Origin of the sequence: Marinifaba aquimaris (genome assembly GCF_013328345.1) — a bacterium.
GTDB lineage: Bacteria > Pseudomonadota > Gammaproteobacteria > Enterobacterales > Alteromonadaceae > Marinifaba > Marinifaba aquimaris.
This window is the reverse complement of sequence record NZ_JABULX010000029.1, coordinates 1-52,818: the sequence shown is the minus strand read 5'-3', so window position 1 is coordinate 52,818 and position 52,818 is coordinate 1. Positions and strand designations below refer to the sequence as shown.

42 protein-coding genes and 1 pseudogene are annotated in these 52,818 nt (G+C 39.0%); 16 read left to right on the top strand and 27 right to left on the bottom strand.

The features are described from left to right. From HR060_RS19795 to HR060_RS15660, 5 genes are all read left to right on the top strand, one after another. On the top strand, positions 1-3,921 hold a 3,921-nt coding region (locus tag HR060_RS19795; protein ID WP_484502639.1), incomplete at its 5' end, for an outer membrane protein assembly factor BamB family protein. A 498-nt stretch (positions 3,922-4,419) separates the two neighbouring features. Next, positions 4,420-5,706: a putative O-glycosylation ligase, exosortase A system-associated gene (locus HR060_RS15675; protein WP_174201238.1), complete on the top strand. Its 1,287-nt coding sequence runs from the start codon at positions 4,420-4,422 to the stop codon at positions 5,704-5,706. Continuing rightward, a complete protein-coding gene (locus HR060_RS15670; RefSeq protein WP_174201237.1) occupies positions 5,707-6,789 on the top strand; it encodes an acyltransferase family protein in 1,083 nt (360 codons plus the stop codon). It abuts the gene before it with no gap. After that, positions 6,786-7,964 carry a glycosyltransferase family 4 protein gene (locus HR060_RS15665; protein ID WP_174201236.1) on the top strand — a complete coding sequence of 393 codons (1,179 nt, stop codon included), beginning with the start codon at positions 6,786-6,788 and terminating at the stop codon, positions 7,962-7,964. The genes HR060_RS15670 and HR060_RS15665 overlap by 4 nt, the downstream gene beginning before the upstream one ends. Before the next feature lie 2 nt (positions 7,965-7,966). Beyond that, on the top strand, positions 7,967-9,010 hold the full coding sequence (locus HR060_RS15660) for a polysaccharide pyruvyl transferase family protein (RefSeq protein ID WP_174201235.1): 1,044 nt from the start codon (positions 7,967-7,969) through the stop codon (positions 9,008-9,010). A 56-nt stretch (positions 9,011-9,066) separates the two neighbouring features. Here HR060_RS15660 and HR060_RS15655 read toward each other — a convergent pair whose 3' ends face one another. The 18 genes from HR060_RS15655 to syd all read right to left on the bottom strand — a co-directional run bounded on the left by HR060_RS15655 (position 9,067) and on the right by syd (position 31,764). Further along, positions 9,067-10,545: an oligosaccharide flippase family protein gene (locus HR060_RS15655; RefSeq protein ID WP_174201234.1), complete on the bottom strand. Its 1,479-nt coding sequence runs from the start codon at positions 10,543-10,545 to the stop codon at positions 9,067-9,069. A gap of 68 nt (positions 10,546-10,613) precedes the next feature. Then, positions 10,614-11,717, bottom strand: coding sequence for a polysaccharide pyruvyl transferase family protein (locus HR060_RS15650; protein ID WP_174201233.1), 1,104 nt, complete (start codon positions 11,715-11,717; stop codon positions 10,614-10,616). Between the two features lie 251 nt (positions 11,718-11,968). Continuing rightward, complete coding sequence (locus HR060_RS15645; protein ID WP_174201232.1) at positions 11,969-12,895, bottom strand: polysaccharide pyruvyl transferase family protein; 927 nt, start codon at positions 12,893-12,895, stop codon at positions 11,969-11,971. A gap of 6 nt (positions 12,896-12,901) precedes the next feature. After that, positions 12,902-14,221 carry a glycosyltransferase gene (locus HR060_RS15640; protein WP_246283194.1) on the bottom strand — a complete coding sequence of 440 codons (1,320 nt, stop codon included), beginning with the start codon at positions 14,219-14,221 and terminating at the stop codon, positions 12,902-12,904. A gap of 4 nt (positions 14,222-14,225) precedes the next feature. Further along, entirely contained in the window at positions 14,226-15,236 is a 1,011-nt protein-coding gene (locus HR060_RS15635; RefSeq protein WP_174201230.1) for an acyltransferase family protein, read from the bottom strand. Continuing rightward, on the bottom strand, positions 15,233-16,423 hold the full coding sequence (locus HR060_RS15630; protein ID WP_246283193.1) for a glycosyltransferase: 1,191 nt from the start codon (positions 16,421-16,423) through the stop codon (positions 15,233-15,235). Before HR060_RS15630 ends, HR060_RS15635 begins: the two co-directional genes overlap by 4 nt. Before the next feature lie 177 nt (positions 16,424-16,600). Continuing rightward, positions 16,601-17,464 carry a glycosyltransferase family 2 protein gene (locus tag HR060_RS15625; protein WP_174201228.1) on the bottom strand — a complete coding sequence of 288 codons (864 nt, stop codon included), beginning with the start codon at positions 17,462-17,464 and terminating at the stop codon, positions 16,601-16,603. A 9-nt stretch (positions 17,465-17,473) separates the two neighbouring features. Continuing rightward, a complete protein-coding gene (locus tag HR060_RS15620) occupies positions 17,474-18,901 on the bottom strand; it encodes a hypothetical protein (protein WP_174201227.1) in 1,428 nt (475 codons plus the stop codon). Next, positions 18,876-19,976, bottom strand: coding sequence for a glycosyltransferase (locus HR060_RS15615; protein WP_343044257.1), 1,101 nt, complete (start codon positions 19,974-19,976; stop codon positions 18,876-18,878). The genes HR060_RS15620 and HR060_RS15615 overlap by 26 nt, the downstream gene beginning before the upstream one ends. Positions 19,977-19,981: 5 nt before the next feature. Further along, on the bottom strand, positions 19,982-21,052 hold the full coding sequence (locus HR060_RS15610; protein WP_174201226.1) for an acyltransferase family protein: 1,071 nt from the start codon (positions 21,050-21,052) through the stop codon (positions 19,982-19,984). Beyond that, positions 21,045-22,979 carry an asparagine synthase (glutamine-hydrolyzing) gene (gene asnB / locus HR060_RS15605; RefSeq protein ID WP_174201225.1) on the bottom strand — a complete coding sequence of 645 codons (1,935 nt, stop codon included), beginning with the start codon at positions 22,977-22,979 and terminating at the stop codon, positions 21,045-21,047. Before asnB ends, HR060_RS15610 begins: the two co-directional genes overlap by 8 nt. A gap of 25 nt (positions 22,980-23,004) precedes the next feature. Continuing rightward, positions 23,005-24,054, bottom strand: coding sequence for a FemAB family XrtA/PEP-CTERM system-associated protein (locus HR060_RS15600; protein ID WP_343044256.1), 1,050 nt, complete (start codon positions 24,052-24,054; stop codon positions 23,005-23,007). After that, positions 24,051-25,076 carry a polysaccharide deacetylase family protein gene (locus HR060_RS15595; protein ID WP_174201224.1) on the bottom strand — a complete coding sequence of 342 codons (1,026 nt, stop codon included), beginning with the start codon at positions 25,074-25,076 and terminating at the stop codon, positions 24,051-24,053. Before HR060_RS15595 ends, HR060_RS15600 begins: the two co-directional genes overlap by 4 nt. Further along, positions 25,076-26,209 (bottom strand): glycosyltransferase, encoded by a 1,134-nt coding sequence (locus tag HR060_RS15590; RefSeq protein WP_174201223.1) that lies wholly within the window; start codon positions 26,207-26,209, stop codon positions 25,076-25,078. The genes HR060_RS15595 and HR060_RS15590 overlap by 1 nt, the downstream gene beginning before the upstream one ends. Then, positions 26,206-27,183: a glycosyltransferase family 2 protein gene (locus tag HR060_RS15585; protein WP_174201222.1), complete on the bottom strand. Its 978-nt coding sequence runs from the start codon at positions 27,181-27,183 to the stop codon at positions 26,206-26,208. Before HR060_RS15585 ends, HR060_RS15590 begins: the two co-directional genes overlap by 4 nt. After that, positions 27,183-29,792, bottom strand: a complete 2,610-nt coding sequence (locus HR060_RS15580) for an RIFT barrel domain-containing protein (RefSeq protein WP_174201221.1) — start codon at positions 29,790-29,792, stop codon at positions 27,183-27,185. Before HR060_RS15580 ends, HR060_RS15585 begins: the two co-directional genes overlap by 1 nt. Before the next feature lie 26 nt (positions 29,793-29,818). Further along, entirely contained in the window at positions 29,819-30,931 is a 1,113-nt protein-coding gene (locus HR060_RS15575; RefSeq protein ID WP_174201220.1) for a GNAT family N-acetyltransferase, read from the bottom strand. Between the two features lie 272 nt (positions 30,932-31,203). Continuing rightward, positions 31,204-31,764 carry a SecY-interacting protein gene (gene syd / locus HR060_RS15570; protein WP_174201219.1) on the bottom strand — a complete coding sequence of 187 codons (561 nt, stop codon included), beginning with the start codon at positions 31,762-31,764 and terminating at the stop codon, positions 31,204-31,206. 57 nt (positions 31,765-31,821) lie between these two features. Between syd and queF the strand changes: the two genes are divergently transcribed. Further along, a complete protein-coding gene (queF, locus tag HR060_RS15565; RefSeq protein ID WP_174201218.1) occupies positions 31,822-32,679 on the top strand; it encodes an NADPH-dependent 7-cyano-7-deazaguanine reductase QueF in 858 nt (285 codons plus the stop codon). A gap of 69 nt (positions 32,680-32,748) precedes the next feature. On the opposite strand, the gene argS is transcribed toward queF, so the two are convergent. From argS to glnS, 4 genes are all read right to left on the bottom strand, one after another. Further along, the gene (argS, locus tag HR060_RS15560) at positions 32,749-34,488 is read right to left on the bottom strand and encodes an arginine--tRNA ligase (RefSeq protein WP_174201217.1); all 1,740 of its coding nucleotides are present in this window, start codon (positions 34,486-34,488) and stop codon (positions 32,749-32,751) included. Positions 34,489-34,699: 211 nt separating this feature from the next. Beyond that, positions 34,700-36,289 (bottom strand): peptide chain release factor 3, encoded by a 1,590-nt coding sequence (prfC, locus tag HR060_RS15555; RefSeq protein ID WP_174201216.1) that lies wholly within the window; start codon positions 36,287-36,289, stop codon positions 34,700-34,702. A gap of 205 nt (positions 36,290-36,494) precedes the next feature. After that, positions 36,495-36,896, bottom strand: coding sequence for a MerC domain-containing protein (locus tag HR060_RS15550; RefSeq protein WP_174201215.1), 402 nt, complete (start codon positions 36,894-36,896; stop codon positions 36,495-36,497). A 109-nt stretch (positions 36,897-37,005) separates the two neighbouring features. After that, positions 37,006-38,664 carry a glutamine--tRNA ligase gene (gene glnS / locus HR060_RS15545; RefSeq protein ID WP_174201214.1) on the bottom strand — a complete coding sequence of 553 codons (1,659 nt, stop codon included), beginning with the start codon at positions 38,662-38,664 and terminating at the stop codon, positions 37,006-37,008. Between the two features lie 187 nt (positions 38,665-38,851). Between glnS and HR060_RS15540 the strand changes: the two genes are divergently transcribed. Both HR060_RS15540 and nhaD read left to right on the top strand, forming a co-directional pair. Next, positions 38,852-39,151 carry a hypothetical protein gene (locus HR060_RS15540; RefSeq protein ID WP_174201213.1) on the top strand — a complete coding sequence of 100 codons (300 nt, stop codon included), beginning with the start codon at positions 38,852-38,854 and terminating at the stop codon, positions 39,149-39,151. 105 nt (positions 39,152-39,256) lie between these two features. Next, positions 39,257-40,489: a sodium:proton antiporter NhaD gene (gene nhaD / locus HR060_RS15535; RefSeq protein WP_174201212.1), complete on the top strand. Its 1,233-nt coding sequence runs from the start codon at positions 39,257-39,259 to the stop codon at positions 40,487-40,489. A gap of 17 nt (positions 40,490-40,506) precedes the next feature. Here nhaD and HR060_RS15530 read toward each other — a convergent pair whose 3' ends face one another. Further along, positions 40,507-41,043 carry a DNA-deoxyinosine glycosylase gene (locus HR060_RS15530; protein ID WP_174201211.1) on the bottom strand — a complete coding sequence of 179 codons (537 nt, stop codon included), beginning with the start codon at positions 41,041-41,043 and terminating at the stop codon, positions 40,507-40,509. After that, a complete protein-coding gene (locus HR060_RS15525) occupies positions 41,036-41,572 on the bottom strand; it encodes a Crp/Fnr family transcriptional regulator (RefSeq protein WP_174201210.1) in 537 nt (178 codons plus the stop codon). Before HR060_RS15525 ends, HR060_RS15530 begins: the two co-directional genes overlap by 8 nt. Positions 41,573-41,663: 91 nt before the next feature. Here HR060_RS15525 and HR060_RS15520 point away from each other — a divergent pair, with 91 nt between their 5' ends. From HR060_RS15520 to HR060_RS15510, 3 genes are read left to right on the top strand one after another with little or no spacing between them, the layout of a single operon-like run. After that, positions 41,664-42,431: an SDR family NAD(P)-dependent oxidoreductase gene (locus HR060_RS15520; RefSeq protein WP_174201209.1), complete on the top strand. Its 768-nt coding sequence runs from the start codon at positions 41,664-41,666 to the stop codon at positions 42,429-42,431. 12 nt (positions 42,432-42,443) lie between these two features. Further along, positions 42,444-42,899 (top strand): DUF2141 domain-containing protein, encoded by a 456-nt coding sequence (locus HR060_RS15515; RefSeq protein WP_174201208.1) that lies wholly within the window; start codon positions 42,444-42,446, stop codon positions 42,897-42,899. Positions 42,900-42,923: 24 nt separating this feature from the next. Beyond that, positions 42,924-43,601, top strand: a complete 678-nt coding sequence (locus HR060_RS15510; RefSeq protein ID WP_174201207.1) for a TVP38/TMEM64 family protein — start codon at positions 42,924-42,926, stop codon at positions 43,599-43,601. A gap of 102 nt (positions 43,602-43,703) precedes the next feature. Here the strand turns inward: HR060_RS15510 and HR060_RS15505 are convergent, their stop codons facing one another. The 3 genes from HR060_RS15505 to fabB form a co-directional block, all read right to left on the bottom strand. After that, entirely contained in the window at positions 43,704-44,720 is a 1,017-nt protein-coding gene (locus HR060_RS15505) for an aspartate-semialdehyde dehydrogenase (RefSeq protein WP_174201206.1), read from the bottom strand. A 12-nt stretch (positions 44,721-44,732) separates the two neighbouring features. Further along, positions 44,733-45,878: a 4-phosphoerythronate dehydrogenase gene (locus tag HR060_RS15500; protein WP_174201205.1), complete on the bottom strand. Its 1,146-nt coding sequence runs from the start codon at positions 45,876-45,878 to the stop codon at positions 44,733-44,735. A 103-nt stretch (positions 45,879-45,981) separates the two neighbouring features. Then, complete coding sequence (gene fabB / locus HR060_RS15495; RefSeq protein ID WP_174201204.1) at positions 45,982-47,196, bottom strand: beta-ketoacyl-ACP synthase I; 1,215 nt, start codon at positions 47,194-47,196, stop codon at positions 45,982-45,984. A gap of 168 nt (positions 47,197-47,364) precedes the next feature. Between fabB and mnmC the strand changes: the two genes are divergently transcribed. From mnmC to HR060_RS15470, 5 genes and pseudogenes are all read left to right on the top strand, one after another. After that, positions 47,365-49,425: a bifunctional tRNA (5-methylaminomethyl-2-thiouridine)(34)-methyltransferase MnmC2/FAD-dependent 5-carboxymethylaminomethyl-2-thiouridine(34) oxidoreductase MnmC1 gene (gene mnmC, locus HR060_RS15490; RefSeq protein ID WP_174201203.1), complete on the top strand. Its 2,061-nt coding sequence runs from the start codon at positions 47,365-47,367 to the stop codon at positions 49,423-49,425. 3 nt (positions 49,426-49,428) lie between these two features. After that, complete coding sequence (locus tag HR060_RS15485; protein ID WP_174201202.1) at positions 49,429-49,596, top strand: DUF2986 domain-containing protein; 168 nt, start codon at positions 49,429-49,431, stop codon at positions 49,594-49,596. A gap of 73 nt (positions 49,597-49,669) precedes the next feature. Then, positions 49,670-50,779, top strand: a complete 1,110-nt coding sequence (locus HR060_RS15480; protein WP_174201201.1) for an AraC family transcriptional regulator — start codon at positions 49,670-49,672, stop codon at positions 50,777-50,779. 116 nt (positions 50,780-50,895) lie between these two features. Then, entirely contained in the window at positions 50,896-52,293 is a 1,398-nt protein-coding gene (locus HR060_RS15475; protein WP_174201200.1) for a hypothetical protein, read from the top strand. Between the two features lie 109 nt (positions 52,294-52,402). Further along, positions 52,403-52,789, top strand: a pseudogene (locus HR060_RS15470) (IS3 family transposase); the annotation flags it as partial. Positions 52,790-52,818 lie beyond the last annotated feature (29 nt).

Here is a 52,818-nt window from a genome sequence, read left to right as displayed (position 1 = left end):
GAGACTGAGACTGAGACTGAGACTGAGACTGAGACTGAGACTGAGACTGAGACTGAGACTGAGACTGAGACTGAGACCTTAACTGAAACAGTGACTCAAGGACAAACAGACACTCAAACTGAAACAGCCACTGAAACTGATACAACAACTTCAACTCCAACTAATACAGCAACAAGTACTGAAACTGATTCAACAACTGATACAGCAACGAGTACTGAAACGACTAGCCAAACTGAGACTCAAACTGATGTAACAACTGAAACAGAAACTGACTCAGACACAGATGGCGATGGTGTAGTCGATTCTGAAGATGCTTTTCCAAGCGATCCGACTGAAACTAAAGATACTGATGGCGATGGCGTAGGTGATAACGCCGATGCTTTCCCAAGGGATAGAACCGAAACCAAAGATACTGATGGCGATGGCGTCGGTGATAACGCTGATGCTTTCCCAGAAGATAAAACCGAAACCAAAGATACTGATGGCGATGGCGTCGGTGATAACGCTGATGCTTTCCCAGAAGATAAAACCGAAACCCAAGATACTGATGGCGATGGCGTCGGTGATAACGCCGATGCATTCCCAGAAGATAAAACCGAAACCAAAGATACCGATGGCGATGGCGTCGGCGATAAAGCCGATGAATTCCCAGAAGATAAAACCGAAACTAAAGATACCGATGGCGATGGCGTCGGCGATAACGCTGATGCCTTCCCAGAAGATAAAACCGAAACCAAAGATACTGATGGCGATGGCGTAGGCGATAACGCCGATGCATTCCCAGAAGATAAAACCGAAACCAAAGATACCGATGGCGATGGCGTCGGTGATAACGCAGATGCTTTTCCCAACGATAGAACCGAGACCACGGATACAGATGGTGATGGAATCGGTGATAATAAAGACGATTTCCCAGAAGATAAAACCGAAACCAAAGATACTGATGGCGATGGCGTAGGCGATAATGCGGATGCTTTTCCTAATGATCCATCCGAAACAAAAGACAGTGATAATGATGGTGTAGGAGATAATACAGATCCGGAGCCAAACAACCCAGATGTAAACGGCTTAGATCTGTCTAACACTTGGCATATGTATCAAGGCAATGCCCAAAATAACGGGTTTATATCATCAGTACTTTATGCCAATGGTTTCCAACAATTATGGCAAACAGATCTGCCCTATCACTATGTGTCAGGTATCGTCATTTCAGCAGGCAAAGTTTATCTTTCAGGCGTTAAAAATGAAGGTGCAGGGTTATCATCGTATAATGGTGTAAATGGTGAAGAAATTTGGCAAACAAGCTTCAAAGACACTTCCGTACCCTCATCACCGAGTTTATTTGGTGCCGATATATACCTCACTACTTCTGCGCAAGATCATGAATCTAAACTTATCAGTTTAAACTCCAGCAATGGCGCTGAAAAAATCAACCAATCATTGTCTGAAAGTCGCGCCTCAGCAAATGGTCTAACCATTGCTAGCGGTCAAATACTTGCAAATACAGATAATGGTTTACACAGTTTCAACTTATTGGGCACACCACAGTGGACTAAAACGGCTACTAGAATAGACAATATCAGTTCAGCAATAGAAGCTGGAGACATCTATACCTTCACTAATGATAATTCGGATAGTTACTTATCAAAATTAACTAAAGAAGGGCAACTTCAAAAGCAATCTGAAATTGCAATTAGTAATCTTTACGGAAGCCCAGTTGTTCAAGAGAATAGCATTTTCGTATCTGCTGATAACAAGCTGGTCAGTTATAACAAAACAAACCTAGAAATGAACTGGGAAAAATTTGGTTACTACGCTCAAGCTTCAATCAACAAAGATATCCTTTATGTAGTCTCATTTGACTATGATGATAATGGAGAATTATCAAATAGTAGCTTAAACGCAATTTCTGTCAGCGATGGTCGAACACTTTGGCAATGGACTCCAGATAGTAACGAATTACTCAACGGTGAAATAATACTGACGTTAAACTCGGCTATTCTGACTACAAAATCAAGCTTGTCGGCACTGAACCTAAATAGCCGTCAAATCTATTGGTCAAAAACAGGCTTAGACAATATAAGTGCGGTCGCACTTAGTAATGAAAATATCTTATTTGTTAGCCATGGCAACAAACTCAGTGCTTTCAATGCAGGCAATAGCGATTTTGATAACAATGGCTTGCCGGATTGGTGGGAAAATAAATTTAATATTGAAACAGCAAATAGCGATAGTGATGAAGACGGGCTAACTGCAATTGATGAATACCTTGCTGGTACTAACCCGAATTTAGCCGATACCGATGGCGATAACCTAACCGATCTGCAAGAAACGGAACATTCCAGTTCAGCGTTGAGATTTGATACTGATTTAGATGGCATAGATGACTTCACTGAATCAAGTATTTTAAACTCAGATCCAACTAGGGATGATTCTGATAATGATGGCATACCAGATGAATATGAATACCTACACGGCTTAAACATCAACCAAAATGATGCGAACGCTGATTTAGATGGTGATGGTATAACCAATATTGAAGAGTTCACAAACGGCACATATGCAAATTACCAAGAGCTGTATTATTTAGATTTTGATGCCGATCTTCTACCTGATGAGTGGGAGTTGGCTTACAATCTAGACAGCCAAAACCCTAATGACGCATTTATCGATTCTGATGAGGATGGTTATTCAAATTTAGCCGAATACTTCTTATCATTGGACCCGCGATCATTCGATACTCAAATTTTGCTTCCAGACTGGGCTCAAAGCCAAGGCTCAAATGAACATAACGGCTATGTCCCCCTTTCAATTGATAGTGACAATATCGCGTTTAAGTGGTCCAAAACGATAAACAGTGTTATGTCTTTCAATCAGGCAAGCTTGATTGACGATAAGATTTTTGTCTCTGCGACAAGGGAATATGACAATATCCATTTAGCAATGGATATCAGTAATGGTGACATAACATGGCAACAAACCGATTTGAAACTCTTTGGGCAAACTTTCCAACCTGTAGTTTTCAATAATCAGTTACTAACACAAGTTCAATATTACGACTTTTCTTCAAGTATGTTCGAATTGCATTTAACGACAAGGAATATGCGAACAGGTAATATCAACGACTTGATCGTCATGACATCAGAAAACCCAGAGCAATCTTGGAATTTACCGTTAGTTGAAGGTAATAACATTATGGTATCTGGCTCAACGACCCCTTTAAAAGCAATTGACAACATGGGTGCACTTAATTGGATAGCCAATGATTCTTCACCATTATTGCAAGGTGCAATCAGCGAAGGTCAGGTATTGCAGTTAATGAGTAAAGATAAATTAAGTTTATCATTGCAGTCTTATGAGATTGCGACAGGTACTCAAACCCTAAATCGCAAACTGGATTATCAATTACAATCTGGTGATCACACTTATCAACCTATCATTCAGCAAGATGATTTATACGTCACTTCAAATGCTTTTATCGCCAAGCATAACAAAAAGACAGGTGAAAAAGTTTGGTTGCTAGAACAGAGTGATATAGCTCGCCAGCCTGTTATTAGCCAAGATTTGTTGTTCACATTAATTGGCGATGACAAGAACGGTAAATTTGTTGCGATTAACACTAATACCGGTAAAAAGGTGTGGTCTGTGACCTTGCCTTATCTAACCGATGTCAGCAAAAAATCACTGAATATGGTTGCCAGTGCTAATCTGGTGTTCTTCTCAGCAGGAACAAAAACTTTTGCTGTCGATATCTTCAAAAAAGAACTCGTTTGGAGTATCGATAAATATGGTTATTTAAGTATCAATAACCACAAACACTTAGTGATTTTAACCAATAAAGTAAACACCCAGATTGATCCTGAAACAGGCGTAACCACTACATTTAAAGAGGTTGTTGCTTACGACCTACCTTCGCTATAGAAGCATCTCCAAATAAGGCTAGTCAGTCACATCTGGCTAGCCTTTATATTTAGAAACAATTTGAAAAGATTCTTTAAGGTGAATAGAATACAGGCTTTAGATGGATCTGGACAAAATGATAAGTAAAACCTTAGGTTAATTCATTTTATGACAGGGAATTAATGCTTTATAAATAAGCAGCGATATATAAGGTAATTTTGATTCAATGATCTTTAAATCAAAAATGTCTTAGATACCTCCCTCCTTCTAATTTAATTTTTTGTCCATTTTTGTGTAATTAACAGTCTAAAAGACTTCATTTTTGGCAAATGAGATTAAATATGAGTATTTGATTGCCAATCATTGACGGTATTTTCTTCAGAAAATAACCAAAATAGTTCAGTGAAAACATAGGTTTTGAGGTAATAGATGGATATTGGTGTCGATTCTATGTCAACTCTGATACATGTTGGCGTAATGTTTTTTGTATTGTTTTTTTATTTGAACGAGAAAAAATAAATGATTACCGATCTCTTTCTCGCTTCAATAATGTGTATCTTCTTTTTTTATGGTTGGACCCGACCACATGTCGCGCTGTCTGCGGTTATCTGGGTTGATACACTCAAACCTCAAACAACGTCGTTTTCGTTTTTAGCAGGTAAGCCCCTCTCTCTTATTTTTACGCTTTTCTTCTTCACCGTTTTATTTTTAAATCTAAAAAAAGTCAAAATACCAAAGAGTAAAAATTATATATTTTTGATTTTATTCTTTATGTTTTGGATAACACTTGCGACTGTCCACGCCGAATACCAAGTTGTCGCCTGGTTAAAATATGATGTCGTTATTAAAACACTGCTGTTTACTTTCTTTATTCCCTTTGTTGTCAGTACTCGCCAACATTTAGAATTGTTTATCAGTGTTTTAATTATTTCATTTGGCTTATTTATTACTATGGCGGGTGTCAAATCAGCCATGGGTGGTGGTGGCTATGGTGTCTCCCTAATCGGACTTGGTGGCTTCATGTATGGCGAAGGTAGTACCCTTGCAACACTTGCCATCTGTGTACTTCCTCTTATCCATTTTATGCTCAAATACAGTACATTGATAAAAGAGCGACCTCGATTTAAATATGTTTTGTATTTCTATATTTTCTGTTGCTTGATGGTATTAATTGGGACTCAAGCCCGTACTGGTCTTGTCGCGTTAGGGGTTTATGTCATATTACTTCTAGTGCAATCTAAACAAAAATTTAAAACCTTACTCATTATTTTAATTGTGCCTTTACTTATTAAACCATTTGTCACAGATGACTGGTTAAATAGAATGAACACCATTGATGAAGGTGCAACCACGGAAAAATCAGCTCTAGGGCGAATAGTTGTATGGCGCTGGACTTTTGACTATGTTGCTGATAAACCGTTTTTAGGCGGTGGCTTTTTCTCATATAATGCTAATGCCGGTATTCTTCACCTTTATCAACAAGGTGAAGAAATAGAGATAAGACAAAAAGGTGCTAAAGCGTTCCATAACATTTATATCGAAGTACTGGGTGAAACAGGTTATGTCGGCCTGGCAATATTTATGTGTATTATATTTCAATCACTGCTGGCTAACCGCTCAACTATCAATTATCACAAGAAAAACAAAACAAAAAATTCTGAATGGGCTATTCCCTTCTCTAGGAACATAAGTCAATCTCTTATCATCTACTGTGCTGGGGGCATGTTCATAGGTGTCGCCTTTTATCCATGGATGTATTACTTGCACGCCTTGAGTGTGGCCATGAAGCATATTGAGGACGAGTAAATGTTATATTTGACTTCAATTCGTGGCATAGCAGCATTTTTAGTCGTGCTTTATCACATTAAATTTTATCTCAATCAATATGAATTCAGTGACCAAGTAAGTTGGCTCTATAATAAAGGCTACCTTGCGGTCGATTTCTTTTTTATTTTAAGTGGTTTTATTATTGCTTATAACTATCAAAAGTTATTCTCAGACCGGATCAGCAAATCAGACCTCACGCCATTTTTAATTAAACGATTTGCACGTATCTTCCCTCTTCATGCCTTTGTCATGTTGTGTTTCTGTTTAGTTCCTTTAGCGTTTTTTGTCACCGGCAAACCCATTAACAGTATCTATAGTATTGAAAATTTCATCATAAAATTGCTGTTATTAGATGCTTGGCTTTTGGGTACTGATTTTTGGAATACTTGGAATATCTCTTCATGGACAATCAGCAGCGAGTTTTTTGCTTATCTTTGTTTTCCTGTGCTCGCCTTTTATATCAGTAAAGTCAAAAACAACCAGTATTACTTACTGTTAGTTTTATTTGCAGTCATCGCTTTTTTATACGAAATAACCGGGGCTCGTTCATTAGGTGATAATATTGGCACCCTCGCATTATTTAGATGTTTACTTGAGTTCTCTTGTGGCATTTGTCTTTATAATATTTATAAAAACCAGCCCAAATTAGACCAAAGTTTAGCTAAATGGTTATTTACACTCACTTCACTTATTTTGGCCTTATTATTAATTTATATCGAAGCTAATCATTTTTATATCCCAATCTGCTTCTCAATTATGTTTTTCAGTTTACTTAACTTTAAGAGTAAACTTCATAAATTCTTAGAACATAAGTCGTTGGTTTATCTGGGAGAAATATCCTATTCAATGTATTTAAATCATGCGTTTATCTTAATTATTTACATCATGCTGTTTTTGGACGATGCAAAGACCGCAAGTCCTATCGACATAATTTTGTATATTACATTCACTTTTTTAATGTCTATTTTCACCTACCACAAAGTAGAAGTACCGATGCGTAAACTCATTAATAAACATGCATTAAAAAACACTCATGGAAGAACCGGAGATATAAGTCAATGAAACGCATAGCTATCGATGCAAGGTTTGTCTTACGCAAACAAAGAGGTATGCCTCTTTACACCTTTATGCTTTGTAAGTTGTTGCCGAAAATTTTATCTGAGCATCAGTTTTTTATTCTGATAAATAAGGGCTTTGAACACAATGATAGCCCACAAAACTATCAGCTCAGACTTGATGAGATATGCCAGTCAGACAATGTTACTTTGATAAATGCTGACGCTGAAGACGAAATAAGTTGGGAACAAAAAATATTGCCAAGTTTATTAACTCAACATGCCATTGATTTAATACATATGCCTGGTAATCGCGTTTGTTTAAAAACTGATGTTAAGCAGTTAGTGACATTCCACGATGCGATGGAGTGGACTGGTTTAGATATGTTTTCACCAGCTATATTTAAAAAAGGGCTTAGAGATGCCATTTACAGTATCAGAATGAAATTATACAAGCATGCTATTTATGCCAAAGGTTCTAAAAAAGCAGATCGCATACTGACCATTTCACAATACGCGGCCGATTCCTTAACACAATGCTTTAGCCATCTGAAAGATAAAATTGACTTTGTCCACCACGGTATCCCCGAAGGCTTTGAAAATAATGAACAAGCCGTTACTACCCGTGATAAACGAAAAGGCATTTTAATGCTAGGTGGCGATAGCTATCAGAAAAATCCAGAGAATATGATCAAGGCCTGGGCAATGTTACCCACGCTGTTACGGCAACAATACCCGCTGACAATATCTGGATTTACCGGTGGTGATGATTCGATTCTCATGAAAACCTTAATTGATTGTGGTGTCAAAGACGAAGTCAATATTCACGGCTGGGTGACTCATGAGCAATTAATTGATTTTTTTGCAAACAGTACCTTGTTATTGTTTGCATCACGTGAAGAAGGTTTTGGCTTCCCGCTCCTACAAGCGATGAGTTTAGGCACGCCTGTTATCTGCTCAAACGCAGATGTTTTAAAAGAGATAGGACAAGATGGTGTGTTATCAGCTGATGCAGAGGACTACAAAGCGCTGAGTAAAAATATCGAACTCGCCCTAACTGATCCAACAACATGGCAAAATTTGCAGGATAACGCCGTTAAACGCGCCAAAGATTTTAGTTGGCAAATTACCGGCGATAAAATAGCCAAGGTTTATAACAAGTTATTAATGGAAAACGCATAAACATGAAGTTACCTTCTTTTCTCCAATGGCGATATGACTTATACCTATCTGAGCATGTTGATTTATATGGCTCTTTGCCATTTTACATCAAACAAAAGATCAATAATGCCAAGCACATTAATAACGCCAAGGTTGCTTACATCTATGCAAATAAGCGTAATGTCGGTGATTATATTTCATTTTTAGGGATTAAAAGTTTAGTTAAACAACCGGGAGCTGAATTATTTTGTTCACCCGTTTGGAAAAAGCAGTTTGATAAAAGTATTGCCGAGATCAAACAAAACAACCCTGATTGTTTACTTGTCATAGGCGGTGGCGGTCTATTGCAACCCGTATTTAAACCTTTCTGGGATACAGTTTTAGCTTCGGGTTTAAGATACGTCATGTTCGGTATAGGTATCAATAAAATGGCTGGTCGTCCCGAGTTTGAAGATGATTACCTTGCTAAAATAATCGATCAAGCCCAGTTAATTGGTGTTAGAGATACCTATACAGAACAACAGATTCAGAAGATTGCTCCCAGAGATATACATATGGGTATCTGCCCTTCAGTTGGCTATGTAAATGGGCTTTACAAAGGCAATTGTGGCCAAACCAACACCCTACTCCATATGTATCACCCATCGGACCTACGCCTCAAAGGTGTTGAGCTTGACGATTTAAGGGTATCGATGAAACAACTAGCCGATAGAATGGGACTGGAATATCAAGAACACTCCAACATGACTTCCGACCATCAGGGTATGCTATTGAAGTTATCTAAAGCTAAGGTTGTGGTAAGTTCTCGTTTACATGGATGTATCATGTCTTATTCGACAGGTGTGCCTTTTGTGCCTCTTTATTGCGATGAAAAGATCAAGTCGTTTGTCCAAACGCATACTCAGGTATCCGGTGTTGAGCCACAACAGATGAATGATATCGAGTTCGCGGTTTCTGTTACTGACAAAGCCATTTCAAATCACATTGATCAACAAACAAAGATTGAACAACAAGTGGCATACAACCAATCATTTGCCGATCAAATAAATAATCTAATCAAAAATTAATATTGCGAGTGGCCTACAAAAAAACGCTAAATTTAATTTAGCGTTTTTTTATGTTTCTAGCTAGAGGAGGTTTGGTTTTGCTCTACTGGCTTTTTAAATTTAGCTCTTATCACTCGGCCAGCTAAGGCAATCACTTCTTTTAAGATCCTATGCTTTTGGAAGATAAAGAGTAAAGCTAAAGATATAGCTAGATAACTAGCAAAGTAAATAATACTGCCGATAATTAAATGGCTAATACCTTCACCTTGTTTTAATTCAGATAAATAAACCGCGATTAAACAGGCTAACGCTAACTGGCTACAGATAAATAGCAAACTAAAAATTGGCAAGTTAAATCGGATAAAACAAAAGATGATTAAAATACCAAGTGTCAGAAATGCAAAGGCAATCCTATAAGCGACAAACTCTTCGATACTACCTGTGAAAAAGAAAGCGAATAAACTCAGTAAAGCACTGAGCGTGACCATTTCATAGATAGATAATAACTTAACATCACCATTGGCAATCAGTCCTTGCTGGACAAAAGTAGAAATGGCAAACGTAATGGTAAATACTGATAACAAAGGTAATAGATGCGAGAAGGGTAACCATTGCTCGCCTAAAAATATCGAGACTAAGTCCTGATTAAACACATGCAAATAACCAATTACAGGTGTAATAGCGAATAATAAGATGGTTAACACCATTACAATGTGATCGCCAATTTGATCACCTCGTCGTTTAATTTCAGAAAAACTCGCTAAAAATACATTGGAGACAGGCGAGATAATTTCTCGACTCGGTAAGTAAGATAAATTTCTCATTAAACTAAAACCACCAAGTTGGTCTGCACCATATAGTTTACTGACAAAAATAATATCGAATTCGGCGCGGATATAACCCAAGATAGAACGGAGCAACATCCATAACGAAAAGCTCATTTGATCTTTTATTCGGCTTAATGAAAACTTTATTGGATAAGGCGCGTAATAATGCGACAGTAAAGTCTTACAGGTATACGCTGCTAGAACACCATAAATCATCGCCCAATAAGTCTGCAAATAGAATGCTAAGGCAATGGTTACAGTAAAACTGACAATTCGCTCAATCAATAAAATTTTAGAAATAATGCCATATTCCAGATCCCGTCGATGCAAGAATAATTTAGGGCTTGCAAAAGCGGATATAGGTAGCACCAAAGCCATCACTCTAATAGCAGCTTCAGCTTCAGGTGCATTTAAAAAACCAGCTAGCGAAGGGGCAGCAAAGAGTAAAGCTACAAATAAAACGAGTTTAGATAAGATTGATATTGTCCAAGCCGTGATCACATCTAACTCATCTAACGATTTTTTTTGAATGATATACTGCTGTGTTCCCCCTTCAGACAGAGTATCAAACAGGAATACCAGCATAGTTGCTATTGCCACAACACCAAAGTCTTGTGGTGTCAGTAAGCGCGCTAAAATAAGCAGACTGATAATACCAATACCACGTTGAAATAAACGAACAATCAGAATCAATGTGGTACTACTGGCCACTCTTTTGGCTAAGCTCAACTGAATAATCCCCTTTTAAGTATGGCTAATTTTATAATTATGACTGAGTAAATTGTGATGAGTTACGCTTACTCAAAAACAGCTTCAGTAAAATTCTTTTCGGCTTTTAACATACACCTTTCTACATCCTGACTAAAATCATGAGGTTGTAGCATCAATTCAATTCGATCAACTAACTCATCAGTAGATACTTCAAAATCACCAACTCGGAGTTGATCCGACCAATTTATATCATCAAGAAAGTTAGTCGCCTTTTCATGGACTTCAGCCAATAAAAAAGGCACTTGTGCCATAAATGAATAAATAGCACCGTGTAATCTAAAACTCAGTACCGCATCACAGGCACCAATTTGGTGCCACATATCCATAGGATCTCTGTTGTATTGACAGATTTCATACTTAACAGATGGGTCTAATAAATTCGCGAACACCTTATTTGTCGCTAAATCCCCTTGCGTCTCGTGCCCGTGAAATACAAACAATTTAAGTTTTAATTGATTATTCCTAAGAATATTTAAGCGATTAATGGCTGACGCGAGTAATTTAAGACGACTTTGATTATCATGATGAGCTTGGGCAGACTTGGCATTAAAAGAACAAAGTGCCAAACCGATAGTCGCCTCAGAAGAGTTACCATCAGAAGTCGTGCAAGATTCAACCCGAGGTAATAAAGCGGCTAAATCAAAACTATTAATGCACGGTAAATCGAGGTTGTAGCTATTGACGATGTCATATGACTTTTGATCGCGAACACTAATAAATGACATATTTTTCATAAATTCGATCACTTTCTTTTCATGATTGACCGAATCAAAGGGACCAACAGACACCCCTATAGCGCCAACTCTGAGTTTAAATCTATCTAAATTTTGCTTGGCATAATCCATTTCCCACCATTCTTTACCATGGAAAATAGAGCCACCGGCAAATACTAGGTGGTTGTTCTTTTTAAAATGATTATCGGCCAGAAACTTATTGATAAAACTCAGTCGGTGATGAGGTAGTTGCTTTAAAATAGACTTACTACTCGGTGATAATTGTGGGATTTTTTTAGAAAAAAAGTAACTAGCATCGGCGTTCCAGTAATGCTTTGCACCCCACTCGGCGATTTTACAGAAACAATCATCTCCAGTATTACTCATACCGTAGAAACCACTAAACGTAACCTTCATACCTTTCCTATTTCCTTTTGCTAAGTGTCAGTTAATCAGTATTAACACACTCAAATGATGCTTTGCGTTCACACATCCATTTATAAGACTTAATTACAGCTGTTTACTGTCATCTATCACTATAATTTACTTGATGTAAACCCTTGTTTTGATGAAAGATGTTTAAAGTAAACGCTTTTTCTCATCCCGAGATTTTTCCGTTTAATGTAACTAAGCCTATATATTTGTTAATACTGGGTGTACAGAGTATTCTACTCTGTACACCATTCGACATTATCGAATTTCCCTAGAATTGAATATTCATAAATGGCGCGTATTTTAAAGTAATTATTGGCATATAGCTTTACTTTTTTGCCTAAACAAGTAGCCCCAATAGCAATGTGTAAGCGATTAGTATGAACTTCGTCATAGGCGTTAATTTCGTTTAAAAAGTGATAACAAGATAAAGCAGCTAAATCTTTTTGACACGAGCTCAATTCAAGCACAGCCGATAAATCAACATTACCCTCAGGGACAACATCCGATGTTCTCTCAACATCGACGCGAAATGCCTTGAGTACCTTGTCATTTTTCTTTCTTCTTTCAGGTATCGTCTTTAAAAATGCTTTGTAGCTTAAATAACCTTTCAGACTCAGACCAAAGTCATAATCAGATTGGCCTAATAAACGTGTCGTAAACTCTTTAAGTAGATATGGTAAAAAATTTACTTTTGGCTCTTGGGCTATGAATTTGCTGTGATCAGATTGAAAAACAATATCATCGTGAAGATAGACATGTGCGTTAGGACTTGTCTTATTAACATGGTCGTAAGACACTCTTTCACGGCAAATAATATGGGCATTTGACTTTAAAGAGGCCAATAATTGCTCTGCGCCAAAAATGGTATGAGGTAAAAATACTAGGTTTTTCGCTGTATCTTTATATTTTTTGACAAATTGACTGGCGCGACTTTCTTCACCGCCAAAATTACCACCACCGCCATACATGACAGTTTTACCAGTGGCATCAAAAGATGCATCCTTAACTAGCTCGTAATTCAAACCAATTTTGTCGAAAAATTGAAAAGTGGCGCATGCAATAAGTGAGTCACCTGCATTACCAGGGTTTGGATAAAAATATACGCGCTCATCAAAAGACTTTAATAACTGCTCTAGTGAGTCTAAATTTAATTCCATCATTTATCCCTAAGATTTTAAACTGCTTAATAATGATTCGTAATCGCGCTTAAACTGCTCTCGAACACTTAAATCCAAATAGTCCATCTGTTCTAACTCATTAACCTTGACGGTCATATCTTGAGTCCAAGTGCGGCCTTGCTTAACTTCATTTTCAGCAATAAATTCATTCATAATTTTGGTCGCTAATACGCAGCTTCGATTATTCATCACATATTGTCTAGGTTGATAGCTTTCATAGTCTCTAACAATAGTCAAAACGTGTTCGGCTAAATCGCTCTCATCTGCAAAGCAACCTGTTTGCTCGTTAATAAAGTCATAATGCTCACCATAATTATGGCCTTTTCTCATAATCACTGTGGTATTACAAAACATGGCTTCAATAATAGCTCGGTTATTACCTTCAAATTTTGACCAAAGAACATGAACCTTACTGCGATTCAATAAATCACAAACCTGAGGATGAGTGACAGACTCATATACAATGAGCCAATCAGCAACCCCATAATGTTCAGCAAAAGCGAGTACTTCATCTTTTGTCATATCCACTGGATAACCAACTAAAGCAATATTTGGAGTGAACCCCAATTGCTTCAAGCGAGATATGGCTTTAAAAAAGGCCGCATGTCTTTTAAATCCAGCCCAAGCAGCAACCATAATGATATCGATATCACGGTTTACTTCTTTAGGTTTGAAGTTTTGATAATTAACAAACCAACTCGGTCCAACATTAAGCGGGATTAGATTAGATTTCATCTTATTGATAAAATCTAGGTCTCTTTCCTCATAGCACATGATATAGACAGGATCTTGGATATCGGTATAAGCGAGAATATTAAGTTCACAAAATCCAGCCCAGCTCGGCTCTAAAATAACGATGTATTTGTCAGCAACTTCTTGAATATCAAAACATTTATGGAACAAAAGAAAGTAATAACTGTAATTAATAATAATCACCCCTTTTTCGGTTTCAGTTGCTGACTTTAAAACCGTAACGACACCATCAAGCATATAGGCAGGGTCTTCAACAAATTGGCGGGTGTTATCTAAAATGGGAATACTGTGCTTTGCTTGAGCAACAAGATCACTTCTTCGTAAAGACGAAGTAAAAAAGTATCGACTAACTAATACGCCTAAGGTGAAACTACCTTTCCAACCAGTGCGATAAATTGCTGAAATTAAGTTATAAGCTTTTAATTTTTTATTGGCTAACAACAAACCTAAAAAAACGAAACTTGCTAATATTACCAGGGGTAATTTTAAGTAATTAAAATCAAATTTTACGATTTCAATTAGTCTTTGCTTGATTAAGTTTAATTTCAGCGACATCAAGTTATCCCGTTAGAGAGATTCTCATATAACGTTTACAACCATGATTAACAAATGATAACTCTGAGAGTTTAGTCACTAAAGCCACCTGGATATACGTTAATACCGTTGCGCATACAAGCACAGCTAGGTAATTGAAGAAGAAATTAAATTCAAATGCATTTAATAAAGGGATATGCCATAGGTATACCCAAATTGAATTGGCCGATATAAATAACACGATTGGTTTAAGCGGCTTACAAAGAATTGTAGCGGTCACTTTTTCTATATTTAGCCAAAGCACTAGACTGATAATGATCGAATACAGTAGATAATAAATGGAAGGCGGGTATTGGAACATTTGTGTCGGAATGAATTGCCCATGCCAAAGGTATAAGCCCGCAACCATGCATATAAAAGCGGCGATAGACATAGTCGCTAGCTTAACTAATAATTCTCGAGAAAATTGCGATAATGCCAAACCAATAGAAAACATTAGGCCATAGGGCACCATATAATGGGTTATCAAAGAGATAAAATAAAGTGGGCCTGAGTCAATATAATCAATAGTAAACCAACGGATACATTCAAAAATGGCAAAAATACTCGTCACAGCCAATAGGTATTTCTTATTATCACTGCATCTTTGATTAAATTTAAAAATCCAAGGTGCAATTAAAGCCACTAAAATAAAAACTCGGATCACCCAAACATGGCCAATACCTTGAATTAACAAGAAAGATGAAGCAATAACCCGAAGTGAATAGTCTTTTTCGGATACAAAATAGTTAACCACAAAGTAGCCAAGTAAGAAGAACCAAACCGGTAAAACCAATCTAGTTAACCTTTTTTTCCAATAAGTGATGATGCTTTCAGCTGGTTTATAAGTTAAAGCAAACGCAAGACCGGATACAATCAACATTAAAGGAACATCAAAATTCCTTAACTGGAATAGCCAATATGGAGGTGAAATATGCGCTAAGATGATCATGGCTAAGCCAATAAACCTTAACGCATCAATTTTTATATCTCTCAAGATGCGACCTTCAGCTTTGATAAGATAAATTGGTAATCACCATCAAAATGAGTTTGTAACTCCTTATCCATATAAGCCATACCATGCAAAGCATTCACTTTAAAAGCAAGCTCAGCAGAAGCCGATTGTGGCACTTCAAATTGTTTTATTTTTTGATGGAGTATTTGAGTAGCAATTTCTGGCGTATGGTTGGCCATCACATATTCACGCGGACTATACTCTGTATAGTTATCTAACATATGAGTAATGTTAGCTGCTAGCTGCCCTTCGGATGAGAAGATACCTGTTTGTTCGTTAATGTAAGGATACTTTTGACCATAGTTAAAACCTTCTCTTAGAATACAAGGCGTACCACAGAACATGCCTTCAATAATAGAACGGTTTAAACCTTCAAATCGTGACCAAAGCAAATGAATTTTACTGCGTTGAAGAATGTTACTGACCTCTTCTGGCGGCAACCATTCTTGTATTTGCACGTTATCGGTTAAGCCAAATGCATCAACCATATCTTGGATATCAGCCATTGTCATATCGGCAGGATAACCCACCAAAGACACTTTCAAGGGTCTTTGTTGCTTAATTTTGCTTAAGGCTTTAAAGATAAAATAGTGTCTCTTGAAATTAGCCCAACTCGAAACAACGGCAATATCAATCTCTTTATCCAGCTGCTGATCATTTGAAAAATTACGATGATCAACCCACCAGTTCGAACTTAATCTCACTGGTACTAAATTTGTCTCTATACCTGCTAAATAATCATAATCACGATTTTCGTAAGCCATGACAAAAACAGGTTCCTCTAAAGTAGCGAAAGCCATGATACCTGCTTCACATGTCCCCGCCCAACTTGGCTCTAAAACGATGTGATAACGCTTGGCAATTGCCACTACATCAAACAGCTTAAAAAATAAAGGGAAGTAATAGCTATATTTGATTAATAAAACCCCTTTACTGCTATCACTTGCTTGGCGCAAAACAATAAATACACCAGGGAATAACGCAGCAGGATCATCAAAGAATTTTTTTGTATTATCCAAAGGAACAGTTGAGTCAATGAGTGAGGCTAAAAATTGATTCGCAAAAGCATTATTGTGTTGTTTTTTGAATAAACGTTTCATTAATAAAATAATGAAATGCTTGCTACCAAGCCAACCCGTTCTGTACAAACCAGCAGCACAATCAAGCATTTTATGCTCTTGTTTAGTCAACAAAAAGTACAAGACTTTAAAATTATATAAAACAGAAACAGGCAGCTTTAAAAAATTAAAATCAAACTTTATAAATTCAACTAATTGGCGCTTTAAGCCATAGATAAAGTATTTTTTGGAAGAATCAGAGGATTTCAAAACTATTCTCTTTTCGAATTAAAAGACAAGGTTAATAAGACAACGTAAAAGTCGTTTTATTGATTTCATTGACGATTTTTCAAGCTGGAATGCTTGCCATGCACAAGAAAAAGCGAATTTGTTATCACTTGCATCTTCAGCAATATAAGAGCAGATATTATAAGATTTAATGTATGCTTTTTGTTTGATTTCAGAATCACTGTCGCCGAGAACACTATTAATGACAGCTAAATGAAGAGGCAACATTTTTCTTGCTTTACGAGAGGTAGACCCTTGGTAAACACGATACTTAGCAACGGGCTGTTCGATGTATGAAATCGGGTGTTTAATAGCAATATCGAGCCAAAGTTTCCAATCTTCAAGCGCTGCTAGCTTCTCATCAAAGCCTCCTGCATCAATAAAGATTTGTTTATCAATTAGGATTGTTGAAGTGGTGATAAAATTTTCAAGTATTAACTTATCAAAAATAAAACCACCTGCTAGTTCAGAAAGCTCAGCCCGAGTCACTTTACCCGATTGCTCTTCACCAATGTAATACGAATTACAATGAGACCATAAATTTCCGTTCAACTGCGCGTACTGCTTGGATAATTTATCCGTATCCCAAAGATCATCAGCATCAATAAATGCTAGCCAATCACCTTTAGCATGTTCGACTGCAAAGTTTCGAGCATAAGAAACCCCCGAGTTAGCTATATCGAAAATCGTAATTTTATCTTGGTATTTGTTTAAGATTTCTAACGTATTATCTGTCGAACCGTCATTAACGACCAGTATCTCTAGGTTGCTATAATCTTGTTTAAAAACACTTTGCAGTGTTTCTTCAATGTATTGTCCGGCATTATACGCAGGTATAACAACGCTAATTAATGGCTTATCCATGCAAATTTTCTATAGTTTTGATTTATATGTCAGTATGAGAGGTGGACGATTGTACAAGCTTTCCTGATCGCCACCTTTAAATGAGAGAAATAGTCTTTTCGAAACAGGGTCATAAGCACCACTTGATACCTGAATTTGCGAGTCTACTGGTACGTCAAAAATACCATAGCTATAAGGTCTAACATCATAAGGTTGCATAATGCCGTATTTAACTTTCATTAAATCAGCGACATCCCACAACCAGTAATATGAGTAGTTATCTCTAGCATCAAAAGAACAAGGTCCCCCACAAGGCGTATCGGTGCCACTGTTTTTTTGTGGAACCTTATAACCGATACCAGAAAAGTGTCCGCCCGATTTTCCAATCGTTATATATGATCTTGAACCAGGTAAGATAAAACCAATTGCAGCTCCACTTTTGTTTGTCCATAACATATTTTTTCTATCGGTATTGGCTAAAATATTCTCTCGATCACTTGGCATTGAGTATATTTTTGTATCATGAAGCATATTGCCGAGAGGAAAATCCAGTAAAGGCGTAGTGGGTACTGGTCCTGGTTGCTTGGTGACCATATCGGTTAGCGGATAAAAAGCAAAAGCAGATGGACCAACAGAAAGTCTCGACGAAATAGCAGCATAAGCTTGGTTACCGACGATGTAGCTACCGCCAAGAATGCTTTTCCATTCAGCAGGGATAGGCGTGATCCAGCCACTGGCATGTGCAGCACCTTGAATTTGATAAGGGCCTAATATCTCACTGTTAGCCAAATCATCAGCATCTTTAATAACGATTGATGTATCCGTTTCACTCCCATTTGCATCATACCAATTGATGTAGCTAACGATGAGTGAACGACCAACCTTGCTAATACCTGTGATACGAAAATAGGTACTAATACCAGTCAATTCAATTGATGCGGCATCACCTTGTGTATAAAAGCGAAAATATGGCTGTAGCGGTGTTTCAGAGACATTAAAGTCACTAACATCTGTAGACTGAACGATTTCTGGAACCGGGAATTCAACAATGCCACCATGCGTTGGCTGTCCTGCCATAAAGATAGAATTGTTATCCGGGTTGTAGGTCATGGCACCATAAGAAAAATCGACGGTAGAGTACTGATCGCCCCCCTCTAGCATCTTAGCTGCTGATAATCTAAATCCACCTTCATATTCAAAATTATCTATATCAACAAGTGGTAAACTCAATGCCTTGCTAACAGGGCTCCACCAATCACAATTGTAATTAACATCAGCATAGTATTTTCTTAATGCTTCTAAGTTATCTGATGTTAGAAATTCATTACTCTGGGTACAGCTTGAGTTTTCCGATGAAGCATAACTCACGTTAGCTATTGATGATAAAGCGACCAATAAAACTGAATTATAAACCTTGGGTTGTACTACATTTTTAATTATTTTTATAAAGTTCAACATAACTGTTTACCATGTTTTGTAGTGTAAAGTTTTCTTGAAACCTGATTTTTGCATTGTTGGCAAAGGTATTGATTAAATCTGGGTTCAATATATCTTTCATCGCTTTAGCAAAAGCGCTTTGGTTATCGTTTGGTGTAACTAAACCATTCTTTTTATCAATGATTATTTCAGGATTACCACCGGCATCGGTCACTACACAAGGTTTCCCTAAAGACATAGCTTCCAATAAAGTCATGGATGTACCTTCACTCAGAGATGATAACAAGAATATATCCATAAGGGCTAAATATTCAGCAGGTTTATCTTTGTAACCTGTGAAAAATACCGCATCGGTAATATCCAGATCAGAGACTTGTGACTCTAACGGTTTACGCTCTTCACCATCACCGACAATAACCAGAACAACATCGGACTGTTCTTTGTGTAATTCAGCAAATGCATTAATCATCATACGCTGGTTTTTAATTGGGTCGAGCCTAGCAATTGTGCCAAAAATTTTGGCACCAGAAGCAATACCCAACTCAGCTCTCAACTTTTCAGCTCCCTCTTTTGAGGCTTGAAGTGGCTTTATGCCGTTATAGATCACCTCAATTTTTCTCTCTGGTAAAAACTCATATTCAACCAAAGCTTGCTTAGTTGCACTAGAGATGGCACTGATATGCTCAGTAAAGAAAGTCAGAATAGGGTTAACAATTTTTCGCTTATTACTCGAAGAGTCGGGATAAAAACGTCCGTGCTCAGTAAAAATAACTTTTGTTTTGCAAAATAATGAAGCCAAAGTGCCATACACCCAAGGGGTATATTGATGGCAATGTAAAATATCTACATCATTTTCTTTTATGTATTGTCGAATACCTTTGATCAAATCGACATTAAAACCACCTAGCCAATTGAGGTTAGTCACTTTTATGCCTTGTTCAACGAGATGCTCGCCAAATGGACCTAACCGCGGTTCAAGGCATAAAATTTCAACATCAAAGCGATCGACAGAGCCCTCAACCAAGCCTTTGATGACCATTTCAGTACCACCAATGCGCATATCGTAGGTAAGATGTACTATTTTCATTTTTTTCATAATTACTAACTCGAAGCCACTTTCGATTCTTGCTGCATATTAAAATCCGTTTTTTTTCGGCTCTGAGAAAAACTGAATTTGCTTCTAGCTTTCATACCAGGTAATTCAATCAAACGATATAAGCACTCGGCAACCAAGCAAGAAATAGCAAATGCAACGGCAAGATAAACAACAAATGGTGCATCTTTGATTAAACGTTTACATACAGCCAAGGCATCCGGGTGCAATAAATAAATGGCATAAGAGCGTGTCGATATGTACATAACAATCGCCTCACCTTTAAAGTGCCAGTCCTCCTTAAAGCTGTTAGCCCAAATTACCCAAGCACCAAAAACAAAAGCTAGGATTAGCTTGCTTGGCTCAGCGAGGTAAATTTCTCGATTCCAGCGCGCTAAATAAAAATAAAAATAAATAACCAGCGACAGTAAAGCAAACTTCCAAGCGTGCTTTATCAAAAACTGCCAAAAACTCTGATAGGAATGTTTCAGGTGAGCTAAAATAATCCCCATAATACAGCAGTCCCACCTGACATGTGTTTGCTCATTACTGTCGTACCAACCTAGATATCTAAAAACCGATGGTAATAACAGAATCAATAGTAAAATAGCTGTGCGCGTATGCCTGTTTACCTTAGCAAGTAACACGATGGCAGGGGCAATCACCAAATAAAACTGCTCTTCCACACACAGTGACCAACTGACATGAAAAAAGGTAAGTGGCAGATCATAATTTTGAGTAAAAAAGAAATAGTGAAAAGGAAACTCAAAACTATCCTTGGTTAAGGATAATTGGATTATGGTGAAAATAAGTACCGCATAATAAGCCGGTAGCGTTCGCATCCAACGTCTAACCCAAAAACGACGAATTTCGATATTGCCAAATTTATTCAATTCAGAAAATAGCTGGCTACCTATCAACCAGCCCGATAGTACAAAAAACAAGTCAACACCTGTGCCTCCAAATTGCAAAGGTGCAATTACACTCGGGGCACCGTAACTCAAGACTGTATGCGCTAAAAATACCGAAAGAATAGCAATGGCTCTGAGTATATCTAACTGAACAACACGATTAGTCATTGTTAGCCTCAGTTACCGCTAATTTTTCATTTGCATAGTTATCAAACCACATTTGGAACATCAACATGCTCCAAATTGGTGATGAGTGATCAGCCTTGCCAGATTGATGCTCTAACCAAAGTTTATTAATTGCCTCGGGTTTAAAATAATCTTTTAACCCATGCTCACGATTAAAGAGTCTTTCTTGGGCGATGTCTTTGATCTCTTCTCTGAGCCAATTAGCAAGCGGTACTGAGAAGCCCATTTTTTTACGATAAAGAATGTCATCGGATAAAAGTGGTTTAAATATCTCTTTTAAGATGTATTTCTTCTCCCCACCCTTTTCAGTATTAAACTTAAACTTAGAAGGGATTTTGGCAGCATATTCAACCAAATTAAAATCCAGTATTGGCGCTCTAACCTCAAGTGAATTAGCCATACTCATTCTATCGACCTTAACTAAAATACCGCCCGGTAAATAGGTTTTCATATCGGTATAAAGTATTTTTGCAATATGATCAGGGCCGTCAGCTTTGTTATAAGTGTTAATGGTAATTTGAGAGGGATGGTAGCCCGCTAATTGCGATTTGGTTTTATCATTGACAAGGCCCTGCCAGGTTTCATCTTTCATAAATGAGTTAGAGATGTAAAAGCCCATCGCAGGGTCTACAGACAAACTCGTTAGTAAAGACTTGGCACGTCTAAACGGGGTTAGCGGCACACAGCCTGCCAGTTTAGCCAGTACAGGGAATAAACCTTTGCGAAGCCAAGCTGGGAATTTATCTCTTAGCTTATTCTCTAGATGATCAACTGAGTATTTTTCATAACCGGCAAAAACTTCATCACCACCATCACCCGCAACGGCAACAGTTACTTGTTGGCGAGCTAGCTCCGATACAAAGTAAGTAGGAACAAGCGATGGATCGGCAAAAGGTTCATCAAAATAACTAACAATTTTCTCCAAATTGTCTTCGACATTTTGATGAACAGTAAACTCGTGATGGTCAGTTTTATACTTGTCGGCAACCATTTGAGCAAACTCAGTTTCATTATATTTCTTTTCATCAAAGCCAATTGAACACGTAGTAACAGCTTTATCACCTTTTTCCTTGGCTATGTCAGACATCATCGCCACCACACCACTTGAGTCAACTCCACCGCTTAGAAACGCACCGAGGGGGACATCAGAGATCATTCGGTTTTGTGTGCAAGACTTGGTTAATTCTGTTAATTCGTTTTTAAACGTTTCTTCCGACTTATCTAAGGTATGTGCAAAAGTTACATCCCAGTATTGCTTCTTATTTAAGCCATTAGCATCAAGTGTTAAAAAATGTCCTGGCTCTAATTTGTAGACATCTTCGAAAATAGTTTTGGGATCAGGAATATACTGATAAGCAAAAAAATCATAAACCGCATCGGTACGAATTATCTGTGGAATTAAATTTACTGCAAGTAATGATTTAAGTTCAGACGCGAAAAAGAGATTTTGACCATCAAAGTGGTAATAAAGTGGTTTTTTACCCATGCGATCACGGGCAATAAAAAGTGATTTATCTTGTTTGTCCCAGATGGCAAAAGCAAACATGCCATTTAGCTTATCTAAGCACTTTTCACCCTCTAGAGAATACAGAGCTAGGATAACTTCAGTGTCAGTATGTGTATTAAATTGATAACCACTTTTAACTAAAGCAGCTCTGTGCTCTTGGAAATTATAAATCTCACCATTGAATGCAATCACATAACGTTCATCACTTGAATGCATCGGCTGAGTGCCTGCTTCAGATAAATCGATAATACTCAAACGACGATGACAAAGTGCAATGTCTACATCCAAATATTCACTTCCAGCATCAGGGCCGCGATGATAAATTGCTTGGCCCATTTTGTTTAGCATTTCAACCGAAGCAGCTTGATTATTGAAGCGGCTAAAACCAGCTATCCCACACATACTTTTTTCTATCCAATATTATTAATCACAAACTAATATGCTTGCGAATTTTAGGGCCAAGAAACTCACTTAAACCGACAGGGAGTTTGCGCCATGTCTGTTCAACTAGCTCTCGCGCTTTGCCTTTTTGACCGGGTTTTTCTTCGATAACTTGGCCATCAGCTTGAAAACTCTTCCAATCGAGTAAACTCGGTTTGGCTCCCCACTGACTCTTAAATCGGTAAGTGCCCTCACCTAATGTTGAACGGCCAAAATCAAATTCCTTACACCCTCTGTCATTACTAAACTCAAGTAAGGTCCAATACAGCAACATGTTAGGTGCTAAGCGGTTATAATCAGCATTAGTTGAAGCCCAAGGAATACAAGCTTTATCACCACAAAAAAGGACGATGCCTGCACCAACGACTTTACCTTCGGCATAAACGTTAGCAATAATGGCATTATCTCCATATGCGTGAAGGATTTGCTCGAACCATTTTTTGCTGTGAACAGGTGAACCAAGATCGCGCATATTGCGAGTAAATACTTGATAAAACCCATCAAGGAAAGCTTGATCTCGGCCCACTTCAGCCGTCAAACCATTCTTCTTAGCTTTGTTAATTTGGCTTCGTAATTTAGATTTAAAGCTGGCAAGTAACTCAGCGGATGTTTCGGGAAATGGCATCAACATTCTAACTTTAGGCGCCACTTCATATTCGCCAGCTAATGGTATATCTTTTGATAAACTTGCACGGTTATCAAATCGATTAATCCCTTTTTGGTTGATAAAGACCAGTGCCTGATTAACTAAGGATACTTTTGTATCTTCGTCATCAGCAATTACTCCCCCGAGATCACAAAAAGGGAGTGCACATAAACTACCTTTGCTCAGCCAGTTTTTCATCCAAGCAGTAGGAAGTACGCCAACAATTTTATTGTCTCTAAGGGCTAACCAGTAGAAACAGGTGTGACCATAACCAAACTCAACTGCCTTTTTCCAAGCAGTTAAATGATAAGCCGATGCTAATGGGTGTTGTTTAACGTAATCGTCCCACTCAGCTTCTAAATCAGGTGTTAATAATTTAACTTCAATCACTGCGCTTGCTCCGTTTTAAGCGCACTCAAGCTCGATTTATTAATCCACTGCTCGTTGTATTGGGAAATAGTACAAAACTGAACATTGACATGTTGTTTAAGGAAACTCACCACTTGGCTAATAGCTTGAGTGATGTCATCAAGGGGGTTTTCTCCAACAACAAAACCTGTCGCATTGGATAATAAGCTCGAACTATGAATGTACATGTGTATGTAATCGTCACCGCGTTTAATGGCTTGTTTTGCTAACAAGCACATTTCATTGGCTGTAGATAATTCAGGTGACATGTATAGTTTTTTTAATAGGCCTAGATGCCAAGCTAGGCCTATTGGTCTAAAGAACCTTAAACTAGGTCTAGACAATAAATGGTGTATCTTGTGGCTTAAATCAAAATGGGTATTGGAAAAGCCAACCGTAACAGGAATTTGAGAGATTTCTCTTTGCTCTCCTACCTCTAAAACATCGTCGTAGTTTGGCCAATAAGCGTCGGTTGGCGCACCATAACAATTGAAATATTGATTCTCGTAAAATGGATATACACTCGAGTCAATACAATAACCATACTTAGTGAGTAGCTTTAAAATCTGACCATTAATCCCCCAACGCCCTGTTCTAAAGGCTTGAGGTGAAACACCAAATACGGTTTCTAATTTTTCAGTCAACACCTTTAATTTCGCTTCCACCTGCTCATAAGGTAAATTAACTACATGAGATTCAAATTCAGAAGTTTTACCAAAATAGGGAGGATTAGCCCAAGGGTGAAGGTGACCAGCAATTTCGCACTGTCCAGCCTGCATTGGTGACTTGAGTATATCGACACTGCTAGGGTCATTCGCTACCGCATAATCAACAAAATAGCTTGGTTTTATACCAACCGACTCACAGAAAGCTTGGAATTCAGGGATTTTTTTAATGTTTTCAACAGCAAAGCGCTCTTCTGGAAAAGGTCCAGACCAGTTCCATTCTTCCTCGGTATCTACCGATAAAATAAATTTAATTGTCGGCCTTTGCTGATTAGCCATTAATCATAATCCCCTGCTAAAACGTTCTTAAATACATCCGTATATTCATTGGCCATTCGCTTACCAGCATAATGCTCATTAACAAAGTCACAAGCGGCATCCGATAAGCGCTTCGCCTTGTCGGTATCAAAAAGTAATTCTTCCCAATAACTGGCTAGTAATTCCTTTTCACCAAAAGGCGCTAATAACCCCGTTTTTTCATGTTCAATAAGCTGATCGATACCGGCAATATTGTAAGCTGCAACCGGGATGCCCATCGCCGTAGCTTCCATTAAACAACGAGGAATACCCTCTAGAGTTGATGTCATGACAAATAAATCAAAACTTTGCAAAAGTTCTAATCTATCATCTCTAAAACCTAAAAATTCAATGCGCTCTTTGTGCTTCAGGTCCTGAGTATATACCTCAAGTTCAGCGCGACTTTCTCCATCACCGAGCAAGCTTAACGTGATATTGGGGTGCTTTTCTGCTAACTGGTTAAAAATATCGAGAATATCATGGATATTTTTCCGGCTTATCATTTGTCCAACAAAACCAATGCGTTTTGCATCACCGACTGATTTTAGTGGGTTTTCCTTTACTTTTTGCTCTTCAACTTCCGATAAATCGACACCGTTTTGCACATAAACTAGGCGCTTTTCTTTTACACCAAAACCACGCACATCTTCACATAAGGCTTTTGATAAAGGTACAACCACATCGGCATACTTCATCACTCGATTACCTAACCAAATAAACATGCGCAGTTTAAAATCTTTTGCATTTTCGAAACCATGTGGCGTCACCACACAGCGGATACCCGCTTTTTTAGCCGCTAACACACCCAAAATATCGGATTTATAGCCATGAGTATGAATGACGTCATATTTTTGTTTTTTGATAATATCAGCAAGCTTATCAACCACAGAAAAATCAAACTTATGCTTCATGGGTACTTCAAAAGTTTTGCCAAGTTCCTGGGCTTTATATTGTTTTACTAATTCGAGATCTTGAGAGTTATGCTCAAGCGTCACCGCTAAATCACATGGAAAATCGTCTTTAGGTAAATTTTTTGCCAATGCTAAAATCCATCTTTCAGCACCGTAAAAACCAGTAGAACAAATAAACTGTAAAACACGAATTGGCTTACTCACGCACCATTCCTCACATTAAAGGCTTTAACCACACCCATTACCGTACCAATTGCACGTGCAACAAAGTAAATAGAATAAAATTTGGAGATTAAATAGAAGCTCAACCGAGCCTCTGTTTTAGAAAAGAGACGATAACTGTATGCAAAAACGGGTAATAGCACGGCGACTAAATTACTGACAACAGCAGGAATATTGCCAAAAAACAGAGCAATAATAGCCCCTAAACCAAATAAAAAGACCCAAAGTGGCACTAATAAACTTGGGTATTCTCTGACTGGAATAGAGCGGCCCTTAAGCGATTTCAAATTAGATTGGCCACGCCAAATCTCTTTATCGAACAGCTGCCCCCACTCTTTATCTTCTCCCAAATGCACATAGCTTGCATCGGTTGTATAAAACAGCTCACCCAATTCATTTACTTTATCGGTGAAGTAGTAATCTTCACACGTGATTAGGTGTTCAGGAAAACCGTTCACTTTATCGAAGGTGTCTCGCGTCAAAAATAGATTACGGCCCGGTAAGAATGAAACCGCTTGATCAACATCAAAATTGCTTAACTCTGTTCTTAATTTTTCTAGCTCTGGAGCATCCTGATGACAAATTTGATAAGCACTGACTAATTTGCGGTCTGGCTTTTCTGCCAATTTTTCAAACATGATATTGAGCCAGTTTGATGATAAGTCGATGTCGGCATCTAAAAAGGCTAAATATTCACCCGATGCTCTTGTTACACCAAAGTTTCTCGAGGCAGATATCGTTCCACCTTCTTTTCTCAAGAAAACTTGAACTTGTTCAAAACCATTGGTGTTTTTATCGATTATTTCACTCGCATCCAAACGCTCATTTTGACTGACCACGATGACTTCAATTGCGCTTAAGTGATAATCGAGGTTTAAAATCGACAGCACCGTTTGGCTTAACATCTCCAAACGTCCTTTGTGAGGTATGATAAAGGAAACTTTTTTTGCTGACATTAAAAGCGCTCTCCTAGCATTTGGTTGATCTTCTCAGAGCGTCGAGCTAACCAGCTTAATTCTCTAGAAGGTGATAATTTAATAATTTGACAACCCAACAAACGACAGCATCGAAGTATTTTATTTAGCTTGCCTGGGCTTTTAACAGGCTGATATGTTCTTCTGGAAGAAAACGCATGCTCTTTTTTATTTTCAACAGCAAAACTTTGCACCCCAAAGTTTTGCATCAAGATGGCTAATATCCTGCTGTATTGTCTGGTAGGCTCAGCAGCAAGAGTTTGCTCAACGTAACTATAAAAAGAGTCTGCCTTAGCCTTATAACGCTGAGCGATATTGGACTCTTGTTCTGGAGAGAAGAAATAAGCGAGATAAAACAAATTCGCTTTTCTGATGTCCTGAGCTGCCCACGTATGGTTGGGATATTCTAAAATATCAGGTTTGTCTAAATACGGATACTCGTGCTCAACCATCCAATCGACGTAGCCAAGCAAGGCGTCTCTCACATAGTAAAACGCATCATCAAGCTCTTCTAATTCAAGCTTGGTAAATAAATAACGGGCTGCTGCTTGTAAAAGTACAGTGTAAAACCAAGTGCCCTCTACATCCGTTAAATTTCTTTGCTCAATATCATCAAGTGGGTGGATCGTATGTTCGATAATATGAAATGCTTTATCCAAGTAGCGACGGTCGTTGGTCACAGAAAAAGCATCTAACTGAGCCTGAATATAGTTACCCGTTCCTCTATCTAATGGATATTGACCGGTCAGTTGGTTTTTAACCCCGATTAAATTGCTATTTTTAATACCAAATAACTGACCAATAATGGTATTGGACCCCTCATAGAAATACTGTATCCACTTCGCCAACTGCAACACAGCAGATTTAGACCTTTCATCTCCAGTGATAAAATAGTGGTGAGCCAAGCCAGAGGTGTAGCAATGTTGCCCGCCAGGACCTCCGCCCATCGAGAAGCCGTCATAAACAGGGGTATGATCTTTAGAATGCGTTCTATGGCTTGAAGTCAAAGCAGGTAAATAGTGGTCCGTATGCCAAAAAAGGCCTCCATTATATTCATCTCTATCTTCTAAAGTGTGGTATATATCAATATCTTGGATATGAATAGCAAGTTCATTAGCCAGATCTAACCACTTTTGTTGCCCGGTTGATAAATATTGCCTTAAAAAACCCCACAACGGGTCGTACTGGTTATTGTAGTGAGATACAAAAATATCATCCCCTTCATAACCATAAGTTTCATGATCGGCAAAAATATCACCAAAGTGACGCCAACCGTATTCATCTAAACGCTCGCGTTTTGCAAAAAAGTTAGCTTCACCCGTTAAGCCTTGCTCAATGATGGGTGATATTTCTTCTTTTTGCACAGCGGCAAATGCGAATACGCTCTTGGTTGATGCAATGTATTCGGTAGATAATCGAGTTTGATAGCCTTGGGCTTTAACATCCAAGTTAGACTCATTAGAGAAGTCTAACCAAAACTTATGTGTTTTCTTTTCACCGCCCTGTAATTCATATAAATGATCACCTTGATTAGGGAATAAAGCATAAACCAGCTGATCATCTGAGATATGGATGGCTTTAGGGAAGTTTTGCCAGAATTTTTCAGGGTAAAAAGCAAATTTTTCAGTTGCTAACTGACAAGCCAATAGCGGATCAAATCGCTCGCCGGAAATTAGCGTCTCTTGATTAGAATTAGCAGATAACTGACATTGATAGAGTTCAAACCCCTTCTTCTCAAACGGTAGGTTACCCTTTGCATCAATATGAACAGGGCTTTGCCAATTCTCTCCACCACTTGAAAACTGAGTTAAGCAATGGCGGTCGCGACTTTTATCTGCAGCGGCTAAAGCGAATACCTGGTCAGGCTGGTGTAAATTAGTTAAGTCACTGTGAACAATCGTTTGAGTATTGAGTTCAAACTGCAGTGATTCGAAAAGAATAGACGCTTCATCACCTAAGTCCCATAGACCGCCATGATGCTTAGCCGCTTTTTCATTATGGATGGTAAACTGGAATTTTAGTTGTTCACAATGGGCAAAAAATTGCAGAGATAATTGAAACGCTAAACCTTTAAACACCTGTTCATTATGGACAAAGTGCCCCAGTAAATTCACACGTGTTGATAAAATACCTTGGTCAATTTGAACATCAGTGGCAAGCGCATTATAACGATGCCCTTTTTCATCACAAAAGCTAGGTTCTAGGTAGTGTTGACCTGTCGCTAGACTAACAAGGTGTTTACTAACAGAAAAACTACGATTAGCTGTTTTAATCTCAACTCTATCTTCAGAGGTATTAATAACAAGTGGGGAAAAAGTAGGTTCAAACGACTTATCTTCTGAAAGTGTGAAATTCACTTCGCTATTTGCAGGGACACTCGTGACAAAACTCACCTGCCCCCATTTAACGGAACCATCATGCCAAAAAGCTAAATCTGACAATTGAGCCTTTGCTTTTTTTCCTTGTGGATCGATAACGACCAAATCTGCTGCAGCAACTTGGCTCATCGTACCTTTTTTAAAAGGTATACCTATTTGAACCCAATCATTGTTAAGTGCGACATTTGCAGTCGAAACAACAAACTCAATCATTCCTTACCATTCCTAACTAAAATTAACTACGTTCGACGGATAGTGCGTTCAATCGTATTTTTTATCTGCCTGAGTAATCTATCTAAACAAAACCTATGTCTTTGTTTATAGAGGCAATCAGAAACTAATGTATAACTGCAATCAGATAAAGAAGCCTTGTACCTCATATCACCAGCTAGAAAATCATAAGTTCTAAAACCTAGGTTTTGATAATGTTGCATGGCTAATGTGTGAAGTAACAGGCCAACCTTTATTCGATTATCTTCAAACTTTTTTATCGTCGATAAATAGAAGCAAACACTTTGATGCTGGCGAAAATTATAGCCGAAAGCCAACACGTCACCGTTCAGTGTTAATGCAATAATGTCGGTATCATTTTGCTCTATTAGTCGATTGTGAAATTCAACAAAACAATGATTGTCAAACCCACTTCCCCAAGCAGTATCCTGCCATTGTTGCTTATGTAACTCTGCTATTTGAGCTAACCAAGCCTGTTTTTGTTTCGCATCAGAGGCAAGTTCAAGATTAAGCTGTCCTTGCGCTTCCAATAAACTTTTTGCTCTATTTACTTGCCTACGCGTGTTTTTACTAAAGCCCTGGCTAATGTCATCATAACGCTGTAACTGATTATGATATCCCTTACTTGTTAGCACTTGATGACAGTGCATGTCTAATTCTGGCCAATTTGCACCAATACCATCAGGGTGCATATCCCATCTTAATTCGTGCCACTGGCAAACGTTCTGCGTATATAAATATTGTAAAATAGCGGTTCTAAGGTCATCAGCAACATGCTCAGCTAATAAAAAGTCATTGTGTTCGATCCACATTTGATCGGACTTTTCATCGCCCACTTTGTGTAACCACAATTGCGTTGTTGAGATAAAACCAAATTTTAATACCGACTTTTTGACAAAAATGCCCAAACCTAATGTTTGTCCAGATTTATCTTTTGCTTGTATTAACCAAAGCGTTTGCTTTGATTGTTGAGATAGCCAGGTTTTTATCCAAGACCAGGATAGGAAGTAGGAAGACTGTGGAGCAAGCTCTGCTAATGCGCACCAATCCTTTGCAAGCCAGTCGAGCTCACTTGAATCTGAAGAATACTGCAACGGCTTCAATTCAATTTGATACGGCATATTAATGAAGTCAATCCTTTCCCTCACCGATGTAATGCCAAGATTATACGATAAATTTCGTTACAATTAAACAAACATATCGCAGAGTGCGAATACAGAGAGGAAAGTTTGAAATAGAAATTGGAGTGAGAAGCATTTGCAGGCTTTCAACCTACAAATGCATTCCAACGAAAGCACTAGCTCATCCTTAACCTAACGCTTTCTAAGCTCAACACGAATAAGCTTACGCTATTGTCAGTTGATGTAAATGTGGCAAATTGTCGCACGCAGATTTAAGCATCTTGGACAAGAGCAGGTTTTAACTGAGCAATAAAATCGGCTAACGAAGGCGCAAGAACTCTAATGGGTTCTTTACCAACGGGTTCAAGAACAACTTCACCTGTTTCATTAAGTAATGAAATTAATAGGCTATCGTCGTCAGTTACGGCTAAAAACAGAGTGATGCGTTGCTTTAATTTTTGTTTCATTAAAATATGAGAGATCATATTTTGTTGTAGCATATTTAAATCTTCATCATTCCAGACTTGTAATAATTGCAGAGCTTCCCCTTCAAAACTTGCATCAAGCCCAGCACTGATTAAAGTGCCGTAATACAGAGCTAGATCGGGATGTGTCGTTATCTCGAGCGCATTATCAATGTTAGTAAAATCTAACGCTTGTTGACGTTGCAATGGCTTCCAAAAACTCTTAGCTGATTCCACCGTTCCCAGTTCACATTCACTCTGCCATTCATCGTCGTGCTCCACACTTGGGTACTCGCCAAGCTCAGATTGGTACATTTGAATAAATTGCTCACTAAAAGTAACTAATTGAGTGCTAACTGAATCGGACATCTGTTTGTTTTTCCATTAAAATAGGGCTATCTATTTTGTATTATACGCATAAAAGCCATGTCAGAAAAAACCGACAAGAATATTGAAGCTCAATTAACTGAATTAACATTAGGCAAAGAGACTGAATATAGCTCAAGCTATCAGCCAGACTTATTACAACTCGTCCCCCGCTCTTTGACCAGACAAACATTGGGCTTAGACCTCGCATCACCATTACCTTTTGTGGGGTATGATCTATGGACAGGCTATGAAATGTCTTGGCTTAATAGCAAAGGTAAGCCTCAAGTAGCCATTGCCGAATTTAAATTTGATTTTTCAACAGAAGCATTGGTTGAATCTAAGTCGTTTAAACTTTATCTAAACAGCTTCAACCAAACTCAATTTGATAGCATTTTTGACGTTGAAAATACGCTGACTAAAGACTTATCAGAAAAAACTCAAAGCCAGGTTGAAGTTCAGCTTTTTGAACTCGATGCATACACCGAAAAAGGCATCACGAGTTTTAATAAGAGTCACTGTATCGATGATTTGGATATTGAAGTGTCGCAATATGGTTACGACGCAAGCTTATTGCACATTGAAAGCGACAACATTGTTGAGCAAAAATTGCATTCACACTTACTTAAGTCGAATTGTTTAATTACCAATCAGCCCGATTGGGGCAGTGTTTATATTGAATATAAAGGCAAGAAAATAAACGAAGCGAGTCTACTCAAATACTTAATTAGTTTTAGAGATCACAATGAATTTCACGAACATTGTGTAGAGCGTATTTACACAGACTTACACCAATTACTGAAACCAGAAAAGTTAACCGTTTATGCTCGCTACACTCGCCGCGGCGGTTTAGACATCAACCCCATTCGCAGTAATGAGCCTGTATTTATGCCTTGGCATAGGTTGGCAAGACAATAAATACACTGACATAAAAAAACGGGCTAAAGCCCGTTTTTTTATCTTGATAGTTTAGACGAGTTAGACAAATTACATTTTGTCCATCACTTCAATACCCAGTAAGTCTAAACCAAGCTTCAATGTAGCGGCCGTATTTTTCGCTAAGATTAAACGCGTGTTTTTCTCTTCACTCGTTACATCGTCTTTTAAAATAGGACATGCTTCGTAGAAGCTCATAAAACCACTTGCTACTTCATATAGATAAGCACATAGCTGATGTGGTAGAGCTTCTTTTGCAACAAGCTCTAAAGTATCTTCAAATTGCGCTAATTTAATGGCTAATGTGCGTTCTTGCTCTTGGCTAATAACAATCTCATCACTCAGACTTGAAGCATCTATCCCCGCTTTATTGAAAATAGATTGAACACGTGTGTAAGCGTATTGAAGATAAGGTGCTGTTGCGCCTTCAAAGCTCAACATTGTTTTCCAACTGAAAATGTAATCTGATGTTCTGTGCTTAGATAAATCAGCAAATTTAACAGCACCAATACCCACTTTGCGCGCCACTTCCGCTTGTTGTTCAGCCGTTAGGTCCGTTTCACGTTGACTTAGTAATTCAGCAGCACGTGTCACTGATTCATCAAGCAAATCAACTAGTTTAACAGTACCGCCAGCACGTGTTTTAAACGGTTTTCCATCTTCGCCCATCATGGTGCCAAACGGATGGTGTTCTAAAGATACTTTCTCAGAAGCTAACCCTGATTTTTTAGCGATCGTAAACACTTGTTGCATGTGAAGTGACTGACGCGCATCAATAAAATACAAACTGCGATCAGCGTCTAATGTTTGACTGCGATACTCAAGTGCCGCTAAATCAGTAGTGGCATATAAAAAACCACCGCCAGATTTTTGCACGATAACAGGCATTGGCTCGCCATCTTTATTCGCCATCTCTTCTAAAAAGACAACTTGTGCGCCCTGATCTTCAACCGCTAAACCTTGCTTTTGTAGATTCTCAATAACAGGTGCTAAACGGTCGTTATAAGCACTTTCTGGCTTAATATCATCACGCGTTAATGTCACGTTTAATTTGTTGTAGATATCTTCTGAGTGAGAAACTGATACTTCGATAAATTTCTGCCAAAGCTCAGTACAACGCTCGTCTCCACCTTGTAATTTCACCACGTAATCACGAGCGCGGTCAGCAAAGTTGTCCTCTTCATCAAAGCGTTTTTTAGCTTCGCGATAGAAAACTTCTAAATCAGCTAGTGCCGTGCCGTCAATATTGCCACCTTGCATGTTATCTTCAAGATGCGCGATTAACATACCAAATTGTGTACCCCAATCACCCATGTGGTTTTGGCGAACCACTTTATGGCCTTGGAATTCAAGCGTTCGAGCAATTGCATCACCGATGATAGTTGAACGCAGATGACCAACGTGCATTTCTTTTGCTAGGTTAGGTGATGAATAATCCACTACACATGTTTGTGCTTGATCAGCCGTTGCAATCGTTAAACGCTCATCTGCCTTTGCAGCCATCATTTGCTGGTTTAACCAATCTTTAGATAAAAAGATGTTAATAAAACCTGGTCCGGCGATTTCAACTTTTTCTGCAATATCAGTCAGGTCAAGCTCAGCAACGACTTTATTCGCTAACTCTCTAGGATTGGTTTTAAGTGCTTTTGCTGCGCCTAATACACCGTTAGCCTGATATTCACCAAACTGTGGGCGGTTGCTTAATGCAACTGCTGGGTTAGTGCCTTCAGGAATACCTGCTGCCGTCATCGCAGCAATCACTCTTTGCGTTAAAATCTGTTTAATTTTCATCTGTCTTTTCGTGTTCTTTTATTCATTAAAAGATGAACTTAGCCTAGTCCATCTTTTAAATTTTAACTGTTTGTTTTTAAAAGCCTTGTCGTAAATAGTTAGGTTTTAGACAAGGCATTTGTATTTTTTCAGCCCCATGAGCATAGCTTGCCTATGTGATTGGGGTGAAAAAATAAAATAACGCCGTATAAAGCTTAACTATGCCCGACAATTAATGTTCGCGTGTTTTACTAAACTTAATATCCGGATAACGCTCTTCTGCTAAAGAAAGGTTAACCATAGTAGGTGCGATATACGTTAAGTTATCACCGCCATCTAGCGCTAAATTACTATCCGCTTTACGACGAAACTCGTCTAACTTTTTCTGATCGTCACAGTGCGTCCAGCGTGCAGTAGCAACATTAATACTTTCGTAAATGGCTTCAACGTTGTACTCAGATTTTAATCTTGCAACAACAACATCGAACTGAAGTACACCGACCGCACCAACAATTAAGTCATTGTTTGTTAACGGGCGAAACACCTGCACAGCACCTTCTTCAGATAGCTGAACCAGCCCTTTTAAAAGCTGTTTTTGCTTGAGTGGATCTTTTAAGCGAATACGACGGAATAATTCTGGTGCGAAATTAGGGATACCAGAGAACTTGAGCTTTTCACCTTGAGTAAAGGTGTCTCCAATCTGAATCGTACCGTGGTTATGTAAACCGATAATATCACCTGCATAGGCATTTTCAGCACGAGCACGATCGCCGGCCATAAATGTCACCGCATCTGAAATACTCACTTGTTTACCAATACGCACGTGGTTCATCTTCATGCCTTGGCTATAAGTACCCGACACTATACGCATAAACGCGATGCGGTCACGGTGTTTAGGGTCCATATTCGCCTGAATTTTGAAGACAAAACCTGAGAATTTCTCTTCCTCAGCTTCGACTTTACGCTCTGCAGTTTCACGTGGCATTGGCGCAGGAGCCCATTCAGTTAAGCCTTCGAGCATGTGGTCGACACCAAAATTACCAAGCGCCGTACCGAAATAAACAGGTGTTAATTCGCCTGATAAAAACAGCTCGCGATCAAATTCATTTGAAGCCCCGATAACTAATTCAAGCTCCTCGCGAAGTACTTCTGCTAGCTCATCACCAATTTCTTTATCAAGTTCTGGGTTATCTAAACCTTTAACAGTACGGACTTCTTGAATGGTGTGGCCTTGACCTGTTGAGTACAAAATCGTCTCATCACGCAAGATATGATAAACGCCTTTGAACTCTTTGCCGCAGCCTATTGGCCATGTGATTGGCGCACACAAAATGTTGAGCTCATTTTCAACTTCATCCATCACTTCCATAGGATCGCGAATATCACGGTCTAATTTGTTCATAAAAGTGACAATTGGCGTATCGCGTAAACGTGTTACTTCCATTAATTTTCGCGTTCTATCCTCAACACCCTTCGCGGCATCGATTACCATTAAACACGAATCAACGGCAGTTAACGTACGGTAGGTATCTTCAGAGAAGTCCTCGTGACCAGGCGTATCGAGCAAGTTAACTAGGCAATCATTAAAAGGAAACTGCATAACCGATGTAGTAACCGAGATGCCGCGTTCCTTTTCCATATCCATCCAATCAGACTTTGCATGCTGGTTAGAACCACGGCCTTTTACCGTACCTGCTTGCTGAATCGCTTGTCCGAATAATAATACTTTTTCTGTGATGGTGGTCTTACCCGCATCCGGGTGAGAGATGATTGCAAACGTTCTGCGTTTGCCTACTTCGTTGAGGAAATTCTGATCTGCCATTCGCTTCTTGTATCGGATATCACAAAAATGCCTAGCTTTGATTAAAAGCCAATGAATCGAAACATTTTTGTTAGGTTAAATAATTTGGCGGGTATTTTCGCTGATCTGAGTAATTTACTCAATCAATGACGTAAAAATGTCTGAATAAATAATAAAAAAGCCCGTTTTACTCAAGAAAACGGGCTTTCACTAAAAGCTTTAAGCGTTAGCAGCTTGAACAGTGTTTTTGTTTACACAACTGATGATTTTTGTAGTGACCAAAAGCAACCACTGCAGCACCAATGACAGTAAAGACCTTCTCGCCAAGTTCACCTAATAAGTCATGCATAAAAAAGCCGGCAATAACAAGTATTAACAACCCCGTTAAGCCATAAACCGCAACACTGATGTTTTTGTGCTTTTTACAACCTAAAGTAAAAGCAGCCAAACTAATAGGTACAATACTAATGAGTAACATGCGATGAAACGCTTCGCCTTCAAACCAGATAGAAGAAAAGGTAGGGAATAAAATTAAAACAAGGGGTAAGAACAAACAGTGAAGCGTACAAAAGACCGATAACCCAATAGCCGCTTTATCACCCATCACTTGAATTTTCTCAGTGCGCATAACAATCCTTAAAAACCAACGTGGTTATAATATAACATAGCTATTGACTAGGTTACCAAGTATAAAAAAAGCGCCTTAAGGCGCTTTTTTTGGAGACTATATGGTGGGATTAACCCGCCCAAGTATCTCTTAATGTCACTGTGCGGTTAAACACGGGTTTGTCAGCTGTTGAATCAACATCTGGACAGAAATAACCCATACGTTCGAACTGAACGGCATTACCGGCTTCAAGCTCAATTAAAGCAGGCTCAACGACAGCGTCAGTTAACGTAACCAAGCTTTCAGGATTTAAACTTGCAGCAAAGTCTTCTTCAGCAGCTGGGTTTGGCACTTTAAATAAACGATCGTATAAACGCACTTCTGCTTTGATACCCTTCTCGGCTGATACCCAGTGAATAACACCTTTAACCTTACGGCCATCACTTGGGTTTTTACCTAACGTTTCATCGTCATAGCTACAGAAAATAGTGGTGATTTCACCATTTTCATCTTTTTCAACGCGCTCTGCTTTAATGACATAAGCACCACGTAATCGTACTTCTTTATCCAGTACTAAACGCTTGAACTTGTTATTGGCTGACTCTCTGAAATCTTCACGTTCAATGTAAAGCTCTTTTGAGAAAGGTACAGTGCGCTTACCAAACTCTTCGTTTTGCGGATGGTTTGCCACTTGTAATTCTTCAACTTGGCCTTCTGGGTAGTTTTCGATAACAATTTTAACCGGATCAAGTACGGCCATACGGCGCGCAGAATTGGCATTTAAGTCATCGCGAATACACGCTTCTAACATGCCCATTTCAACCATGTTATCCACTTTAGTCACACCAATGCGCTTACAAAACTCAACAACCGATGCAGGGGTAAAACCACGGCGTCTTAAACCAGCAATAGTCGGCATTCTTGGGTCATCCCAGCCTGCTACGTGATTATCAACGACTAAGGTATTAAGTTTGCGTTTACTCATTACCGTGTATTCAAGGTTTAAACGCGAGAACTCATACTGATGCGGGCGCGCTTCAATACTGATGTTATCTAAAATCCAATCATACACACGACGGTTGTCTTGGAACTCTAAAGTACATAAAGAGTGAGAGATATTTTCAATCGCATCAGAAATACAGTGCGTGAAATCATACATTGGATAAATGCACCACTTATCACCCGTTTGGTGATGGTGAGTAAAACGAATGCGGTAGATAATCGGATCGCGCATACACATAAAGCTTGATGCCATATCAATTTTGGCTCTCAGTACGCACTCGCCTTCTTTGAACTCACCCGCTCTCATTTTTTCAAATAATGCTAGGTTCTCTTCAACCGATGTATCGCGATAAGGGCTATTTTTACCCGGCTCTTTTAATGTGCCACGGTATTCACGCGCTTCATCTGGTGATAAGAAACAGACATAAGCTTTACCGTTTTCAATTAACTCAACTGCATAAGCGTAAAGTTGGTCAAAATAATTAGATGAGTAACAAATTTCGCCATCCCACTCAAAACCTAACCACTTAACGTCTTCTTGAATAGAATGCACGTAGTCGATGTCTTCTTTTTCAGGGTTGGTATCGTCAAAACGTAAATTACATTGGCCTTGATAATCTTGAGCAATACCGAAGTTTAAACAAATCGACTTAGCGTGACCTATATGTAAAAAGCCATTTGGCTCAGGTGGAAAACGCGTATGTGTCGTTTGATATTTACCGTCGGCTAAATCTTTATCGATGATGTTATAAATAAAGTTAGATGGGCGATTATCGTTATCAGCCATGAGGCTCGTATTCCTATTGTTACTAATTTCAGACATATCCCCAAATATGGGGATCTAAAGCGGGAAATTCTACCCGTTTAATGACGCACGTTACAGCTTTTCGGCAATTTTTTTAACTTAACCTTACCACTAAGATTGTTGTAAACTCATCTACAATCATTTTCTATGTATTAAGTTCAACATCTAGGTGCCCTGCTTAAAACACATTACAAGTTACCTAATTGCCTGCATATTACTTGTCATTGCGTCAAATAATTCAGCCCAGCACCCCAGTGTTCAAGCTGTATCTGAAATACTCAGTCAATTTGAAGTTGAACCTAACCCTAATGCCTCAGAATACGAAACGACTGATGATTCCGTTTTCAATACTTGGCTATTTTTTTCCAATCGACTTCCTTTAGCCAATCGTGCTACTCATACCAACAATGACTTTTTTGTTTTTAGTCGCAGTGTAAAAGCGATAAGAGCCCCGCCTTTTGTCCGATAACGGATAAAAAACGACATCATAGAGTAAAAGATAATTGCTATAAAAAATTGCAACTTTTCAATCTTTTGCTTTGCTTTTTATATTAAAAACAAAAAATTACATTCCATGTTATACATCATTATTGGTATCGCACTCATTGCGCTAGTGCTGATCATATTCGAAGAAGTTACCCATATTAATAAAGCTAAAAGCACTCTCTTTTTGGGATGCTTAGCCTGGTTAATACTCTACATTAGCTCTTCATCTATTGAAGAAACGCATTTAATCACTGAAAACCTCAATGAAAACCTACTAGAAATTGCATCCTTGTGGCTCTTTTTGATGGCCGCAATGACATTTGTCGCTTACCTAAACAGTCGTGGTTTAATCTCAACTTTGGTGCAAAGCTGGTTACCAGAAACCCTATCTGAGAGAAAGTTACTGGTTGTGCTGGGCTTTACTTCCTTTTTGTTCTCTTCATTGGCTGATAACGTCACGGCAACACTTGTTTCAGTTGCACTGATTACCCAATTAAAAATAGCGGCCAATAAACGATTAAAATACGCTGCGTTGATTATCTTTGCAGTCAACAGTGGTGGCGTGTCCTTGATTACAGGCGACGTCACCACCTTAATGATATTCCTTGATGGCAAAGTATCGATTATCAGTTTATTCCAATTGGTTTTACCTGCCCTCGCGGGGGTGGTTTGCCTTGCAATATTGTTATCAGTCAACATGAACCAAACGGTGCATTTAGTTGCTGAAAAATCCGAAATTGCCTCAGCAGATAAAGCCATTGGTATTATTTTCTTATCAACGATTATCACTACGCTGACCTTTAATGTGTTATTTCACATCCCGCCGGTGCTGACGTTTTTATTCGGTTTAAGTGTCATGTTCTTGTGCGAGCACTTTTTCCCTTGGCCCAAAACCAACCGCAATTTATTACACTATATCCGAGAAATAGAATTTGACACCTTATTGTTCTTTTTAGGTATTTTGCTAATTGTCGGGGCGTTGAAAAAACTCAATGTATTAGATGAAATTACCTTGCTGTACCAACATTTACCGACTTCAGTCGCCAACTATCTGCTTGGTATCAGTTCATCGTTGATAGATAACGTACCTCTGACCGCTGCAGTGTTAAAGGCGAATATTGAAATGAACCCTAGTGACTGGTTAGCCATTACCTATGCAATGGGGGTCGGTGGTTCGTTACTGGTTATTGGCTCTGCTGCAGGTATTATTGCCATGAGTAAAGTGCCAGGCCTTAACTTTGTCAGCTATTTAAGACTCTTTATTCAACTGTTTGTAGCCTATTCTGTCGGCTATTGGTTAAGTGTCTACATTACCCAGTAATGCAATGAAGTTTGGTATTAAGTCAGTAAAAAAGGCTTAATGGCTTGGTGCCAAACTTTCATTTTATCAGCCATTTTTATGCTCGCATGGGCAGGACTAGTTGATGGCAGTTGCTCAAGGTGAATAGGTGCTAACAAGGTGAGGTTTTGCGGTTGTACATAACGTTTAAAACTTTGCCAGGCTTTGCCACCGTTAAAGAAGATAGCTTTAATTTCAGGGTGATGCGCTAAAAACAAGTTGAAATCATTGGCCTCAATCGAGCTTTCTACAATATCCGAATCGAGTGAGTTTTTTCGCTCGCAACTGGCCAGCACGTCCCATAAAGCGACTTTTTGACGCGTCAATAATGAAAGCCTTTCGTGGTAAGGTAAATCTTTAGAAAAAACAAATAATTCGGCCATTATCGGCCAAAATGCATTTCGCGGGTGCGCGTAATATTGCTGCTCAGTTAATGACTTAACCCCAGGCATGGAGCCTAAGATCAAAACTTTAGCATCAGGCTTGGCAATATAATTAAAACTTTCACACAGGTTTGTCGTTTTTTGCTCACTCATGATCACCAAGCACCCTTTTTTTAATACGGCTTAAACCTACAGGCGTGATCCCAAGGTAACGCGCTAAGTCATTTTGAGTTATTTTATCTAACCAGATAGCGTGTTCTTTGGCTAATTGTATAAAACGTTGTTCAGCCGATAAGGTCAAAAGTTCAAACTCACGCCTTTCTTTTTTCATCGCAAATTTAAGTAAAATACCAACGAGTTCATTAGCAAAGGTTAAGTCTTTCATCCGTTGTGCTTCAATCAGAGCAAAGTCAATCGCCAGCACATGTGTTTCTTCTAGTGCTTGTAATGAGAAGCTGCTGATCCCTGAGCCAGCAACCGCTTGGACACTGGTAATAATGTCGTTATCGCCAATAAAAGATTTAATCGATTCGTTACCTTGTTCATCAAGATAAAAGCCTTTTAATAAGCCTGACTGCACATAAAATAACTGCTGACACGCTTCGCCTTGATGAAAAAGCACATCCCCTTTAGCTAAAACTTTAGCTTTAGCGTTTTGCTGAAAAAATTGAAAAAAGTTCATAATTTTAACTTGGGTTAACGCTCCGTATTAGATAGGTGGCTAGCATAACAGTCTGATTAATCTTTTCCATCGAACTAGGTATCAGACAACCATGAACTTGTCACAAAAAACCATTTTAATCACAGGTGCCACTAGCGGCATCGGGCTCGCTTTAACCGAGCAACTTCAAGCCAATAATCAAGTTATTGCCATTGGCCGAAGTGAATACAAGCTTGAACAACTGCACAAGCAATACCCCAGTATAAAATGCATGGTACTCGATTTATCAAGACATGATGCCATTGCCAACAAACAACAAGCTTTAAAGTCGTTTGGGCCGATTGACATCATCATCAACAATGCAGCTATTCAAAATACAGCGCATTTTACCGAGCAGTTAAGTGACAATTCAGCCAATCAAACGAGTATTAAGCTCAAAAAGATCAGCGAAGAAATACAAACGAACCTGACCAGTGTTTGTCAATTGACCGCTTGTCTATTAACTCAATTAATATCTGCAGCATCTCATCAACAACCAGGAGCGGTCGTTAATATCAATTCAGGCCTAGCGTTAGCGCCTAAAAAACAATCTGCCGTATATTGTGCAACAAAGGCGGCGATGAACCACTTTACCCTGTCTTTGCGCTACCAGTTAGAACACCACCCTGTAAAAGTCATGCAAGCGTATTTACCCCTGGTGGATACCGCTATGACATTTGGTCGAGGCAGTAATAAATTAACCTGCGAGCAAGCAGCAAATGCCATCATCAAAGGCATTGAAGATGACGTTTTAGATAATGCCATTGGCAAGGTTAAATGGCTAAAACGATTACTCAGATTAACACCCAACTTTGCTTTTAACATGATGAAAAACGCATAAGAGGATAACTAAATGCAACGCATAGCTCAAACCTTAGGATATGTCTTAACCCTATTATTTATCGTTATCACACCTGCAATAGCAGATAACACAAATACATTCACCGTCAATATCGACAATATCGATTATCAGCGCGGTGGCCATATTCATATGCTGGTATTTGAAGACAAACACTTTCCAATCAAACACGATAAAGCGACTTTGCATATCAAACAAAAGGCCGAACAAGGTGCGCAAACCTTTATGGCAAACTTACCGACAGATAAGCCGATCGCCATAAAAATTTGGCACGATGAAGATGACAATAATAAAGTCAGCAAGAACTGGACTAGCATATACCCTGCCGAAGGTTTGGCTTTTTCCAATAAACAAACCCTGGGCCTAACCGGGCCACCGAGCTTTAGTCAAAGTGCAATTACCCTCTCTCCTACTCAAGCGCCACTGACACTTGAATTGGTTTACCCATAATCAGCTTATTTATTAGAGGTTTATATGAAAGCTATTTTAAAAATTGGTTTAATCTTATCACTGCTATTTGCAAGCACCTTCATCATGATTAAAAGCTCAGGGGTAATGACTATCGAGGATATCGAGTACGCATTAAATCAAGCTCAATCAGCTAGCCCATGGCTCGTTGCTAGTATCATTATCGCGTTATTATTTGCTGATTTATTTATTGCGGTACCGACTTTAACAATCTGCATTTTAGCAGGTTACTTTCTTGGGCCGACAGTAGGCGCAGCGGCAGCAATAAGCGGGATCACGCTAGCGGGCATCGCCGGTTACCTATTGTCCATTCGCTATGGTGATAAGGTATTGGCCAAATTAATTCCCAACGCAAAAGAGAGAGCCAATGCAAAATCAGATTTTATAGAATACGGTACTGTGAGCTTGTTACTTTCACGGGCATTACCGATTTTACCGGAAACGTCGGCCTGTCTTGCCGGGCTTTGCCAGATGAAGTTCAAACGCTTTATTAGCTGCTGGTTAATAAGCGCAGTGCCCTATAGCATTTTAGCCAGTTATGCAGGTTCAATTAGTAATGTATCTAACCCCAAACCCGCCATTTTTACTGCAATTGGCCTCACTAGCTTTTTTTGGTTAGCTTGGTGGGTATTTACTTGGCAAAAGAAAAATAAACAAACGGCAATTAAAATAAAAAAGGCTTAACGGCTGACGTTTGAAAAAAGCGATGTTAGGAAGGAAGTAAGATAATAAATGGGTACTTTTAAAGGCTTTAAAAAGTACCCACTAAAGTTATTGAGTTAACCTTTACAGGTATTGTTCAACTAAAACTTCTGCAATTTGAATTGAGTTTGTCGCTGCGCCTTTTCTGACATTATCTGCTACAACCCAAAGGTTTAGACCTTTTGCGTAGCTGATATCACGGCGAACGCGGCCAACAAATACGTCATCTTTACCAGCAGCATCACCAATTTGAGTCGGGAATTCTGCATCATTAGCCAATATTGTAACGCCTTGCGCTTCATCTAACCAAGTTTTGACCTGTTCAATATCAAAATCTTCTTTCACTTCAATATGAATCGCTTCAGCATGACCGTAAAAAACCGGTACACGTACAGCCGTTGGGTTAACGCGAATAGACTCATCAGCAAAGATTTTTTGCGTTTCCCAAACCATCTTCATTTCTTCTTTGGTGTAGCCATTGTCTTGGAATACATCAATTTGTGGGATCACATTAAAAGCAATTTGACGGTCAAACACATGCGGTTCAACAGGTGTACCGGTTAACAAGCTAGTGCATTGCTTAGCTAACTCATCGATAGCTTGTTTACCTGCACCAGAAACAGACTGATAAGTCGCCACATTAATGCGCTCAATGCCTAATTTTTCTTGGATAGGTTTTAACGCCACTAACATTTGGATAGTTGAACAATTAGGGTTTGCAATGATGTTACGCGCTTTATAATCTGCAATTTTTTCACCATTGACTTCAGGTACCACTAAAGGAATATCATCTTTGTATCTAAATTCAGAGGTATTATCGATAACAATACAACCTGCCTTAGCTGCAATTGGCGCGTATTCTTTAGATACGTTACCACCTGCAGAGAAAAGACCAATTTGGCACTGACTAAAGTCAAAATCTTCAACACTTAATACATCAAGCTCTTCGCCTTTAAACTCAACGGTCTTACCTAAAGAGCGAGCACTTGCTAGCGGGTAAAGTGTACCAACAGGAAAATCTCGTTCTTCGAGTGTTTGGATAATTTGCTTACCAACTAGGCCTGTTGCACCAAGCACACAGACATCAACTGTCTTTGTCATTTTCTTTTCCTATTAGTTACTGGTTCTAAAACTCAGATCGATTAATTTGGTTTGATGTTGTAACGCTTCGGTGCTTACAACAAGTGACGTTAACTCACGTCTTACCGGGTAGCTTTTGCGCATTTTGGCAAAGGCTTTGGGGTTGGCTTTCATGCCTTTTCTAAACCAGACATCATCATTGCGTATGTCATAAACAAAACGAGTCAGGTTTCTTACTAAATTTTCATCCAGCTCTGTGGTCGCCGATAATTCAATTTGCTCAACTGGCATTTCGGGTAAAAAGTCATGCAAGCTAAATTCAGGCTCTAGCCCTAAAAATGAGCACAAGCTGTAATACAGCATTTCAGTACCGCGGGCTTTACCTTCAAGGCTGTGACCTGCGATATGCGGGCTAGCAAAGTCAACCAATTGCAGTAAGTCCATATCGATATTTGGCTCATTTTCCCAAACATCTAATACCACAGTAAGCTTGTTAGACATTTGCAAAAACGCCTTCAATGCCATGTTATCGAAGATCTCACCACGACAAGCATTAATTAAAATGGCATTTGGCTTTAACTGCTGGAACGTTTTTAAGTCGAATAAATGATGTGTTGGATGATCGCCATTGAGTGTAAGTGGCACATGGCAAGTGATGATATCGGCTTTTAAAACCTCGTCAAAAGTACAAGTTTTAAAATCATCATCGCACTTTGCTCTTACCGGATCATAAGATAAAACCTCACACCCTAAGGCGGTTAAACGCCTTACCACTCTCGAGCCAATTTGGCCAACGCCAACTACCGCCACTTGTTTGTCTTTAAGCTGAAAATTATCTTGCTGAGACAGGGTCAACATGCCACTTAATACATAATCTGCAACCGCATCTGCATTACAACCTGGCGCTGCTGTCCACTCAATACCCTTTGCGGTTAAATAATCAGTGTCGAGGTGGTTAAAACCGGCAGTTGCAGTACCAACAAACTTTAACTTATCAGCTTGGCTCAGTAATGATTGAGATACCTTAGTGGTCGATCGCGTTAACAATACATCGACACCACGTAATTGCTCAGCGGTAATTTTACTACCTGAAAAACGGGTAATGTGTCCGAGATTATTGAAAAACTCTTCAGCGTAAAGCAGAGAATCTTCAATCATGATTGACAGTTGTTGCGACAAAATAACAACCTTTTTGTGAATTATGCGTACAAGAGAGAAAAACAAAAAATCGGGCTTAGAGCCCGATTTCTATGACTGCTAACAGTCTAGTTAAACGACTAGGTTATTTTTCAAAGCGCTTGAAAACTAACGTTGCGTTTGTGCCACCAAAACCAAAGCTGTTAGACATAACAGTGTTTAGTTTAGCATCACGTTTTTCAGTTACGATATCTAAACCTTGTGCTTTTTCATCAAGGTTTTCTACGTTAATCGATGGTGCAATGAAATCGTTTTCCATCATTAATAAGCTGTAGATTGCTTCGTGAACACCAGCTGCACCTAACGCGTGACCTGTCATCGCTTTAGTTGCACTGATTGCTGGGTTGCTTTCAGATAAGACTTCTTGAATAGCTTCAAGCTCTTTTAAGTCACCAACCGGTGTTGATGTACCGTGAGTGTTCACGTAATCCAAGTCACCTTCAACTGATGCCATTGCTTGTTTCATACAACGCACAGCACCTTCACCACTTGGCGCTACCATGTCATAGCCATCAGATGTTGCACCGTAACCTACAATCTCACCGTAGATTTTTGCGCCACGTGCTAATGCGTGCTCTAACTCTTCAACAACAACGATACCGCCACCGCCAGAGATAACAAAGCCATCGCGATCAGCATCGTAAGTACGAGACGCTTTATCAGGCGTGTCATTGTATTTAGTTGATAATGCACCCATTGCATCAAACATCATTGCTAATGTGTAGTGTAACTCTTCACCACCACCAGCAAATACAACGTCTTGTTTACCTAATTGGATTTGTTCCCAAGCGTGACCAATACAGTGAGCTGATGTCGCACACGCAGAACTGATTGTGTAGTTAACACCTTTGATTTTGAAAGGTGTCGCTAAACATGCAGACGTTGTTGAAGACATAGTACGTGGAACCATGTATGGACCAATACGCTTTACGCCTTTTTCACGAAGAATGCGCTCAGATTCGATTTGGTTTAAAGATGATGCACCACCAGAACCTACAACTAAACCAGTACGCTCGTTAGAAACTTGATCATCAGCAAGACCAGAATCATCAATAGCTTGCTGCATAGCAATGTAAGAGTAACCAGCTGCTTCACCCATAAAACGGATTTGTTTACGATCGATATGCTCTTTGATATCGATGTCTAAATCGCCCCAAACTTGGCTTCTTAAGCCAACTTCTGCAAATTGCTCTGAGCGAGTGATACCAGAACGGCCCGCTTTTAGTGACTCTGTTACTTCTTCTTTATTGTTACCAATACTAGAAACAATACCTATGCCTGTGATCACAGCTCTTTTCATGAATTTCCTCACCGAAAGTGTCTAACATTGCAAGACGATAAAAACATGCCTTGCTTTTAATTCTATTTTTTACCTGCCCTAACATTAAAGTTTTATCAGCTCAGGTAAATTAATTGCCGCTATTATCGGTTAAAATGAACCAATTGACCAATGATATAGAGCAAAATTTTGTCAAAAATCGTCACTGCAGAACTAAATTTTAATGAATCAGGCACTCCAATCTCGAAAAAGTTCGATGATATTTACTTTTCTTTAGATAATGGGCTTGCCGAAACAGAATATGTTTTTTTACAAGGTAACCAACTTCAAACCCGTTGGCCGACATTTAGTGACGACAGATTTGTAATTGCAGAGACAGGTTTTGGTACAGGTTTAAACTTTTTGGCCGTATGCCAAGCATTTGAGCAATTTTTACAAGACAACGAAAACACGCAGTTAAATCACCTGCACTTTATCACTTTTGAAAAGTATCCACTGAGTAAAGAGGCGTTAATTCAAGCACTTGATAAATGGCCAACGTTAAAAAAATACAGTGAACCATTAATTGCACAGTATCCGAGTTTAGTTGAAGGCCCACACCGTTTGTGTTTAACAGACAAAATCACACTAGATTTATACCTAGGTGATGTTCTTGAACAAGCCCAACTGATTTCAAACAGAGAAACGGGCATTGTCGATGCTTGGTTTTTAGATGGTTTTGCCCCCAGCAAGAACCCAGATATGTGGCAACAGGCTTTATTTGATCAGATGGCGCGTTTAGCCAAGCAAGATTGTACCTGTGCAACCTTTACCGCTGCAGGCTTTGTTCGTCGAGGGCTTATTGAAGCCGGCTTTACCATGTACAAACGCAAAGGGTTTGGTCACAAGCGTGAAATGATTTGGGGCCAATATCTTAACAATGAAGATTTGGATAAAAGTGGCTCTGTAGATACACCTTATCAGGCTAAAAAACCCAATAAGCAGCAACAAACAGAGTTTTTACATCCTTTTATTGCTCAAGCAGATAAAAACAATAAAACGGCGACCATAGTTGGCGGCGGTATTGCAGCGGCGACCACAGCTTTTGCATTGGCTAAACGCGGATTTAAAATAAAACTGCACTGTAAAGAACAATTAGCTCAAAGTGCGTCGGGCAACAGACAAGGAGCCCTGTATCCCCTATTACAGCTTAACCACAATCACTTAAGTGAGTTTTACGCCAAAGCATTTGAATTTGCCATGCGCTTTTACCACCAACAAAAGCAAATGTTTGATTTCGCTTTTGATGATTGTGGTGTATTGCAACTCGCTTTTAATGAAGACAGACAAAGGCGTTTAGCACAAAACCAAACGCAAAGTATTTGGCCACAGAGTTTAATGCAGGCAGTTGATAGTGATACTGCCAATGAACTAGCAGGTGTCGATGTTGATACGCCAGCTTGGTTTTTCCCAACAGGGGGCTGGTTAAATCCGGGCAGCTATATTCAAGCACAAGTTCAACAGCTCATTGCCAATGGCCAACTCGAATTATTCGAAATGAGTGAACTTATCGACTATACGCAACAAGCTGACAACTCATGGCACTTGTGTTTTAAAAACAACGACGATGTAACAAGCTATCACACTGATTTAGTCGTTTTGTGCACAGGCTTTGAAACCGCTGATTTAATGCCAAAACAAGATATGCAATTACAACCGGTCAGAGGCCAAGTCAGTCACTTACTCACTGATGAAAAGCTCAACCAACTTAAAACGGTGATTTGCCATAAGGGTTATCTAACCCCTAACTGGCAAGACTTGCATTGTGCAGGTGCGAGCTTTTTAAAAGATATAACGAACTGTGAACCGAGCGAACAAGAAGATCAGCAAAATATTGAACAACAAATTCAATACTTGCAACAAACCGGGATCGCATTTGACATCGAACAAATTCAATCGAGCCGAGCTTCTATTCGCAGCAAGACATTAGATCACTTGCCCATTGCAGGTAACAGCTTTGTGCAGCAACAAATCTCTGAACAGTTTGCAGATTTGTGGAAAGGCCAAGCGATTACAGAACAAGCAGAAGTAGAAAAAAATCTTTATATCATTTCAGGCTTGGGCTCTCGTGGCTTGAGTTCTGCGCCTTTATTAGCTGAAATTTTAGCTGCGACAGTATGCCAAGAGCCACTGCCACTGCAAATACCAACCATTAGTCAATTACAGCCAAACCGGTTTGTCTTAAAGAAGATTAAAAGACGCGAGCACTAAACGATGAATAGAAAGAAAAAGATTTACACCAAGCTAAAAGCGAAGCAGAAAAAAGCGAACGCCAAAATGCATAAATCGAACAAACCTAAATATATCAGTAAAGCAGAAAGAGCTTTATTGGATGAGCAAGAAAATCAGGATACACTGAACGACGAACCTGAAGCCCAGTAGCATATCTAGCGACATGTTAGTGATGTACTCGATATTTCAGGTTCATAAAAACAATAACAATAAGAAGTAAAAAATGAACCTGATCCTCTCACCCGATTACATTCTGACGGTGTTGATACTCAATTGCTGCGCCATTTTAGTATTACTCGCCAAAAAGAACCGACTCAACAACGCTTTTTTAATTGGCTTTTTAGCGGCTCATATTCCGCTATTTGTATTTAGCTATTTGCATGCAAGTGCCCATTACCCAAGCTATTTTCCATTTATTGTAAAGCTGCTGTTTATTTGCATGTTTTTATACGGCCCTTGTATTTACTTATGGGCCAAAGAGAACTTTACTCCAAGTAAAAGCGCCAAAGCACTATTGGCCAATTATGCCTTACACGCAATTCCTGCAGCTGCGGTTTTAATTGCTTTAACCATTGACCCTAAGCTCGATTTATACAGTTTTTTTGCCTTTAAACTAATCGCTAAGTTACACCCTCTGTTTTACTTAGCCGCTAGTTTCTATTTGCTGTGGAATAAACAGCATGTACTGATGAGTGAATATGCCGATTGGCCCGCAAGACGCATTTTATTGCCCTTGTGCTGTATTAGCCTGTTCTGCTTTTTTATTGTTTTGGATGTCGTCATCATCCTTGGCTTTTTAGTGCAAGAGGCCTATGCCCTATCCTTTTTAATTTTGATCCGTGGGCTGATCAATTTAGGGTTGGCAGTCGGTATCATATTTGGTCCGTCTATCAGTGTCAGGCTGAACAGACAAAAAGCGCATTTAGCCCCTAGTGTTAGCGATACCCCAACATTAACAGATGATAAAAACCAAGAAACGAAACGAACCAGCCCTGCGGTTGCTCAAGCGGTATCCGAACAATTAAAAACGCTAATGGAGCAAGAGCAGCTTTATCTAGATGCTGATTTAACCATGCAATCATTGGCAGCCAAACTTGATATCAATGTTTATGTGCTATCTGAAGCGATAAATACGATAGATGGGATGAATTATTATCAATACATCAATCAGTACCGAGTGGCTCATGCTAAAAAGTTATTGAAAGAAAATACTGAGCTCAGTATTAAGTCAATTTGTTTTGAGTCTGGCTTTAACAACCGCACGTCATTTAATAATGCCTTTAAACATATTATTGGTTTAACCCCGAGCCAATATCAATCAAACCCAAAATGACCACAAGTCATCACATTTAAACAGAACTTAATGCGTTAACTTGCTTGCAGGTTAACGCACTACCCATTTCGTTGGTTTACCTTGATTGACAGTTATTAGTTAAGGATTAACCAACAATGAAAATAAACACCTTACTTTATTTAATTGCTTCAAGCTTTTTATTATCTGCCTGTGGTGGCGGTTCAGGTGGTGGCTCAAGTTCAAGTGCCAATACTCGAGTTACACCAACAGATACAGCCACGGCTACAGAAACTGAAACGCAAACAGAGACAGAAACTGAAACAACAACCGATACGGTGACAGAAACGGATACTCAAGTTGATAACGCACCTTTACAACTGACATCAGGATCGTGGCTTTATCAGGCAGAGCACTTAACTTTACAAGGTAATATCAACGAAACAGCTGACCAAGCAGCATCAGCTCAAGCTTATGTTGCAGGCTTTGCATCGGATGGCGATGGTGTCGATTTAACAAGTCCGTTTGAAGCGAAATCGCTTGAAATTAGCTATCGTGCCTCACAAGCGGGCTCAATCAGCTTATTTAGCAATGATGAAAAATTAGCTGAATTTTCATTATCACAAAGCACCGAATTTCAAACGGCTAAGGTTAATGTAGCACTAGGTGCTGAGCAAACCATCACCATTGGTTATGACCAAGACAACATCGACTTAGATTTAGATACTGTCACTGTTAATCCATATCAAGTACTTACCCAGGACTTTACAACAGTTGAGACAGTCTTTGATGCCGGTAGTGTATACGGAGATAACTTACTACTGACTAGCGAAGGTGAGCTGCTAATTTCAGGTGGTCTAAATGAAACTGATATTCTCTTTATGGCGACTGATGGCTTATCGCTGGAGCGAGATCTAAGTGGTGTGTGGTTAAATAACTTAGCCTTGCCAGTAGGCCTTGCACAAAGCAGCACAGGTATTATCTACTACACAGATTGTATGGCCAACCAAGTCAGACAAGTTGATGTATCGGGTAACGATTCATTATTGGCCGTTATACAAGGTTGCCCGGGCATGTTAGCAATAGATAGTGACAATCAAATCGTCGTGACCTCATTTAGCAATCACAGAGTTCACCAAATAACGCCAGAGGGTGAAGTATCAACCTTAATTACCGACAGCCGTTTTAGTAACCCTGCAGGTGTCGCATTTGATGAAATGGGTAACTTATACATTGGTAACTGGACAGGTGGTGATGTCTTTAAATGGGACGGTGAAACGCTAATTGAACTCGGTTCATTTGGCAGTAAAGTCAATCAAATCACTTACTCTAATGGCTATATTTATGCTCCATTAAGAGATGTTCACCGCGTAGATCGCATGGATTTAAATGGCCAAGTTAATACCTTCATTGGTGATGGCACAGCAGATTCTATTGACGGTGCAATTGAACAGGCACAAGTTCACGGCCCTTATGGTGTAACAACCAATGCTGATGGTTCTGAAATGTATATTATGGATCGCGACTCAGGTAAATTAAGAAAAATCACCCAATAATTAGCCAATCCACAACCTAAAAAGGAGCTCACGTTTAGCTCCTTTTTTTTGCAACATGACCCGTCCTGAATAAGGTTGACACTTTTCCAACTTCAATTTGGAGAAGATAATGAAACCAATAACTAAGCGTACACAAAAAGATTATTCACTTGCCTTTAAATTATCCGTCGTTGATAAAGTAGAAAAAGGCGAATGTACTTACAAACAAGCGCAAGACCACTACGGTATTCAAGGTGCTTCAACCGTTTTAACTTGGCTTCGCCGATATGGTCAACTAGATTGGAGTAAAGGTACTCCCAATCATATGAATGAGCTTCCCCTTATGTCTAAACCCAATGATTTAACACCCGAGCAAAAAATCAAAGCCCTCGAAAAAGAGCTAGAAGATACCAAGATAAAAGCACAATTCTTTGAAACGATAGTCGATGTACTTGATAAAGATTTCGGAGTACGTATCACAAAAAAGCAACGCAACGCGTTATTGAAGAAAAAAACATAACCAAGCTATCTGTCAGTAGAGCTTGT

Coding starts and splice junctions, on each gene's coding strand:
- HR060_RS15525 (WP_174201210.1), bottom strand. CDS start 41,572: ATGAACTTTTTTCAATTTTTTCAGCAAAACGCTAAAGCTAAAGTTTTA.
- asnB (WP_174201225.1), bottom strand. CDS start 22,979: ATGTGTGGGATAGCTGGTTTTAGCCGCTTCAATAATCAAGCTGCTTCG.
- HR060_RS15530 (WP_174201211.1), bottom strand. CDS start 41,043: ATGAGTGAGCAAAAAACGACAAACCTGTGTGAAAGTTTTAATTATATT.
- HR060_RS15630 (WP_246283193.1), bottom strand. CDS start 16,423: ATGCTTGATTGTGCTGCTGGTTTGTACAGAACGGGTTGGCTTGGTAGC.
- HR060_RS15485 (WP_174201202.1), top strand. CDS start 49,429: ATGAATAGAAAGAAAAAGATTTACACCAAGCTAAAAGCGAAGCAGAAA.
- HR060_RS15520 (WP_174201209.1), top strand. CDS start 41,664: ATGAACTTGTCACAAAAAACCATTTTAATCACAGGTGCCACTAGCGGC.
- HR060_RS15480 (WP_174201201.1), top strand. CDS start 49,670: ATGAACCTGATCCTCTCACCCGATTACATTCTGACGGTGTTGATACTC.
- argS (WP_174201217.1), bottom strand. CDS start 34,488: ATGAAAATTAAACAGATTTTAACGCAAAGAGTGATTGCTGCGATGACG.
- HR060_RS15585 (WP_174201222.1), bottom strand. CDS start 27,183: ATGTCAGCAAAAAAAGTTTCCTTTATCATACCTCACAAAGGACGTTTG.
- HR060_RS15650 (WP_174201233.1), bottom strand. CDS start 11,717: ATGAAGGTTACGTTTAGTGGTTTCTACGGTATGAGTAATACTGGAGAT.
- HR060_RS15550 (WP_174201215.1), bottom strand. CDS start 36,896: ATGCGCACTGAGAAAATTCAAGTGATGGGTGATAAAGCGGCTATTGGG.
- HR060_RS15595 (WP_174201224.1), bottom strand. CDS start 25,076: ATGGCTAATCAGCAAAGGCCGACAATTAAATTTATTTTATCGGTAGAT.
- HR060_RS15505 (WP_174201206.1), bottom strand. CDS start 44,720: ATGACAAAGACAGTTGATGTCTGTGTGCTTGGTGCAACAGGCCTAGTT.
- HR060_RS15475 (WP_174201200.1), top strand. CDS start 50,896: ATGAAAATAAACACCTTACTTTATTTAATTGCTTCAAGCTTTTTATTA.
- HR060_RS15515 (WP_174201208.1), top strand. CDS start 42,444: ATGCAACGCATAGCTCAAACCTTAGGATATGTCTTAACCCTATTATTT.
- HR060_RS15670 (WP_174201237.1), top strand. CDS start 5,707: ATGTTATATTTGACTTCAATTCGTGGCATAGCAGCATTTTTAGTCGTG.
- HR060_RS15620 (WP_174201227.1), bottom strand. CDS start 18,901: ATGTTGAACTTTATAAAAATAATTAAAAATGTAGTACAACCCAAGGTT.
- HR060_RS15660 (WP_174201235.1), top strand. CDS start 7,967: ATGAAGTTACCTTCTTTTCTCCAATGGCGATATGACTTATACCTATCT.
- HR060_RS15575 (WP_174201220.1), bottom strand. CDS start 30,931: ATGCCGTATCAAATTGAATTGAAGCCGTTGCAGTATTCTTCAGATTCA.
- HR060_RS15625 (WP_174201228.1), bottom strand. CDS start 17,464: ATGGATAAGCCATTAATTAGCGTTGTTATACCTGCGTATAATGCCGGA.
- HR060_RS15675 (WP_174201238.1), top strand. CDS start 4,420: ATGATTACCGATCTCTTTCTCGCTTCAATAATGTGTATCTTCTTTTTT.
- HR060_RS15640 (WP_246283194.1), bottom strand. CDS start 14,221: ATGTCGCTGAAATTAAACTTAATCAAGCAAAGACTAATTGAAATCGTA.
- prfC (WP_174201216.1), bottom strand. CDS start 36,289: ATGGCAGATCAGAATTTCCTCAACGAAGTAGGCAAACGCAGAACGTTT.
- glnS (WP_174201214.1), bottom strand. CDS start 38,664: ATGGCTGATAACGATAATCGCCCATCTAACTTTATTTATAACATCATC.
- HR060_RS15610 (WP_174201226.1), bottom strand. CDS start 21,052: ATGACTAATCGTGTTGTTCAGTTAGATATACTCAGAGCCATTGCTATT.
- queF (WP_174201218.1), top strand. CDS start 31,822: ATGTCAGAAAAAACCGACAAGAATATTGAAGCTCAATTAACTGAATTA.
- HR060_RS15615 (WP_343044257.1), bottom strand. CDS start 19,976: ATGAAAAAAATGAAAATAGTACATCTTACCTACGATATGCGCATTGGT.
- HR060_RS15510 (WP_174201207.1), top strand. CDS start 42,924: ATGAAAGCTATTTTAAAAATTGGTTTAATCTTATCACTGCTATTTGCA.
- HR060_RS15645 (WP_174201232.1), bottom strand. CDS start 12,895: ATGATGGAATTAAATTTAGACTCACTAGAGCAGTTATTAAAGTCTTTT.
- fabB (WP_174201204.1), bottom strand. CDS start 47,196: ATGAAAAGAGCTGTGATCACAGGCATAGGTATTGTTTCTAGTATTGGT.
- syd (WP_174201219.1), bottom strand. CDS start 31,764: ATGTCCGATTCAGTTAGCACTCAATTAGTTACTTTTAGTGAGCAATTT.
- nhaD (WP_174201212.1), top strand. CDS start 39,257: ATGTTATACATCATTATTGGTATCGCACTCATTGCGCTAGTGCTGATC.
- HR060_RS15580 (WP_174201221.1), bottom strand. CDS start 29,792: ATGATTGAGTTTGTTGTTTCGACTGCAAATGTCGCACTTAACAATGAT.
- HR060_RS15665 (WP_174201236.1), top strand. CDS start 6,786: ATGAAACGCATAGCTATCGATGCAAGGTTTGTCTTACGCAAACAAAGA.